This is a genomic window from Massilia eurypsychrophila, from assembly GCF_002760655.1.
In the GTDB taxonomy this organism is placed as follows: domain Bacteria; phylum Pseudomonadota; class Gammaproteobacteria; order Burkholderiales; family Burkholderiaceae_D; genus JAFCUW01.
The window spans coordinates 1-56,726 of the sequence record NZ_PDOC01000008.1; the positions used below are offsets into that span (position 1 = coordinate 1).

Here is a 56,726-nt window from a genome sequence, read left to right on the forward strand (position 1 = left end):
GGTCAAAGAAGTACACCTCAATCCTGACGTGTCGATCAACGAAGCAACAATGCCGGCGTCGAATATGCCAGCGTTTAAAAAGGCGGCTTAGCGGCTGCTGACACGACAACTAGCTTGACAACCATCGGATGTCAGACCTGACCCCAGCAAAATGTCCGAATGTCAGACCTGACCCCAGCGAGTGGTGGGCAGCGAAGCGTGCCGGACGTACAATACCGTCTTTCTTTTATCAAATCAGGATCGATCATGTCCGTTTACCAAAAACTCGAAGAACTCAACATCACCCTGGCGCCGCCGGCAGCGCCCGTCGCCGCGTATGTGATGTATGTGCAAACCGGTAACTTGATCTTTCTGTCGGGACATATCGCCAAGAACCCGGACGGCACACCGAACGTCGGCCAGCTGGGCAAGAACAAGACCACCGAAGAAGGCAAGCAGGCCGCGCGCACCATCGCCATCGACCTGGTCGGCACGCTGCAGGAAGCCGTCGGCGGCGACCTGACCCGCGTCACGCGCATCGTCAAGCTGATGAGCCTGGTGAACTCGACGCCCGACTACACCGAACACCACCTGGTCACCAACGGCGCCTCCGAGCTGCTCGGCGAACTCTTCGGCGACGCCGGCAAGCACGCCCGCTCGGCTTTCGGCGTGGCGCAGGTGCCGCGCGGCGCCTGCGTCGAGATTGAAATGATCGTCGAAGTGGCGTAAGCGCCGCTTCCCTACCCATCCCGGACGGCGCTTATCCAGCGCTTTCCTTCGACGAGGCGGCCTACCCGGTTGCTTTATAATGGCCCAGCACCCGCGCGGCCCTTTCCTTCTGTGAGACCAGCATGAAAATTGAAAATCCAAACCCGATCACCTGGCACTTCGCCGACCGCGCCGCGGCCATGCAGAGTTCCTTCATCCGCGAGATCCTGAAGGTGACCCAGCGTCCGGACATCATCTCGTTCGCCGGCGGCCTGCCGTCGGCCGACACCTTCCCGGTCGAGAAGATGAAGAGCGCGTTCGACAAGGTGCTCACCGAAAGCGGTCGCGTGGCGCTGCAGTACGGCCCGACCGACGGCTTCCCGCCGCTGCGCGAATGGATCGCCAATTCGCTCTCCACCGAAGGCTGCACCATCGCTCCCGAACAGGTGTTGATGACCTCCGGCTCGCAGCAGGCGCTCGACCTGATCGGCAAGGTGCTGATCGACGAAGGCAGCCGCGTGCTGGTCGAAACGCCGAGCTACCTCGGCGCACTGCAGGCGTTCTCTGTGTACCGCCCGGAATTCGCCTCGGTCGCCACCGACGAGCATGGCCTGGTGCCAAGCTCGATCGACGCCGTCGTCGAGGGCGCGCGCATGCTGTACGCGCTGCCGAACTTCCAGAACCCGACCGGCCGCAGCCTGTCCGTCGAGCGCCGCCAGGAACTGGTTGAAACGTGCGCCCGCCACAACCTGCCGCTGATCGAGGACGATCCGTACGGTGCGCTCAGCTACAAGGGTGAGCCTTACCCGAAAATGCTGAACATGAATCCGGACGGCGTCATTTATATGGGCTCGTTCTCCAAGGTGCTCACGCCAGGCATCCGCCTCGGCTACGTGGTCGCCCCGCTGCCGCTGGTGCGCCGCCTCGAGCTGGCCAAGCAGGCGGCCGACCTGCACACCTCGCAGCTGACCCAGATGGTGGTGCACGAAGTGATCAAGGACGGCTTCCTGCAAGAGCACATCCCGACCATCCGCAATCTGTACGCCAAGCAGTGCCAGGCCATGCTCGACGCGATGAAGGAACACTTCCCATCGAACGTCAGCTGGACCAAGCCGGAAGGCGGCATGTTCATCTGGGTGCAGCTGCCGAAGCACATCGACGCGATGAAACTGCTCGACCAGGCGCTGGCCGCCAAGGTCGCCTTCGTGCCGGGCGCGCCGTTCTACGCCAACAAGCCGGAGATGAACACCTTGCGCCTGTCGTTCGTGACCGTCTCGCCGGCGCGCATCCAGGAAGGCATCGCCATCCTCGGCAAGCTGATCGCGGCGTTCAAGTAAGCGTGCCAATTTGCGCAAAGTAAGCGCAAATTAAGCGCCAAGTAAGCTTCAAACACGAGAAGTACACATGCGTTCCCGGCGCCGCCGGGGACGCACCTCAGCAACCATCCGTCAACCCATCGTTGTAATCGGCGGTTGCGTAGCTACAACAGCAAAGACTAACCTATGAGCAACAATTCTTACCTGAAAAGATTACTTAAGGGTATGATTTTGTCGCATGAGCTATTTCGCTTCACCCACCTTGTCGCCTCCCCGTGCGCCCGCCATCCTGATCGTCGACGACGCTGCCGCCAGCCTTGGCGTGCTGCGCACGATGATGAGCAAGCAGGGATACCAGACCTTCGTCGCCACCTCCGGCGAGCGCGCATTGTCGCTGGCGCAGCGGGTCCAGCCTGACCTGATTTTGCTCGATGTCGTCATGCCCGGCATGGACGGCCTTGAAACGTGCCGCCAGCTCAAAGGCGACGCCCACACCCAGAACATCCCCGTCATTTTCATGAGCGCCAAATCCGACACCGACGACATCGTCGCCGGCTTCGACATCGGCGCCGCCGACTACATCGGCAAGCCGCTGCGCATGGCCGAAGTGTGCGCCCGCGTGCGCGCCCAGCTGCAGATGCGCTGCACCAGCGCCGCCCAGAAGGAACAGGCCGACCGCCTGCGCATGATCGTCGACGCCATGGACGAAGGGCTAATGGTGATCGAGGCGTCCGGGCGCATCCAGTACAGCAACCCGGCGTGCGAACGCTATCTCGGCTACGGCGCCGACGAACTGGCCGGCCACACGCTGCCCGAACTGCTCGGCGCCGCGCTGGCGCAGGAATACCTCGACTACTTCGCCGCCTGCGCCGCCGATCCGGCCGCGGCGCGCCCGGGCGGCGCGCGCGAAGTGCTGATCCGCCACCGCGACGGCGCCCTGCGCGCGATGGACCTGACGCTCACGCCAATGGTCGCCGACGAGCCGCTGTTCATCGGCCTGCTGCACGACATCACCCACCACAAGCGCTCCGAGACGGCGCTGCAGCACGCGGCGATGGTCGACCAGCTGACCCAGATCGCCAACCGCCGCCGCTTCGACAGCTTCCTCGAGCAGGAGTGGCTGCGCGCCATCCGCAGCGGCCAGCCGCTGTCGCTGATCGTGCTCGACGTCGACCACTTCAAGCTGTACAACGACACCCTCGGCCACGCCGCCGGCGACATCTGCCTGCAGCAGGTGGCCGCGGCGCTGCAGTCGCGCGCGCTGCGCACCACCGACCTGGCGGCGCGCTACGGCGGCGAGGAGTTCGTGCTGCTGTTCGCCGAGACGGCGCTGGCAACGGCCACCGCGCTGGCCGAGTCGATCCGCGCGCTGGTCGAATCGCTGAACCTGCCGCATCCGCGTTCGACCACCAGCGACTGGCTCACCGTCAGCATCGGCGTGGCCACCATCGTGCCGACCCAGTTCGACCGCATCGAAGAGTTCTTCGTCGCCGCCGACCGCATGATGTACGCCGCCAAGGACGCCGGCCGCAACCGCGTGATGGCGCCAGGCGCGTCGCAACACTGGTGTCAGGTCTGACATTCGGACATTTCCAACTTCGAAATGTCCGAATGTCAGACCTGACACCGGCCCTTGCAACTTCGAAATGTCCGAATGTCAGACCTGACACCGGCCCTTCACCGGCCCTTGGCCGGCTCGGGCTGCATCGACTTATCGGCGCTATAATGGCCAAGCAACGTCACACACGCTAACCCTGGTACCGCCGTGAACCCACATCTCGACAAGCTGCACCCTTACCCGTTCGAAAAACTGCGCCAGCTGTTCGCCGAAGTCACGCCCAATCCCGATTACCAGCCCATCAGCCTGGGCATGGGCGAGCCGAAGCACCCTACGCCGCCGTTCATCCACAAGGCGCTGACGCACAGCCTGCACGGCCTGGCGAGCTACCCGAGCACGGTCGGCAGCGAGCCGCTGCGCGCCGCGATCGCCGCCTGGCTCGAGCGCCGCTACGGCGTGCCGCCACTTGACGCGGCCAGCCAGGTGCTGCCGGTGAACGGCTCGCGCGAGGCGCTGTTCGCCATCGCCCACTGCGTCATCGATCCGTCCAGGCGCGCGCTGGTGATGTGCCCGAACCCGTTCTATCAAATCTACGAAGGCGCCGCCTACCTGGCCGGCGCCGAGCCGTACTTCGTCAACTCCGACCCGGCGCGCAATTTCGCCTGCGACTACGCCAGCGTGCCGGCCGAAGTGTGGCCGCGCGTGCAGCTGCTGTACCTGTGCTCACCCGGCAACCCGACCGGCGCGATCCTGTCGCTCGACGACTGGAAAACCCTGTTCGCGCTGGCCGACAAGCACGGCTTCGTCATCGCCGCCGACGAGTGCTATTCGGAGATCTATCACGGCAGCACGCCGCCGTTGGGCGCGCTGGAAGCGGCGCACCAGTTAGGCCGCAGCGGCGGCGCGCAACCGTACGCCAACCTGGTGGTGTTTTCCAGCCTGTCGAAGCGCTCCAACGTGCCAGGCATGCGCTCGGGCTTCGTCGCCGGCGACCCGGCCGTCATCAAGAAATTCCTCCTCTACCGCACCTACAGCGGCGGCGCCATGTCGCCGCCGGTGCAGGCAGCGTCGATCGCCGCCTGGGGCGACGAGACCCATGTGCAGGAGAACCGCGCCAAGTACAAGGAGAAGTTCGCGCTGGTGACGCCGCTGCTGCGCGAGGTGCTCGACGTCGAGCTGCCCGACGCCGGTTTCTACCTGTGGGCCGACGTGCGCAAAAGCGGCCTGTCGGACACCGAATTTGCCCGCCGCCTGTATGCCGAATACAATGTCACGGTACTGCCGGGCAGCTACCTGGCGCGCGAGGCGCATGGCGCCAACCCGGGCAAGAACCGCATCCGCATGGCGCTGGTCGCCGAAGTCGACGAGGGGCTCGAAGCGGCCCAGCGCATCGTCCAGTTTTGCCGCGCGCTCAAGTCATCCACACATCCACTACATAAGCAGACATCATGACTCAACAGCTCCAGACCATCATCGACACGGCGTGGGATCAGCGCGCCGAGATCAATCCAGCCAACGGCGCGGCCGAACTGCGCGACGCAGTCGCCCACGTCATCGCCGGCCTGGACGACGGCAGCATGCGCGTGGCGCAAAAAACCGGCGCCGACTGGGTCGTCAACCAGTGGATCAAGAAGGCGGTGCTGCTGTCGTTCCGCCTCGAGAACAACAGCGTGATGGACGCCGGCGACGGCATGCGCTTCTACGACAAGGTGCCGGGCAAGTTCGCCGGCTACAGCGCCGACGATTTTGCCCGTGGCGGCTTTCGCGTGGTGCCGGGCGCGGTCGCCCGCCGCGGCAGCTTCATCGGCAAGAACGTCGTGCTGATGCCGTCGTTCGTCAACATCGGCGCCTACGTCGATGAAGGCACCATGGTCGACGCCTGGGCCACGGTCGGCTCGTGCGCGCAGATCGGCAAGAACGTTCACCTGTCGGGCGGCGTCGGCATCGGCGGCGTGCTCGAACCGATGCAGGCCAACCCCACCATTATCGAAGACAACTGCTTTATCGGCGCGCGCTCGGAAGTGGTCGAAGGCGTCATCGTCGAAGAGAACTCGGTCATCTCGATGGGCGTGTACATCGGCCAGTCGACCAAGATCTACGACCGCGCCACCGGCGAAGTAACGTACGGTCGCATCCCGGCCGGTTCGGTCGTCGTCTCGGGCAACCTGCCGTCCGACGACGGCAAGTACAGCCTGTACTGCGCCGTCATCGTCAAGCGGGTCGACGCCAAGACGCGCGCCAAGACCGGCATCAACGAGCTGCTGCGCGGGATCTGAGCTGGACAACGATATGCACACGGGAGACCAATGATGGCGATGGACCGCTTGTTCCAGCTGATGAAAGAGAAGAACGCGTCGGACATGTTCTTTGCCGTGAATTCGCCGGTGCATATCAAGATCAACGGGAACCTCATCCCGATCAACCAGCAAAAGCTCGAGCCGGACAACATCGAGTCGCTGCTGGCGGAAATCGCCACGCCGGCGCAGATGGAAGAGCTCAGGCGAGACAACGAACTCAATATGGGCATCTCGGTGCCCAACCTGGGGCGCTTCCGCTTGTCGGCGTTTCGCCAGCGTGGCTCGATCTCGGCGGTGTTTCGCTTCGTGCCGGCGAATATCCCGGCGCTGGGCGACCTTGGCCTGCCATCGATCCTGTCCGAACTGATCATGGAAAAGCGCGGCCTGCTGCTGCTGGTGGGCGCCACCGGTTCCGGCAAGTCGACCACGATCGCCTCGATGCTGGACCACCGCAACGAACTGCGCGCCGGCCATATCCTGACGCTGGAAGACCCGATCGAATACCTCTTCAAGAACAAGAAGTCGATCGTCAACCAGCGCGAGATCGGCAGCGACGCGGCCAGCTTCGGGGTGGCGCTGCGCAACTCGATGCGGCAGGCGCCCGACTGCATCCTGATCGGCGAAATCCGCGACAAGGAAACCATGGCGGCGGCGCTGGCGTATGCGCAGTCGGGCCACCTGGTGCTGGCGACGCTGCATGCCAATAACAGCTACAACGCGCTGAACCGCATCATCAGCTTCTACCCGATCGAGAACCGGCCGGCGCTGCTGCAGGACCTGTCGTCGGCGGTGAAGGCAATCGTCTCGCAGCGGCTGGTGCGCTCGAGCGCCGGCGGCATCCGCCAGGCCGCGGTGGAAGTAATGGTCAACACCCGCTACGTGGCCGACCTGATCGAAAAAGGCGAAATCGGCCAGATCAAGGAGGCGATGGAAAAGAGCCTGTCGCCAGGCTCGCAGACGTTCGAGGCGGCGCTGCTGGCACTGGTGCAAAGCGGCCTGGTGTCGCAGGAAGAAGCGCTGGCGAACGCCGATTCGGCGACCAACCTGCTTTGGCTGCTCAACAACGGACCGGAGAGCAAACACGCGCAGCAGGAACCGGAAGCGGCCAAGCCGGCTGACGAAGGCACCTCGTTCACCGAGTTCACCCTCAATACCTGAAGCGCGCAGCCTAAGCCGTCAGCCCCAGTTGGCGGCGCACGTCGCCCACCTTTTCCCCGACCGCCTCGATCGCCCGAGCGAGGCGGTCGCGGCTTACACCAAGTTCTTTCGACCAGTATTCGATCTCCGACTCGACATTGACGTTGATGCGGTCGTAGTCCTGCGGCCCTGGCTCCAGCGGATTGTCGGACATGGCGTTTCCCCTTCATCGTGATTGGACAGGCCGACAATGCCAGCGATTTGGCGCGGCCACAGTTCGATGACGCACTCACCGTTAAGTATCGAACGTTCGTGAACAAGCTCCGGCAGTACTATCTGTTCAGGACAAATACAAACGACGGAGATTAGGCATGGACTCGATCAACAAGAATCAACCGGAAGAAAATCGCAAGGACCTCGCGGGCAAGGAGGCCATCGACAGGCTGAAGGAGATGGTCGAGGACGCCGAGACGTGCTTCTTCTGCACCGCCGACGTTTCGGGCGAAACGGGCGGCACGCGGCCGATGAGCGTGCGCGACGTCGACGACCAGGGCAACCTGTGGTTCCTCAGCGCCTCGGACAGCCACAAGAACGCATCGATCGCCGCCGATCCGGCGGTGCGCCTGTTTTTCCAGGGTTCCAAGCACGCCGTATTCCTCAGCATGAACGGCGCCGCCACCATCACGCGCGACAAGGCGGTCATCAAGAAGCTGTGGGGCTTCGTGCTGAAGACCTGGTTCACCGAAGGCGAGGACGATCCGCGCATCACCGCCATCAAGGTCACGCCGAACGATGCCTACTACTGGGACAACAAGCACGGCAGCGCTGTGGCCGGCGCCAAGATGCTGATCGGCGCCGTAGTCGGCACGACGCTCGACGATTCAATCGAAGGCAAGCTCAAGCCCTAGTCGAACGACGTCGCCGACGAGCTCGTGTACGTTTGGCGGCACTGACCCCGCTGGAATTGCTGGAATTGCGAATTGCACGGTTTTTGCGCACGCCGTACGACTGCCGCGCGCTGCGGCCTGTGCTACGCTATCGCAATGGCGTTCATGCAGGAGCTCGCGATGGCAATCGAACTGGACCACTTCATCGTCTCGTGCCGCAACCGGGGCGCTTCGGCCAAACTGCTTGCCGAACTGCTCGGCGTACCGTGGGAAGAAACCTCGTTCGCCGTGTTCTCGCCGGTCTACATCAACGACGGCCTGACCCTCGATTTCCAGCAGACCGAGGAAGCCTATCCGATCGCCCACTACTGCTTCCGCGTCAGCCAACACGAGTTCGATGCCATCCTCGCGCGCATCCAGGCCGCCGGTATTGCCTATCGCAGCAACGTGCGCGGCCCGGTCGACATGAAAATCAACAAGGACTACGGCGGCGACATGATCTACTGGAACGAGCCGGACGGGCACCAGTGGGAAATCCTGACAGTCAGCTACGCGCGCCAGGCCGGCCCCGCTATCGAAGCGTCCAGGACGAAAAGCTGAACAGAAAACTGCCGTCCGATTGCTGAACCAGGATATCGAGAAACGAATGTTTTTCGCCGTGCCGGCCGCTGGCGGTCGCCGTCGCGTGCACGACCGGCGGAAAGAAGAAGAATTTTCGCGGTCCGATGCGCCGCCTGTCGCGCTCTTTCACGGCAGGCAGCTTGCTGTAGTAGGCGGCGATGGCATCGCGTCCACGCAAAGTCTGCCCGGTCGGCAGCAGAACCGATGCATCTTCGGCATACAACAACGCCAGGCGCATACCGTCGCCAGCCGCGCGCCCCGCATCCCAATCGTCCACCAGTTCTCTGAGCGGTTCCGGTATTTCCATTTCGTCCCCCTTGCTGATCGATTCATCCCTTCCACAGGAAGGAGTGCAAATCCACTGAACCCGAAATCACAGCCACGCCTTCGTCGGCCAGCCTGGCCTGTTGACCGTCGACGAAATCGAGCAGCTTCCCCTGCGCGTTGACGATACGGTGCACCGGCAGCTGCTCCAGCATGTGGCGCCTGATATAGCCCGGCAGCGCACGGATAAAACTCTGGTCGACGCCCATCGCAATCGCCACATCGAGATATCGCACCACTTTGCCGGCCGGGATAGTCAAGACGAAATCGCGAAATTTTTGCGCGGGCGACTCCGGCAGCGCGGCGTACCTGGCGGGGATGATGGTCACCGCGTCGCCGCGTCGAATCTCGCCGCCGCGAACAATGGTGCCCAGCACCCCGCGGCGATTGATCATCGCGCCCAGGTTCGGCACGACCCGCGCGATGCGTTTGCACGGCTCGCAGAACATGGTGAGCCTGATCTCTACCCCGCCATCGGTGACGATCGCCGCACCAGGCCTGAAGTACGCCGCTTCGGCCATCGAAATGACCATATTCTCGAACAGCACGCCGGGCGGCAGCGCCAGCACATCGAGCTCCGACTGCAGCGTGACCAGGATTTGCCGCGGGCTCAGACGATTGGCATGGACGTCGCCGTCGATTCCCAGGCCCGCCTCGCACACGAGCGCACCGCATTCGACCATCGCCTCGCCGCGGCGGGTCTTGATGAATAGCTTATCTACTTTGCCTGCGGCGGAGACAATCATCGATGTTCTTAAAATGAGCCGGAACGCTCACTATACCGCGCGCGCCTGTCAACTGATGCACACCATGCGCACCTGCTTCATGTCGGTGGCGCCGGCCAGCACTTTCTCGATGCCGTCCATTTTCAAAGTCAGCATGCCGTCGTCCAGCGCCGCCGTCAGCAGCTCCGTCACCCGCGCGCGCTCCTGCAGCATGTGCTTGATCCTGCCTGTAGCGATCATCAGTTCGTGCAGGCCGACGCGCCCCTTGTAGCCCCGATTGCATAGCGCGCAGCCAACCGGTTCGTACAAGGTGAAGCGCCCGGCCTCGTCGGCGTAACGCTCGAACCAGGTCTTGCGCGCCATCGCCATCCTCGCCTTGCGCTCCGCCTCCGACGCCGGCGCCGGCCGGATCTCGGCGCAGTACTCGGCCAGCAGGCTGTCGACCTCCGACTCGGACGCCATGTAAGGCCGGCGGCAGTGCGTGCACAGGCGCCGCGCCAGCCGTTGCGCCAGCACGCCAAGCAAGGCGTCGGCGCAGTTGAACGGGTCCATCCCCATGTCGAGCAGGCGCACGATCGACTCGGCGGCGCTGTTGGTATGCAGCGTGGCGAATACCAGGTGCCCGGTCAATGACGCTTCCAGCACGATCGACACGGTCTCCTTGTCGCGCATTTCGCCGACCATGATAATGTCGGGATCGGCGCGCAGGAACGAGCGCATCACGGTGGCGAAATCGAGGCCGATCTTGCGATTGACCTGCACCTGACGCAGCCCTTTCTGGGTAATCTCGACCGGGTCTTCCACGGTCCAGATCTTGGTCTCCGGGGTGTTCAGGTAGCGCAGCACCGAATGCAGCGTGGTGGTCTTGCCCGAGCCGGTCGGCCCGCAGACGAAGAACAGGCCGTGCGGATTGGCGATCAGCCGCTTCAGGCGCGCCAGGTTATGCGGCAGCACGCCGAGCTGTTCGAGCGGGATCGGCTCGCCGGCGGACAGTAACCGCATCACCACGTCTTCGACGCCGCCGGCCGACGGCATCGTCAGCACCCGCAGCTCGATGTCGAGCGGGACGTACTTGCCGAACCTGATCTTGCCGTCCTGCGGCTTGCGGTGTTCGGACGTGTCGAGGTCGCACATGATCTTGATGCGCGCCAGCAGCGCGCTGCGATAGCTCGCCGGCACCTCGGTGTAGGGTTCCAGCGCGCCATCCTTGCGAAAGCGGATCAGCGTCTTGTCGTCGCCGGTGCCCGGCTCGATGTGGATGTCGCTGGCGCCCTGGCGGTACGCATCGAGGATCATCTTGTGGACCAGCCTGACCAGTTCATTGTCGTCGACCGCGCCCGGCTCGGCGCCGTCGTCGCCCTGCCCTTGCGGGCCGGCCAGCAGGGCCTCAAGCGCGGCGCCGTCGGCGTGACCGCCGAAGAACCTGTCGACCGTCAGCTTGAATTCGAGATTGGTCGTCACGCGCAGCGCCAGCCGCGCCTTGGGAAACAGGTTGCGCACCATGCGCGAGTGCGTCACCGCTTCCGGATCGGTCGCCAGAATGACCAGCAGGTCCTGCTCCTGCTCGATGATGAGCCATCGGTTATGTTCGACGAACTCGCGCTTGAGTGTCTTGAGCACGCCGGCCGGCCGGCTGCGCTCGACCCGGAACGGCTCGTAGGGCACGCCGTAGAACCTGGCCAGCGCCGCGCCCAGCACCGGCAGCTTGACGTGGTAGTGCTGGACCAGGACGTTCTCGACGTCGCCGCCGGCGCCGGCCGCGTGGTGCGCCCGTTCAAGCTGCGCCGCGGTCAGCACGGCATCGGCCACCAGGAAATCGTACTTGGAGCGAAAGCCCGGCGCCGGCTTGAGGCGCTTGCGCAAGGCGATCGCCAGCGCGCCGCACACTTCCTTGATGCCTTCCGCGGCGATCGAGCGGAAGTAGCGGCCGGACCGGTTGTTCGACAGCTGCAGCACCCCGAGCAGGGTGTCGCCTTCGGCGTCGATCAGCGGCGCGACCAGCATCTGCCTGGTGCGCCGGCCGCTGCGCAGGTCGGCCTCGCGAGAGAATCGCAGCGGCGGCGCGTGCGACGCCAGTTCAGTGTCGTCATAGACGTCGCGGATGCAGACCGGGCGCCGGTGCAGCGCGACGTAGCCGGCCACGCTGTGGTCCGAGATCGGCATCGCCAGGTCGTGCGCCGCGCCAGGTCCCGTGTGGTGGCGCGGGACGATGGAGCCGTAGTCGCCGCTCACGCCGTACAGCACCATCGACTCGCACTCGAACAGCTCGCAGATGGCGCGCGCCACCTCGGGCAGAAACTGGCCGGCGTCAACGGCGCCGCGAACCCGCCGGCTGAAGTCGAGCACCTCGCCGAAAAACCGCACGCGGCTGTCGCGCCCGTCGGGCCGATCCGGTTTGCTCAGCGTGCTTTGCATGGGCGCGGCCTAGCGCGCCCACGCGGGAAAGTGCAGCCACATGGCGGGACCCTTTTGAGCGACTGAAAATTGCATAGTCGTCAAGTATAGTTCTCAAAGTTCGATAACAGAGCTGAGAACGCCTTGCGATTGCGAACGATCAACGGCGCGCCGGCCGGCCGCCCCGGCGTGTAAAATCTCCGCCAGGGGCGCCCGTATGCTATGCTTTCAGGTTCCCCGCAATTATTGCTGTCCGCTCCCTCCCGGCGCGGCGAGCGCCATCGACCATGAAAACTACGCTGTACGGCATCCCCAACTGCGACACGGTCAAGAAAGCCCGTGTCTGGCTCGCCGCACATGGTCACGACGTCGCTTTCCACGACTTCAAGAAGCAAGGGCTCGAGCGCGCCACCGTCGCCGCCTGGCTCGATCAGCTCGATTGGGAAGTGCTGGTCAACCGCAAGGGAACCACCTGGCGCAAGCTGACCGACGAACAGCGCGCCGCCGTCGTCGACAAGGCCAGCGCGCTCGAGCTGATGCTCGAAGCGCCGTCGGTCATCAAGCGCCCGGTGCTGGCCGGCGCCGGCGCCGGCATCCCTAGTGTGGGCTTCTCCGACGCCATCTACTCCCAGCGGTTCGATAGCCCGGCCTCGCGATGAGCATTTCCCGCACCCTGGCGCTGACCGAAGAGCTGATCGCGCTGTCCTCGATCACCCCCGACGACAAGGGCTGCCAGCGGCGCCTGACCGAACTGCTGGAGCCGCTCGGTTTCGCCTGCGAGGCGATCACCTCGCACGGCGTCACCAACCTGTGGGCACGCCGCGGCACTCGCTCGCCGCTGTTCGTCTTCGCCGGCCACACCGACGTGGTGCCGACCGGCCCGCTTGAGCAGTGGCAGTCGCCGCCGTTCGCGCCGACCCACCGCGACGGCAAGCTGTACGGACGCGGCGCCGCCGACATGAAAACGTCGCTGGCGGCGATGGTGGTGGCGTGCGAAGAGTTCATCACCGCCCATCCCGATCATGGCGGCTCGATCGCCTTCCTGCTCACCAGCGACGAGGAAGGCCCGGCCCTTGATGGCACCGTCGTCGTCTGCCGCGTGCTCGAAGAACGCGGCGAGAAGATGGATTACTGCCTGGTCGGCGAGCCGACATCGGCCCACGTGCTCGGCGACATGATCAAGAACGGGCGCCGCGGTTCGCTGTCGGGGCACCTCGTCATCAAGGGCGTGCAGGGCCACATCGCCTACCCGCAGCTGGCGCGCAACCCGATCCACCAGGCCGCTCCCGCGCTGGCCCAACTGGCCGCCGAACGCTGGGACGACGGCAACGAGTACTACCTGCCGACGTCGTGGCAGATGTCGAACATCCATGCCGGCACCGGCGCCAACAACGTCATCCCTGGCGAACTGGCGATCGACTTCAACTTCCGCTTTGCCACCGCCAGCACGGCCGACGGCCTGCAGGCGCGCGTGCACGCCATCCTCGACCGCCACAAACTCGAGTACGAGCTGGCGTGGACGCTGTCCGGGCTGCCGTTCCTGACGCCGCACGGCGCCTTGTCCGGCGCGGTGGCCGCGGCCATCCTCGCCGAGACCGGCGTGCACACCGAATTGTCGACTACCGGCGGAACCTCGGACGGCCGCTTCATCGCGCGGATCTGCCCGCAAGTGATAGAATTCGGCCCTCCGAACGCCAGCATCCACAAGATCGATGAGCATATCGAGGTGCGCTTCGTCGATCCGCTCAAGAACATCTATCGCCGCACCCTGGAAAACCTGCTGGCGCAAGCTCGCCCAACCGAGAACTAGCCATGACCACTGCTCATTTCACCACCCCGCGCGACCTGCTGCGCTATGCCGTCACCCGTTTCAACACGGCCAAGCTGTTTTTCGGCCACGGCAGCGCCCTTGCGCTCGATGAAGCGGCCTACCTGATCCTGCACACGCTCAAGCTCCCGCTCGACAAGCTCGACCCCTTCCTCGACGCTAAACTGCTGCAGGAAGAAGTGCTGCAGGTGCTGGCGGTGATCGAGCGCCGCGCGGTCGAGCGCGTGCCGGCCGCCTACATCACCAACGAGGCCTGGCTCGGCACCTACGCGTTCTACGTCGACGAACGCGTGATCGTGCCGCGCTCGTTCATCGCCGAGCTCATTCCCGACCAGTTCAGCCCATGGGTGCAGGATCCGTACGCGGTCGAGAACATCCTCGAGCTGTGCACCGGGTCGGGCTGCCTGGCCATCATGATGGCCGACGCCTTCCCCGAAAGCGTGGTCGACGCGGTCGACATTTCGCCCGACGCGCTGGCCGTCGCCGAACACAATATCCGCGAATACAAGCTCGAAGGCCGCGTCAACCCGATCGCCTCCGACCTGTACGCCAATGTCCCGTTCAAGAAGTACGACCTGATCGTCACCAATCCGCCGTACGTCAATTCAGACTCGATGAGCAAGCTGCCGCAGGAGTACCTGCGCGAGCCGCAGATTGCCCTCGCCGGCGGCGCCGACGGCATGGACCTGGTGCGCAAGATCGTCGAAGGCGCTGCCGACTACCTGACGCCGGACGGCATCCTGATGGTCGAAATCGGCAACGAGCGCGAATACGCCGAAGCGGCATTCGGGCACCTGGGACTGACGTGGCTGACCACCAGCGCCGGCGACGACATGGTGTTCTTGCTCACCGCCGACCAGCTAAAAAAATAAGTAACAACACCGGGGACTCGGCGTCCCCGTCGGACCCCAGGCGCGCCACCCGCTTCACCGCATCACACTTAATAGATTGAATAGACCAGCATGATTCGTTTCCTGAACGTTAGCCTGATGCGCGGCACCAAGCCGCTGCTCGAAGGCGTCGACCTGACCCTCAACCCGGGCGACAAGATCGGCCTGATCGGCGCCAACGGCGCCGGCAAATCGAGCCTGTTCGGCATGCTGCGCGGCGAAATCCACGCCGACCAGGGCGAGATCGACTTCCCGGCAAAGTGGCGCATGGCTTACGTGGCGCAGGAAACGCCGCCGCTGGAGCGCTGCGCGCTCGACTACGCGATCGACGGCGACGTCAGCCTGCGCAAGCTCGAAGCGGAACTGGCGCGCCTCGAAACCGAACCTGAAACCCACGAGAACGGCATCGCCATCGGCGAAATCTACAGCGCGCTGGCCGACGCCGACGCCTACACGGTGCAGTCGCGCGGCGAACAGCTGCTGCTCGGCCTGGGCTTCTCGCTCGACCAGATGCAGCAGCCGATCGTCAGCTTCTCCGGCGGCTGGCGGATGCGCCTGAACCTGGCGCAGGCGCTGATGTGCCCTTCCGACCTGCTGCTGCTCGACGAGCCGACCAACCACCTGGACCTGGACGCGATCATCTGGCTGGAAGACTGGCTGAAGAAGTACGCCGGCACCCTGATCATCATTTCGCACGATCGCGATTTCCTCGACGAGATCGTCAACGTGGTGGTGCACATCGACGAGCGCAAGCTGAAACGCTACTCGGGCAACTACTCGAGCTTCGAACGCCAGCGCGCCGCGCAGATGATCCTCGCCGCCGGCGCAATGGCCAAGCAGGAGCGCCAGCGCGCCCACCTCGAGTCGTTCGTCAACCGCTTCAAGGCACAGGCCTCGAAGGCGCGCCAGGCGCAAAGCCGGATGAAGGCGCTGGCCAAGATGGAAGAGATGGCGCCACTGCGCGCCGCCGCCGAATTCTCGTTCGAATTCCGCGAGCCGCTATCGGCGCCAAACCCGCTGCTGGTGATGGAAGACGTCAACGCCGGCTACCATATCCTCGACGAACACGGCGACAAGGTCGGCGACAAGATCATTGTCCGCGACATCAAGTTCTCGCTGCAGATCGGCCAGCGCATTGGCCTGCTGGGCGTGAACGGCGCCGGCAAATCTACCTTGATCAAGACCATCGCCGGCGAACTCGAGCCGCTGACCGGCGACGCCACGCTCGGCAAGGGCCTGTCGATCGGCTACTTCGCCCAGCACCAGGTGGAGATGCTGCGCCACGACGAGTCGCCGCTGTGGCACTTGCAGAAGATCGCCCCGACCGTGCGCGAGCAGGAACTGCGCAACTTCCTCGGCGGCTTCAACTTCCCCGGCACCATGGTCACCAGCCCGATCCGTCCGTTCTCGGGCGGCGAGAAGGCACGCCTGGCGCTGTCGCTGATCGTCTGGCAGCGGCCCAACCTGCTGCTGCTCGATGAGCCGACCAACCACCTGGACCTGGAAACGCGCGAGGCGCTGACGATGGCGCTGGCACAGTTCGAAGGCACGCTCGTCGTCGTATCGCACGATCGCCACCTGCTGCGTGCGACGACCGACCAGTTCATCATCGTCGCCGACGGCAAGCTGCAGCCGTTCGACGGTGACCTCGACGACTACAAGGACTGGCTGTTCCAGACCAAGCTTGGCAAAGGGACCAGCGTGTTGCCGGCGGCGGGCAAGGACAACAAGACGGCCTTCCCGGTAGCTTCCGCGATCGCGCCGCCGACGGCAGCTCCGGCGGTCAATACGAAGGAACAGAAGCGCGTGGAGGCCGAGCAGCGCCAGAAAGTGGCCGCCCTGAAGAAGCCGATCGAGAACAAGATCAAGCGCCTCGAAGAGCAGATCTCCAAGCGCAACGCGCAGAAGGCCGAAGTCGACGCCAAGCTGCTCGAACCGGGCGCCTACGATGCTGCCAACAAGGCGAAGCTCAAGCTGCTGCTGGCCGACCAGGCCTTCTTCGGCAAGGACCTGGCACAGCTTGAAGCGGAGTGGCTGGAATTGCAGGAGCAGCTCGAAGGGCTGGCTGCGTAAGGAAGATCGGCGGCGCGTGGGCGGGATCGGTCCCCGCCCACGCGGCCAGGCAGGAGCGCGGAATCAGGCGGCCTGCTTGGCCCCTTCGACGTCGCGCTTGATCGACATCAGCTTGTCGATGTCGACCAAAATCAGGCGGCGCCCTTCGCATTCGCCCACCCCGATCAGGTAGTCGACGGCGACATCCTCGGTGCCGGGGATGGCGCGGATCTGGTCGTTGTGCAGGCTGACCACGTCGGTGACGCCATCGACCACCATTCCCATCATCGAATTCGACAGCTGCAAGATGATGACGTCGGTGCGCGGGTCGGCTACGCTCTGGCGCCCGCTCATCGCCACGCGCATGTCGACGATCGGCATGATCACCCCGCGCGACACCGCCACGCCGCTGATGATTTCGCCTTCGGACGCGAAGCGCTCGAGCGACTGCAGCATCCGCAACTCCTTGACCTTGCTGAAATCGAGCCCGTATTCGAGCCCGCCGAGCTGGAAGCTGAGGAACTCGGTCTTGCCCGAACAGCCAAGCTCGGTATCGGTGCTTTGCATGATGGTCCTTTCGTCTGCGCGGGGATACGGCTGGACAACGAATTCCTATCGTAATGGCGGAATCGATTGCCCCCGTTGACTAGAGTCAATATTTCCTATCGACATGATATGGTTGCAAGGCGGCAGGATAGCTTTACAATGGTCGCGCCAATAACGAGGGATGAATTCATGTATCGATGGTTGCAGCGATTGTTCTCCGGTCCGGCGCGGGCCGAGCCGTCAGACGCGCCTTCGCCGGCACTGCCCGCTGCGGCGCCGTCGGCGCCGGTGGCGGCGCCGCTGATCCGGCCGGCCGTGCCGTTCGACCAGCTCGACCAGGCCGGCCGCCTGTATTACCGCTGGCTGTTCGATACCGACAGTGAAACGGACCTCGACATCAATGCGCAGGAAAGCGGTGCGCTCGCTGCCCTCACCGCCATCATCGACTCGCAGCAGTCCGGCGCCGCGCTGGTGCGGCGCATGCCCGGCATGATTCCGCAGCTGCTGCAAAGCCTGCGCAGCGACAGCTTCTCCGGCGCCCGGCTGTCGCGCACGATCTCCAACGACGTGGTGCTGGTGGCGGCCGTCATCCGCCTTGCCAACAGCTCGCTGGCCGGCAGCGGCACGTCGATCTCCAGCGTCGAACACGCGGTCATGCTGATCGGCCAGGAAGGCCTGCGCCACCTCATTACCAGCGTCGCCTTCCGCCCGATCATCGACCTGAATTCGGGCCACTTCACGCGCACGCTGGCACCGCGCATCTGGGACCACTCGGAGCGCTGCGCGGTGGCCAACCGCGCGCTGGCCGAGTCGATGGGCATCGACCCGTTCGAAGCCTTCCTCGCCGGCCTGGTGCAAAACGTCGGGCTGATCGTCTCGCTGCGCATCATGGACCAGGCGACCAAGGGCGACAAGGGTCTCGGCTCGGAGATGTTCTGCGCGCAGCTGGTCAATAACGCGCGCCAACTTACCTGCAGCATCGGGCGCGAATGGCATTTCCCCGACAACGTCACAAAGGCGATCGCCGAGCAGGCCGGCATGAAGAAAGACGCCATCGTCTCGCCGCTCGGGCGTTTGCTGACGCTGACCGACTATCTCGGCAAGGTGCGCATGCTGGTCGAGAACGACCGCGCGTGGCCGAACGACCCGGCGCTGTTCGGCGGCCTGCCGCCGTTCGCCGCCGACGCCTACCGTTCGTTGCAGCCGATCGACGACGCGGCAGCGCGGTGACGGCGCAGGTCAACCCCGACGAGGTCGAACTGTCCGCGATCCGCGCGCAGGGCCCGGGCGGCCAGAACGTCAACAAGGTGTCGTGCGCGGTACACCTGCGCTTCGACATCGGCGCCTCGTCGCTGCCCGAGCATATCAAGGAGCGGCTGCTGGCGCTGTCGGATCAGCGTATTACGCAAAACGGCGTGGTGGTGATGAAGGCGCAGCAGTCGCGCAGCCTGGAACAGAACAAGGAAGAAGCGCTGCGGCGGCTGCAGGAACTGGTCGACAGCGTGGCGGTGCTGCCGGCCGTGCGGCGAGCTACCAAGCCGACCCGCAGCTCGCAGCGCAAGCGCCTTGATTCGAAAACGAAGAGCGGGCAGACCAAGGCGATGCGCGGCAAGGTGAGCCAGTAGCGGCGCGGCCGACCGCAACGGCGACCGCCTGACGTGCTGCGGTTTACGCCGCGACAGGCGCTAAGCCGGCCTGCTCGCTGATCCAGCTGACCGTGCCGGAACTGCCCGAAAAAATCATCTCACCGACCACGCCTCGCGCGCGCAGGCGCGCCTTGATGTCCTTTGGCGGCAGGTCGAAGGTGCTGCTGCCGTCCGGATTGAACGGCATCGTGCGCACCACCGTATCGCCCTGCACCGTGCCGACCGTCACCTGGCTGACGCCATCGCTCTGGCTGCGCTGCTGCAGCAGCTGCGCCAGCAGCGCCTGGCCGGCCTCGCGCTCCGTCTCGGCGCCCTTGACATCGAGCGAGACCTTGGCGATCGCCTTCAGCGCCGGCCCCACCGCCAGCGCCATTTTCTGGAACACCGGGACCTGCTCGGGCGTGAGCGTCAATTCCTTCTTGCGGATCTTCGAGGCGAGCATGACGTACTTGCGCACCTCCGGATCGCCCGTCATCGTTTCCATCTCGGCCTTGCGCTGCGCGGCCAGCGCGCCGAACTCCTCGACGCGCGCCGATATCAGCTTGAGCACTTCGTCGATCTGGCTGCTGTCGGGCAGCAGCGCGAACACCACCATCTCGCTTTGCTTGCGCGGGCTGGCACTGTCGATCGTCACGCAGCGCGCGGCGATGGCGCAGCCCTCGGCCTGCTTGATGGACACTTCATCGGCAATGATTTCGCAGTTGACGGCATGGTCGATTGTGACGCGGGTGCCGGAGATGATGCAATTCTCGGCGCGGTTCATCACCACTTCGCCGCAGCTGGACTGCACCACCGCGCCGGAAGCGATGCCCCTGACGGCGATGTCGCCGCGCGCGTTGTGCGCCGAGCCGCCCACCAGGTTGCGGTTCAGGAGCACCATGCCGCCGCGCGACACGATATTGCCGTACACATCGGCGTGGATGGTGATGCCCTCGCCTTCGATGACGCGCTTTTCCTGCACCTCGCCGAATTCTTCGTAGTCGCCCGTCAGCTGCAGGTTGCCGGTGGTGCGCGACGAAACGCCGTCGCGGCTGACGATCTTGTCGCCCACCGAAAGCTGCCCCGAATCTGGTTCGATGCTGAGAAAGCCGGCCTGCGCCGACACCAGGTATTCGCCGTCGGCGGTGTAATCGACCGCCGTGCCCGGACCTGCCATCGGCGCCAGATCAACGTCGGCGGGAACTGCCGGCTCGATCGGAAGACCGGACAGCTCGAAGCCGATGGCGCCGGCTGCGCGCGGCACTTTCTTGAGCAGCTTGACGCCACGCTTGATCTGCGGGAAGCGGTTCTGGAACGCCATCAGATCGAGCTTGCCGTTGGCCAGCTGGCGCGGCGCGTCGCTGCGGTGGATATCGTCCGACACCTCGACGATCTGGGCGTCGCGCCCGGCCATCGCGTCGAGCCGGCGTGCCACGGTCACCCGTTCGGCCTTGCCGCCGGCGATCGCGGCGTTCACCGCGCCGACATCGATACCGAAGCGGATGCCCTTTTGCCACATGTCGGCGATGAATTCGTCGACGTCGAGCGGGGTCGGCTCGGTGGTGGTGCCAGGGTTGCCCGGATCGGCCAGGTAAGCCGGCTCGAAATAGTATTCGGCGCTGCCGCCGACAATCTTGACCGCCTTGTACAACCCACGGCGCGCCGGATCGAACGGCGTCGCGTCGGTGGCGAAGCGCACCATCACCTCGCCACTGCCCGAGCGCGGCAATGCGGGGCCGCAGTCGTACAGCGCCTTGATCAGCAGCGCATAGTCGAGACCGGTAAAATAGAAATTGCCGCGCAAGACGTGATCGAACGCGGTGAGGAACAGCTTGCCCAGTGACAACGGGTCGGCGTAGATGCCGTCGCGCCGGCGGACAATGCATCGCTCCAGGCCAATTGCGTCAAGCCCGCAGATTGGCGCATCGAAAAAATTGGCAACAGATGAATCTATCGGCACAGCACACTCCATCAGGGCAGACTTGTTTTATTGGCCATTTTAATTCGCTATGAAAAGTTTTCACAGCGCAACAGCTTCGATTTGACCACTATACAACTTAGGCGCGTAAAAATGCCAACAAAGTGTATGTTTGGAGGAGTCGGACGGGGAAGGCGGCGGCGGCGGCAGGCGCCGCGCCGCTGAACTGCGGGAGCGGGAATCGCGTCTAGCGGCGCGGGGCGTTCGGATACAGGTCGTTGCCGGCCTCGTTGATCTGGCGGCGCAGCTCGCGCCGCTCGTCCGGCGTCAGGCGGCCACCGCGGCGGCCCTGGTCCTGATGCTGCGCGGCCTGGCGGCGTTGCTCTTCGGCGCGCGCCTCGGGCGCCTGGTCATACTGGCGCGGATCGACGCGCTGCTGCGGCGGCATGCGCTCGCCGCGCGGCTGATCGCGCGGCTGCACCTGCTGGGGAGGCGCCTGGCGGCGGCCGTCGTTGTCACGTTCCTGAGCGAACGCAGGGGCGCCGGCACAAGCGATGGCACCGCCAAGCACAACCGCGCGGACGAACGCCAACCGGCCGCAAAGACAAGCGCTTGCTGCTGCATGGGTAGTAGTGAGCGCGTTTTTCATAGTGTTCCTCTTCCGCGATGCCGTATAAACAGATAAGCTTATTTCGCTATGACCCCAGTGTATGGCCATTCGTTTCGGGGTATAAGACGAATTGGGTAAAGTTTGTAACAGCGTGTAATGAATCAGAAGCAACGCTGTTTGCACGGCGATAACACGTTACCATAGCGACATCAATATGACAAATCTGGCAGGCTTATGAACTCACAATTGACACCCGGTACAGGCAACAATACAACGCAGGCGGCTCCGGCTGGCCACTCGGCGAAGATTATGGTAGTGGACGACGACGTGCGCTTGCGCGATTTGCTGCGCCGCTATCTCACCGAACAAGGGTTCGCCGTGGTGACGGCCGAAAGCGCGCCGGCGATGAACAAGCTGTGGCTGCGCGAGCGCTACGACCTGCTGGTGCTCGACCTGATGCTGCCGGGCGAAGACGGCCTGTCGATCTGCCGCCGCCTACGCGGCGCCGGCGACCAGACGCCGATCATCATGCTCACGGCCAAAGGCGAGGACGTCGACCGCATCGTCGGGCTCGAGATGGGCGCCGACGACTATTTGCCGAAGCCGTTCAACCCGCGCGAGCTGGTGGCGCGCATCGGCGCGGTACTGCGCCGCAAAGGCCCGGACGAAATCCCCGGTGCGCCGTCGGAAACGCCGGCCTCGTTCGAATTCGGCCAGTTCGTGCTGGACCTGGCCACGCGCACGCTGAAGAAAAATGGCGAAACGGTGCCGCTGACGACCGGCGAATTTTCGGTGCTGAAGGTGTTTGCGCGCCACGCCCGCCAGCCGCTGTCGCGCGAGAAGCTGATGGAACTGGCGCGCGGGCGCGAATACGAAGTGTTCGACCGCAGCCTGGACGTGCAGATTTCGCGCCTGCGCAAGCTGATCGAACCGGATCCATCGAGCCCGCTGTACATCCAGACCGTCTGGGGCCTGGGCTACGTGTTCATCCCTGAAGGCCAGCCGCGCTAGTGCTAGCACGTACCGAAATGGCCGGCGCCGCGCGCCGTCTGAGCTGGTTCAAGAGCGGCCTGTTCTGGCGCACCTTCCTGCTGCTTGGGCTCCTGACGACACTGTCGATGGCTTCATGGATCGGCATGATCAACGCCGTCCAGCGCGGCCCACAGGTCAAGCAGACGGCCGAACTGGTGATCTCGGTGGTGACCCTGACGCGCGCCGCGCTGACCCACTCGGCGATCGACCTGCGCAAGGAACTGCTGTTCGACCTGGTCAGCAATGAAGGCATCCGCATCACCACGCTGACGGCCAACGACGTCGTCGAGCCGCCGCCGGACAATCCCCTGATGCCGGAAATTGAAGCGATGGTCAAGGAGAAGCTCGGCACCGACACGCGCTTTTCGAGTAGCGTCAACGGCGTTGCCGGCTTCTGGATCAGCTTCAAGATCGATGGCGACGAATACTGGCTCATGCTCGAGCGCGAACGGCTCGACAGCTTGAGCGGCGTCCAGTGGCTCGGCTGGGCAAGCCTGGTGGGCGTGCTGTCGCTGCTCGGCGCCGCGCTCATTTCCAGCCTGATCAACCTGCCGCTGGCGCGCCTGACTGCCGCCGCGCGCGCCATCGCGCAGGGCAAGCGCCCCGACCCGCTGCCGGAAAAGGGCGCGCAGGAGATCATTGAGGCGAACCGCAGCTTCAACCAGATGGTCGACGACCTGCAGCAGGTCGAATCGGACCGCGCGCTTATTTTGGCCGGCATCTCGCATGACTTGCGCACGCCGCTCACGCGCATGCAGCTCGAACTGGAGATGGCCAAGCTGTCGACCGAGGCGCGCGAAGGCCTGCAGTCCGACATCGCCCAGATGGATGCGATCATCGGCCAGTTCCTCGACTACGCCAAGCCGACCGAGGCGGCCAGTTTCATCGCCGTCGACATCAGCTACCTGCTGGCCGACGTCGCGCGCGCCGCCGAACGCATGCCCAACATGCGCGTGCGCAGCGACATCGAAGCAGGCGTGCACGTGCTCGGCAACGAGACCGACCTGCGCCGCGTATTCAACAACCTGGTCGAAAACGCCCGCCGCTACGGCGCCACGCCGGGCGGCGACATCACCGAGATCGACATCTCGTGCCGCGTGGTGGCCACCGGCGGCGTCAAGCGCGCGGTGATCTGCCTGCAGGACCACGGCGTCGGCGTGCCGCCCGAGCAGATCGAGCAGCTGCTCAAACCGTTCACGCGGATGGACACTGCGCGCGGCCAGGCCAATGGCGCAGGCCTGGGCCTGGCGATCGTCGAACGCGTGGTGGGCCGCCACGGCGCCATGCTCGCGCTGCGCAACCGCGACGGCGGCGGCCTGGAGGTCGAGCTGGCGATGCCGATGGTCGCATAGGGGTATACTTGGGGTCCACTCTGACACCGGGAACTCGATATGGTCGACATGGCGCAACTGCAGTTCAGCGAAATTGAAAAAGCCGCCGCGCGCATCAAGGGCGTGGCGCACCGCACACCCGTACTGACCTCGCGCACCGCCGACGACATGGCGCGCGCGCAGCTGTTCTTCAAGTGCGAGAACTTCCAGCGCAGTGGCGCGTTCAAGTTCCGCGGCGCCTACAACGCGCTGTCGAAGTTCAGCGACGAGCAGCGCCGCGCCGGCGTCGTCACTTTCTCCTCCGGTAACCACGCGCAGGCGATCGCGCTGTCGGCCAGCCTGCTGGGGATGGCGTCGGCGATCATCATGCCGCACGACGCGCCGACGCTGAAGGTGGCCGCCACCAAGGGCTACGGCGCCGAAGTGATCGTCTACGACCGCTACAAGGAAGACCGCGAAGCGATCGGCCGGCGCATGGCGCAGGAGCGCGGCATGACCCTGATTCCGCCGTATGACCACCCTGACGTCATCTGCGGCCAGGGCACCGCCACCATGGAACTGATTGAGGACGCCGGCCAGCTCGACGTGCTGCTGGTGTGCGTCGGCGGCGGCGGGCTACTGGCCGGCTCCGCGCTGGCGGCGTCGGCGCTGAGCCCGCAGTGCCGCATCATCGGCGTCGAGCCCGAAGCCGGCAACGACGCCCAGCAGTCGCTGCGCGGCGGCGCGGTGGTGCACATCGCCGTGCCCGACACGATCGCCGACGGCGCCATGGTCACCCACATCGGCGAGCACAATTTCGAAGTGATCCGGCGCGACGTCGACGACATCGTCACCGTCAGCGACGCCCAGTTGGTGGCGACGATGAAGTTTTTTGCCGAGCGCATGAAGATGATCGTCGAGCCAACCGGGTGCCTCGGCGCCGCCGCGGCGCTGCACGCCGTGGTGCCGCTCGAGGGCAAGCGGGTCGGCATCCTGATCAGCGGCGGCAACGTCGACCTGGCCCGCTTCGCGCGCCTGGTGGCATGAAGCTGGTTCAGTCGGCCGAACTGCCGGTCCCGGCCGGGCACTACTCGCAGGCGGTGGAAGCGAACGGGCTGGTGTTCGTCTCCGGCATCCTGCCATCGGCGGGCGCGGTCGACGCACTGGTCGACGGCTTCGACGCACAGTGCGCATCGGTATTCGACCAGGCCGAAAAAGTGCTGCGCGCGGCCGGCTGCGGTGTTTGCGACGTCGTCCAATGCACCGCCTACCTGGTGGGCGTCGAGCACTGGCCGGCGTTTAACGTGCTGTATGCCGGCGTCTTCGGCCCGCACAAGCCGGCGCGCGCCGTGGTGCCGGTGCCGGCGCTGCACTTCGGCTACCTGATCGAAGTGCAGCTGATCGCTCGCAAGCCCGCCGCCTGAGCGCCGCCGCCCCCACCAGCGGGGTCAGTGCCGGCAACCGAACACGAGCTCATCGCTATTGAGCCCATGAACGGATGGGTCCGTGTGCGTTTGCCGGCACTGACCCCGCTTTGAGGTGGGCAAAGGTGACAGTCACAACAAACACCTGCGCGGTCCAAACAACTGCGGGGTCAGTGCCGGCAAACGGACACGGGTTCGGCGCTGCAGCCCCGCCCCCTTGCATCCGACACACTGCCCCTTCTGTTGTGATATTAAAAAGCGTGACAAATTGACTAAGGCCGACTATGTTGTTGGCTCTTTGAAATGTTTATCAACGCTATCGCAACGGGAGCCGCGATGTCTGTCATCTACACCCTTCTCACCATGCTGGGCGCACTGGCATTGCTGGTGCTGGCGTTCGACCGCCTGGCGCCCACCACTGCCGCCAGGCTGGGTATTGCGCTGGAGCGACGCCGCGCCGGTCTGCGCGTTCGCACCTTTCAGTCGGGCAGCGCCAACATGCCCTACCTCGAAGGCGGCAGCGGTGACACCATTGTGCTGGTGCATGGCTTTGGCGGCGACAAGGACAATTTCACCCGCGCCGCGCGCTTCCTGACCGGCTCATGGCGCGTGCTGATCCCGGACTTGCCGGGCTTCGGCGAAGCGAGCCGCGAGCCCGGCGCTGGCTACACTATCGCCGACCAGGTCGAGCACCTGCGCCTGTTCCTTCAGTCGATCGGCGAGGCGCCGGTCCATTTGGGCGGCAACTCGATGGGCGGCTTCATCGCCGCCGAGTTCGCGGCGCGCTATCCAGACAAGGTCGCCAGCCTGTGGCTGCTGGACGCGGCCGGCACCGCCGCTGCGTTCGAGAACGAGGTGTTCCGCCACTACCACCATTGCGGCGACATGCCGCTGCTGCTGCGCTCGCCCAAGGACATCAAGCGGATGCTTCGGGCCTGCACGTTCCGGCCGCTGCTGGTACCGCACAGCGTCAAGCTGCACTTGGGCAAGCGCGGCGCCGCCGATTACGCCCTGCACGCCGACATCCTGCGCCAGGTGCACCTGTCGCCGCTGCTCGAGCACCAGTTCAGTGCCATCGCCGCGCCGGCGCTGATCGTGTGGGGCGAGCAGGACGCAGTGCTCAATTCTGCCGGTGCCGCCGCGCTGCATGCCATTTTTCCGGCCAGCGAAGTGGTGATGATGCCCGGCGTCGGACACCTGCCGATGCTCGAGTCGCCGCGCCGCTGCGCCGAGCGCTACCTCGCTTTCCTCATGCATTTAAAGCACCGCGCTGTAGCAAACACAACTGTTACAGCTTGAGCTTCAGCAGCGCGCGCGGGGTCACGCGCGTGGTCAGTGTCGGCAATCGAACACGGTCACGCGCGGGGTCAGTGCCGGCAATCGAACACGAACTCATCGCACCCGCCCCGCGCACGGATGGGTCCGTGTACGTTTGCCGGCACTGACCCCGGTTGGGCACTTACCCCGGTGGGGACCCCGGTTGGAGGTGGGCACAGGTGACAGACACAACTGTTACAGGCAGAGGTTCGGCAGCGCACATACGTTTCTTGATGAACAATCTATAACTGTGTCACACCAATCCAAAAGGAGATTTCATCATGATGAAAAAACTGCTAATCGCAACACTGGTTGCCGGCTCGATGGGCACCATCACCCTGCCTGCTGCCGCCGAAGTGATCGTTGTACGCCAGGGCCCACCGGCGCTGCGCGCCGAACGCGTGCCAGAAGCCCGCCGTGGCCACACCTGGGTCCCGGGTCACTGGGAATGGAAACGCAACAAGCACACATGGGTGCGCGGCACCTGGGTGCGAGATCGCCGCGGCTACGTCTATCACCAGCCGACCTGGGCCGAGCGCGATGGCCGCTGGGTAATGACTCGCGGGAACTGGGCGCGCGGCGACCGTGACCGCGATGGCGTGCCTAACCGCATGGACCGCGATAAAGATGGCGACGGCGTGCGCAACAGCCAGGACAGCCGTCCTAACAACCCGAACCGCAACTAACCATCGGTTGGCAGCGCCGGCTGACAGACAGCCGGACCAAACGGCCCGTTCCGCGGCGCGAAAGCGCTGGCTGAACGGGCCGTTTTCACGTCTGCACCGGTTTCGAGTCTGCCGAGCAATGGCTGCAAGACCAGTCCTACAACAATACAATCCTGTCCACGTTCGGTAGCGAACAGATAACGTCTTGCGCTGCCGGCACAATGGGTTCATCTTATTCAGGAGCAGCACCATGAACCGCAAGACCTTCCGCAGCAGCCTTCTTCTCACCGCCCTGTTCGCCGCCTCGGCCGCGTTTGCCAATAGCGCCGACATCGTCAAATGCGTCGACCAGGATGGCCGAGTAACGCTGACGGACAATCAGTGCAGCGCGGGTGTGCAAACGGTGGTGGTGGCGGCGGTGGCCGAAACGCCGGCCGAGCCTGCAGCCGATGTGCCGGCGATCGAGCCGGTCACGGCTGTGCCGACACCGGCACGGCGGGTTACCCGTATGGCGTTCACGCCAACGCCGATCGAGCATGACAGCTGGAGCGCACCGCGCGCGAAAAGCCGCATGCTGGCGCGCGACGTCGAAACACTGAAGGCGGCGCGGCTGAGCATGCAAGTGCTCGACCAAGCCTCCGCCAGCATCAGGCAGCAGCGCGTGGCGCTGAACTAATCGAACCAGAACGCTAGTGCAGGTCGTGCACGCGCGACGGGATCGCCTCATGCACTTCGGCCACATCGGCCGGGGCGCCTAGCGTGCGCACCAGCATCGCCAACTCCTCGTTCTGAATGAAGCTGGCCGACGAGGCCGCCGTCAGCATGCGATCCGGCGACTGCGAGCGCGCTACCACGAAACCCTGCACGTAATCGACGCCGATCTCGGCCAGCGTGCGCACCGTCGCCGTATCTTCCGCCCACTCGGCAATGGTCTTCATTCCCAGATTCACCGCCAAGTTGACGATCGCCTCGACGATCGCCACGTTGGCCGGATGGTCATTGATATTGACGATGAAATTGCCGTCGATCTTCAGCACGTCGGCCGGCAATTCCTTCAGGTACGAGAACGACGTGTAGCCGGCGCCGAAATCGTCGAGCGCGATCTTGACGCCGAAGTTGCGCACCTGGTCGATGAAGCGGCGCGTGTTGTCGAGATCGTGCAGCGCCACGCTTTCGGTGATCTCCATGCACAGCCGGCTGGCCACCTGCACGTGGCGGCCGAGAATGTCGATGGTGTCCTGCACGAAACGCTCGTCATTGAGCGAGGCGCCCGACAGGTTCATGCAGACGAACTGGGTATTGCCCAGGCTCGTCAGATTGTTCTGGATCCAGCTCAGCGTGCTCGCCAGTACCCAGCGGTCGATGACGCCGGCGTGCCCGCTCTTTTCGGCCGCCGCGATGATCGGGCCGGCCGAGGTGACGCTGCCGTCGCGCTCGCGCATACGCAGCAGCACTTCGAAATTGAGCGAATCGTGCGGCGCCTTCAGCGACATGATCGGCTGCATCTCGAGGAACATGCCTTCGGTCGCATTGGTCGACGACAATTGCTCGACCAGCGTCAGTTCCGCCTCGCGCTCGAGGAAGGCCGAGGCGTCGCGTTCGTACACCACCAGCCCTTCCTTGCGCCCGGTCTTCGCTTCGCGGCAGGCGCGGTCGGCGGTCGACACGGCGTCTTTGATCTGCATGCCGGCGCCGACTTCGATCAGGCCGATCGAGCAGCGCACGTGGAAGGCCTTGTCGCCAACCCGGTACGGCGTGTTGCCGATGCGGTCGACGATGCCGCCGCAAATCAGCGACGCCAGCGGCAGCGCCGTGTTCGGCATGACGATGACGAATTCGTCGCCGCCGACGCGGCCGATCTGGTGGCCGCCGGCCAGCATCGTGCCCATCCGCTCGCACACCTGCTTGAGCACTTCGTCGCCGGCGGTGTGGCCGAACAGGTCGTTGATCAGCTTGAAGCGGTCGAGGTCGACGTAGGCCAGCGCCAGCGCCTTGCCGTCGGCCACCGGGCCGATCGCGCCCTCGAACATTTTCTCGATGCCGCGGCGGTTAAATACCTTGGTCAGCGGATCGTTGTTGGCCATGAAGCGCAGCTGCTCGGTGGCCTTGGTCTGCTCGGTAATATCTTGCAGCACGCCTTCGATGCGGCCGCGCGCAAGAATGGCGCGCACCAGGAAATGGCGCGAATTGTCGCGGTTCTGGATTTCCAGTTCGGCCTCGGCCTGGCTTTGCACCATGTCGTGCAGCTGGCTCCACACCGTCTGAGAGAAATATTGCGTCCACTTGCTGCGCGCCATCACCAGCGCCGATCCGCCCAGCATTTTCTGCAAGGCCGGGTTGGCGCTGAGGAAGTGGCCGTAGACGTCGAGGGTGAATACGCCGACCGGCATGACCTCGTACGTGTGCTCCAGTTCCTGCTGGACGGCGACGCGCCTGACCGTCTCCATCCGCATCTGCTCGGCCACCGCCAGCGCTGCCAGCAGGCTCGACGCCAGCGCCGCGGTGACGCTGTTGATCACCAGCAGTTCGCGCATGCCGAGCGCGGCCGACACCATCTCGGCCAGCGAGGCGACGAAGGTGACGGCGAACGATGCCGCGATCCAGTAGGCGACCCTGGTGCGCGAGCGGATCATCACGCTGATCAGGCCGATCGTCGTGATCGACAGGCCGATGACCATGATGACCCACATGACCGGCAAGAACAGGCGGTACGGCAGCAGCACGGCGGCCAGCAGCAGCGGCACGCACGACCAGTGGATCAGGCGCAGGCCGCCCAGGTGGCGCGAGTTCTTCAGCTCATCGGCCAGCAAGGTCTGGTACAAGGTGAGCGTGCACATCGCGTACAGCACGAAGGTCATCGGACGGCTGATCGCCAGGAACTCTGCTGGCACGATCTGCCCGAGCCACTGGCTGTCCCAGCCGGCCGACAGCGCGCCGACGCGCAGGTTCAGGATCAGCCATGCGGAAAACAGCACGTACAGCGAGCGCCGGTTGATCAGCGCGGTGATGAGGACGAACACCGCCAGCACGATCATGCCGCCGTCGAGCAAACCGGACTTGCGATGATATTGCTCGGCCGCCAGCTCGAATTGCTCGGCCGGCCACTGCAGCACGGTCAGGCGCGCCGGGCCGATGAAGGCGGCGCGGCACAGGACGTTGGCCGGCAGCGCAGGCAGCTTCAGCGCGAAGCCGCCACGGGCAGAGCTCAGTTGCGGATGGGCGTGCTGGCGCGAGGCGGCGCCGAGCGACTGCAGCGAACCCTGGTCCCAGCAGGCGATTTCGCTGGCATGGCGCGACGGAAAATCGATCACCGCCGGCTTGCCGTTCTGTTTAAGCGTTGCAAAGCTGAACCAGACGGGCGCCTCCGACAGCTTGGTGTCGAACTGGCTGACCTGCTCTTTTTGTTCCAGTCTGGCCAGCGCGTCGGCCGGCGCCAGCGCGGCGCGCTCGTCGACGACGGTGCGCAGCACCAGCGGCACGTCGCCATTGGCGGCATATTGCGGCGTCCAGAACACCAGCGCGATCAACGAGAAGATGGCGATGCCGAGGGGGATGAGGTAATACGAGAAGGCGTGCAGGATCGACTGGGACGTTCGACTCGCCAGCATCGGCAGGATGTCGCGTAAATTGCTGGAAGGCTTCTGCATGGCGATCGGGACGTGTATCTGCACATAACACGGGCCGGTCCCATGAATTGTGTCTGGTCGCAAGGATACAGGCAGGAAGTGATGATTTGCAATAGTTTCCGCACTGCACACGCGCCATGGGCGGCGCGGGCGCAATTTATCCTGCGAAGCTACCCATCGAAAAGGCTATGTCACCGTTAAGTGGGGGGGTTGGCCGCTCGCTACGATGGCGCCGCGCCGCCCCCCCAACTTAACGGTGACATAGCCTGGATGGAGGTGCGGGCGGCGTCAGGCCAGCGCGAAACTGAACGGATTGCCGCGCGGCTGGTCCGGCATGCGCGGCGCGGCCGGCACGCGAACCGGACGCGGCATGGTCTTCTTGGAGATATCGATGTCCGGATGACGTGTGTGGCGGAAAAACCCCAGCAGTGGGTGGTTGGCCGCTTCCCAACGCTCCTGCCCGGTCGCGATGTCGAACGACATGATGCGGTGCGGGATGTTGCCGACGTGCTGCAGCGGAATTGTCTTCTTCTCCTCAAAGACATCGACGCACAGCAATTGCTCGTATGAACGGTCGACCGGGGTGCGCCCGGTCAGCACCAGGTAATCGATGCGGTTATTCTCGCAATACTCAAAGCACGCCTTAAACAGTGCTATCTTGACCAGACGCCCGATCCGTCCGCCGTCGACGCCCAGGCGGCTCAGTTCGGCCAGGCGGCGGCCCTGCAGCCAGTCCGGCAAGGTGACCGATTCTTCCACGCTCAGCTGGCGGCCCAGGTTGGTCTGCACGCGCATGCTGCCCAGCGGCGAGCCGTCCAGCTTCGACTCGGCCAGCAACACCACGCAGTCGTTTTCGTAGTCGGACAGTTCCGGCTCGCGCAGCGATTTGGCAAATTCAGGCACGTGGCGCGAATAGGCGGCGTGGCGGATTTGCACGGCCTTGCGCATGTCCTCGTCGCTCTGCACGCGCTTGATGGTAAACGGCAGGCGCTCGACCGGCTTGGCTTGCTCGCGCACGAAAGAAGACGTCATTACATCGACCACGAGGGGTTGGGAAGACACAACTGCTTGGCACTGGTCCATGACGAAACTCCTTGAGATTTAACATTGCGTTTGTTAATTATCAAGCTTCCGCCAATTATCAAAGTAACGATTAGGCATCCTTTTCACCCTTACTTTGATGGACTTATTGCCAATTGACGTTTTGATTCGTTTCTTATCAGAAATTAATCAAACGGTAGCATAGACGCGCCGGCGCCAGTTCCGGGTTTGAAGGCCGCGGTTTTTTTGAAGCGCACGGCGTCTGCCAGGAAGAGACCCTAGGCGGTCACGCGGCGTGCGGCGCCGCCGGTCCGTATGCGCCAGCATCGGTGAATACGGCGCCTCACCCCCCCAGTACGAAGCGCGCGTCCATGCTTCATTGACGCCACGCCGTATCCAGATGTCGCGTCATGGATTGCGCACGCTGCCGGTCACCACCAGCGCCCAGTCGCGTGGCAAACGGCTTCGCCCGCATACTTCAATTGATCGCCATCGACCCTGGCCTTGTTGTAAGCGCCGCGGTAACGGATGCGCAGTCCAGTGGCGTCAGGCAGGAACAACTCTTTCCATCGGTAGCCGCCCCGTGACGTTTCCTGTCTGCATGCAAGCCATGCCTTGAGCGCGGCGACCCCGCTTCGTCGGGATTGTGTCGCCCATGTTGCCGTCTTCGTGGGTCACGCGGGCATAGTAGAAATGCTCGCCTGGCGCCGGCGTGGCTCAGCGGGGCTCGTCCGGGATCAGCATCAGCAGGTCGGTCACGCCGATATCGATACCTTCTTGCGACAACAAGTTACTGACCTGCCCGCGGTGATGGGTCTGGTGGTTAAAGAAATGCATCAGGACGCTGAAGAAGTTCTTGCTGGCCGCGCCGCGCGAATTGACATAGTCCAGCGTGTGGTCCAGGTCGGCGTCGGTGATGCCGGCGGCCCATTGCAAAATCAGTTCGTCGAGCCAGCGCCGGTGCTCCCACAGCGCGTCGATATTGTCGAAACGCAGCTCGGCCAGGAAGGCGGGACTGGCCAAGGCGACGATCGCGTCGAGCTGCCGGTAGCCGGCCGGATGCGCGGCAAAACGCTTGAGCCAGATGGTGTCGCCATTGACCAGGTGGTTCAGGGTGCCGAGGATAGAGCCGAAAAACGCCTTGCGGTCGGCCGCAAGCGCCTGTGCCGGCAAGGTCCGCGCAGCCTGGTACAGGTTGCGGTTCATCGCCGCGTTGTAGTTTGCCATCAAGAGGATGTGGCTGGTTCGCATCGCAAGGCCTTTGGCTGAAAACGCCGATGTTACCAGAATCGCAATACTAGTGTTTGCCCCCGCCCCGCTCGATACCGGCGCGCCGGCAGACGCCCTCGCTGTCGCAGGCGCGCGGCTCGAGCGCGTCGGCCAGCAGTTTTTCGAAATCGGTCTGGCGCTCGTTGCCAACCCGCACCTCCCGGTTGATCGGGACGCACAGCGTGTCCTGCCACGCCGCCGCGTAGCCGCGCGGAATCGGTAACGCTCCCTTCTGGCGCGCTGCGGCCTTCTGGCACTGCGCCAGCGTCTTGAATTCGCCCGACACGGTCGAGCCGGCCAGATTGACGGCCAGGCCCATCTGCAGGTAGATCAGCGAGATCATCGTAAACATCGGCCTTCTCCGGTCATGGCACAGTGTCTGATTGCGCCCGCACGCGCCGGTTCCCGCCGTTTCGCGGCCGTACCGGCTGCGTCAACGTGGGCGCCGCGCCTCAAGTGTCGAGGATGCCGTCGCCCAGCCGGCGCGCCAGAAAATCGACCAGCGCCGCCACCCTCGGCGCCAGCGCGCCCTGCTTGTAAAACACCGCCCACACCGGCAGCGACCACGGCAAGGTCAGCGGCGCCAGCACCGGCACCAGGGTGCCGGCGGCGCGGTCGGCGCGCGTCAGGAAGTCCGACAGGCAGACAATGCCGGCGCCGGCCAGCGCAAGCTGGTGCAAGGTCTCGCCGCTCGACGCCAGCAGCGCTGGCGTCACCGCCATGCCTTCTTCGCCGTCCACCAACAGCGGCCAGATGTTAAGCGACGCCGGCGCGGAAAACCCCAGCAGCCGGTGCGCCGACAGTTGCGCCGCATCGACCGGCTCGCCATGCTTGCGCAGGTAGGCCGGCGACGCCAGCAGGCGCAGGCGGCTCGCGCCCAGCCGGCGCGCGTTCAGCGTCGAATCGGCCAGGTGGCCGATGCGGACCGCGACGTCGGCGCGTTCCTCGATCAGGTCGATGATGGTCTCGCCGCTGGTGAGCTCCAGTTTTACCAGCGGGTAGGCGTCGAGAAAATCGGCCACCAGCGGCGCGACCAGGTGGCCCAGCGCCGGCGTCGCCGCATTCAGCCGCACCACGCCGGACGGCTGCGAACGGCGCGCCACCACCTGCGCCTCGGTCTCTTCGAGCTCGGCGAGCACCTTGCGCGCGCGCTCCAGCAGCCAGGCGCCCTCCTCGGTCAGGTCGAGCCGGCGCGTGGTGCGGACCATCAATGTCATGCCCAGCTGCGCCTCCAGGCGCGACATGGTGCGGCTGACACCGGACGGCGTCTGCCCCAGCCGCGCCGCGGCGGCCGAAAACGATCCGGTATCCACGACTGCGGCGAATGCAATCAACGCGTCGACATCGATCATTCGTGACTCCCAGTCAAAAGTGTATTGTACGGCAGGGCATTTTTCTTTGCGCGGCGAGCGCGCAGACTGCATCGCTCGATCAAACATCCAAGGAAGCACATGCCTCTCGCACTCTGGGCGCTGACCCTCGCCGCATTCGCCATCGGCACCACCGAATTCGTCATCGTCGGGCTGATTCCGACCATCGCCGCCAGCCTTGGCGTGTCGGTGCCGTCGGCCGGCCTGCTGGTCAGCCTGTACGCGCTCGGCGTGGCGATCGGCGCGCCGGTGCTGACCGCCCTCACCGGCCGCATCCCGCGCAAGCAGCTGCTGGTCGGCCTGATGGTGCTGTTCACCATCGGTAACCTGCTGGCCTGGATGGCGCCGGGCTACGGCACGCTGATGGGCGCGCGCGTCCTCACCGGCCTCGCGCACGGCGTGTTTTTCTCGATCGGCTCGACCATCGCCACCGGCCTGGTGGCCAAAGACAAGGCGGCCAGCGCGATCGCGCTGATGTTCTCCGGCCTGACGGTGGCACTGGTGACGGGCGTGCCGCTGGGGACCTTCATCGGCCAGAGCTTCGGCTGGCAGGCGACGTTCCTGGCGGTGTCGCTGCTCGGCGTGGTCGCCATCGTCGGCTGCGCCGTGCTGGTGCCGGCGAATATCGCCGGCAGCAAGCCGTCGTCGCTGCTGACGCAATTGGCAGTGCTGCGCAAACCGCGCCTGCTGCTGGTGTACGCGATGACCGCCCTCGGTTACGGCGGCACCTTCATCGCGTTCACTTACCTGGCGCCGATCCTGCAGCAGGTGTCCGGCTTTGCCGCCTCCACCGTCAGCCTGGTGATGCTGGTGTATGGCGTCTCTGTCGCCGCAGGCAATATCTGGGGCGGCAAACTGGCCGACCGCAAGGGACCGGTGCGCGCGCTGCAGATCGTCTTCGCGCTGCTGGCCGTCGTGTTGCTGGTGCTGACGTTCACCGCCGCCAGCAAGGTGCTGGTGCTGATCACCGTGCTGGCGTGGGGCGCGGTCGCCTTCGGCAACGTGCCGGGGCTGCAGGTGTACGTGGTGCAGCGCGCCGAACGCGACGCGCCGCAGGCAGTGGACGTGGCGTCCGGCCTGAACATCGCCGCCTTCAATGTCGGCATCGCGCTCGGCGCCTGGGGCGGCGGCTTGATCGTCGCCCACCTTGGCCTGATGGCGACGCCGTGGATCGGTGCGCTGGTGGTGCTCGGCGCGCTGGCCCTGACTACGCTGGCCGGCTGGCTCGATCGCCGCGACGGCATCGCCAGCGGCGCGCGCGCCGACCTGCCGCTGGCGGCGTAATAATCTACTTATCCAGTTCGGGATAGTTGCGGAAGATGCCATCCTGGTCGAACGGTATGCGCCGCTTCGACGCCAGGTAGGCGGCGACGTTCGGCCGCGCCGCCACCTGCTCGTGCAGCGCCACCAGGCGCGGATAGCCGGCCTCGACGCGCGCCATCGACAGCGGAAAGGCGTAGCGCAGACCGGCGATGACCTGGAACATCGACAGGTCGGCATAGCTGACGCGAGCGCCGGTGAAGTAGCCGCCGCGCCCGGCCTTTGCCAGCACGCCTTCGAAGTAGTCGAAAAACTTCGGCACCCGCGCGGCCAGGAAATCGGCGCTGCGGCGCCGCGCTTCCTTCTTCTGGTCCTCATAATACAGCGCGCTGGCAATCGGATGGTGCGTGTCGTGCGCTTCGGCCACCAGGTCGGCGATGGTCAGCTGCAGCTGGTTGATCCACAATCGCCCCGCCTGCGCGCGCGGCGCCAGGCCGTGGCGCGCGCCGAGAAACAGCAGAATGTTGGCGGTCTGGCCGATGGTCTGCTCGCCGGCCACCAGGAACGGCGGCGCGAACGACGGCTCGCTCGCTTCCTCCTGCATCTTCATCATTGCGCGGGTACCGTTCTTCTGTCGCGCGACGTCGACGTATTCCGCCTGCGCTTCCTCCAGCGCCAGCCGCACGAATTCTCCGCGCCCCTGGATCGTGGGCCAGTAGTAAAGCTGGTAGACCATGCCGACTCCTCGTTTGTATGAATGGATCGGCCGATTATCAGGCTTTCGCCGGCCCGGCGGCGCGCCGCGGATTTTTTTCGGCGCCGGCGCCTTCCATGCTAGTCTCGCGCTACCGCCGCCAGAGCGGGCAGAAGACCACACCACAGGAGAGCAAACATGATCAAGAAAATCGCATTGGGCGTCCTCGCCATCATCGTCCTGATCCTCGGCTTGGCGGCCATGCAGCCGGACAGCTTCGAGGTCAGGCGCAGCATCGCCGTCAAGGCGCCGCCCGAAAAAATTGCGCCGCTGCTGACCGACTTTCGTCAGTGGGCCAGCTGGTCGCCGTGGGAAAAGCTCGACCCGAACATGAAGCGCACCTTTACCGGCGCGCCAAGCGGCAAGGGCGCCGTCTACGAATGGGAAGGCAACAGCGACGTCGGCAAGGGGCGCATGGAAATCATCGACGCCAGCACGCCGGCCAAGACGGTCGTCAAGCTCGCATTTCTCGAGCCGGTCGAGTCGCACAGCACCACCGAGTTTACGCTCACGCCGCAAGGCGACACCACCACCGTGACGTGGAACATGCACGGCCCGATGCCGTTCCTGTCCAAGCTGATGACCGTTTTCATGAACATGGACGACATGATCGGCAAGGATTTCGACAAGGGTCTGGCGCAGCTGAAAACGGCTGCCGAAAAGTAAGCTCAGCCTTCCTTGAGCTACATCACCGCCCGTTGCAAACAGGTAAACGATGATGCTGGTTGAATGGCGCACGGCGGCAACGCCGGCGCCGCCACTGCCATCCTTCCTGCGGAACGTCGATGATCCTGGCTCACCTGACAAAGCACTGGCTTGCGCGCCGCGAGCAATACAGTTTCGCCTCATGGATGCTGTGCCTGGCGCGCTCGCTGCGCGTGCTGGCGTTCTACCCGCAGCACCGGCGCCTGTGCCGGCTCGACCTGGTTCGCAACTACGTCGCCGCGCCGCCCAACGACGACCTGTTCCACCACCTCAGCCACCGGGACTACCTGATCAAGAACCTCGGCACCCGCGCGCGCATCGCCTGCGCGCTGCACCACTACGCGTTCGAGGACGCGACCTTCAATACGTCCTACAAGTATGCGGTGTACCGCGCCGGCGGCCTGACCTTGTGGCAGCGCAGCGCCGGCGGCAGCGACTTCGTCATCAAGCTGGCGATGGCTTCGCGCATGAACGCCGAGGGCGACCTGACAATCGCGTTCGAGGCCGACGGCAAATGCCTGCACCGCCTGAGCTTTAGCTGGATCGCCGGCAGCATGGCCGGCGTCGACAGCGCGATGGTGCCGTTCGTCGCACGCAACCAGGGCCGCTGGGCCGATTCCGACGCCGCATTCGCCGCGTTCGAAGCGGCTTTCCCCAACAATTCGCCGAGCTTTTTCTGCTTCGCCGCGATGCAGGGCGTGGCGCAGGCGGTCGGCGCCACGCAGCTGGTGGCGATCAAGGGCAGCTGCCATCCAGCCTTCGACGCGCAGGACGTCAAGCACTTCGCCAACGCCTACGACGGCTTCTGGAAGATACTCGGCGGCGTCGAGCTGCCCGGTCCAGGCTACCTGGTGGCGCTGCCGTTCTACGTCAAGCCGCTGGCCGACATGCCGCGCAAGCACCGCAAGCGTGCCGCTATCCGGCGCGAGAACTGGGCCGAGATCGGTGCCTCCACGCGCCTCACGCTCGAGCGCAAATTCAAGCGCGCGCCAACGCCGTCGACGCACCGCGCGCCGCTGCCCGAAACCGAACCGCTGTAGGTCCCTGCCGCCGCGGCTCGCCCCGCGGCGCGCCCGTTCGTGATAAAATTGCCATTCGCTAGGGGTCCTGGAACGCAAGTTTCGGGTGAGAGATACCCTTCGTACCTGATCTGGATAATGCCAGCGAAGGAAAGCGCAAAGTACCTCCCTCCTTTGTTCACTCCTCCCGTTTGGCTCCGGTTTTTATTTTTCGCGCTCGGCTTTGCCGGCGCACTACCACGAGCAGACAATGTCACAACCACACCTGAAGTATTCCGTTCTTGCCCTCGCCGTGATGCAGGCGGTCGCTGGCAGCGCATCGGCACAAACTACCGTCCAGCCGATGCAGGAAGTCGTCATCAGCGGCAGCAAACCTGTCGCCGCCGCACGCGCCGCAATCGGCGGCTTTGCCGATGCACCGCTGCTGGAAACGCCGGCCACGATCAGCGTCATCGGCCGCGAGCAGATGCAGGACCTGGGCATCCACAACAGTACCGAGGCGATGAAGCTTGACGCCAGCGTCGGCGATTCGTACAACGCGGTCGGCTACGCCGAGCAGTTCTCGATCCGCGGCTTCACGCTCGACAATGCATCGAGCTACCGCAAGGACGGCATCGCCATCCCGGGCGATACCCAGATCCCGCTGGAAAACAAGGAGCGCATCGAAGTGCTCAAGGGCCTGGCCGGCCTGCAGGCCGGCGTCGCCGCGCCTGGCGGCATCATCAACTACGTCACCAAGCGCCCGACCACGACCGACCTGCGCTCGGTCACGCTGGCGGCGCGCGAGCGCGGCACCGTGTACGGCTCGGTCGACCTGGGCGGACGCTTCGCCGACCAGCGTTTCGGCTACCGCATCAACGCCGCCGCCGAAAGCCTGCGCTCGTACATCAAGAACGCCGACGGCGAACGCAAGTTCGTCTCCGCCGCCTTCGACTGGCAGATTTCGCCGGACGCGCTGCTGCAGTTCGATGTCGACTACCAGCACAAGTCGCAGATGACGGCGCCGGGCTACCAGCTGATCCGCAACACCACGCTGCCGACCGGTGTGTCGGCGTCGATGCTGCTCAACGACCAGCCGTGGGCCAAGCCGGTCGACACGCGTAGCAGCAACGCCAGCCTGCGCTTCGAATACCGCATCAACGACGCCTGGAACGCAACCGTCAGCATGAACAAGCACTGGTTCAAGCGCGACGACTACACCGCCTTCCCTTACGGCTGCAGCAACGAGGGCGACGGCTTCTATCCTGGCTACTGCTCGAATGGCGACTACGACGTCTACGACTACCAGAGCGTGGGCGAATCGAAGTCGCCGTTCGGCGCGCAGGCGCTGGTGCAGGGAAAATTCGCCACCGGCGCGGTGCGCCACCAGCTCACCGCCGGGATGTCGCTGTTCACCCGCAGCGACAAATGGGGCGACTACGTCTATGACTACGCCGGCAGCAGCAACATCTACCAGAACGTGGCGGTGCCGCCGGCGCCGGGCAATCCGTCGACCGGCCCGGTATTCGAGCGGCGCCGCGAGAACGAACGGGCGCTGTTCGTCCAGGATATCGCCGCATTGACGCCACAGCTCAAGCTGCACGCCGGGCTGCGCTACGTGCAGGTCAAGCGCGACGAGTACATCCCGGACAAGGGTGAGTACGCGCACCGCGACGACAACTTCGTACTGCCGAACCTGGCGCTGGTGTACAGCCCGACCCAGGACTGGAACCTGTACGCGGCGATGACGCATGGCCTCGAGCACGGCGGCATCGCGCCGATGCAGACGACGTTCGAAAACACCGCGCTGGCGCCGAGCCGCTCGAAGCAGTTCGAAGTCGGCGTCAAGGGCGCGCTGAACAACAGTGTCACGCTATCGGCGGCGCTGTTCCAGGTTCGCAAGGGCCTCGAATACACCGATGCGTCGAACACCTTTGTGCGCAGCGGCGAGCAGACCCACCGCGGGTTCGAGGTGTCGGCGCAAGGCAAGGCCGCCGGCACGGTGCAGTACGGCCTGTCGCTGCTGGCGCTGCGCACCGAGCAGGATGGCACCGGCCGCGCCGACATCGACGGCAAGCGCGTCACCAACGTCCCTAGCTTCAAGTCGAGCGCGTGGTTGGAGTACAGCGTGGCGCAGGTGGCCGGCCTGAAGGTCAACGCGGCCTGGCAGTACGCCGGGCGCAAGGCGTTCGATGTCGAAAACAGCGTCTCGGTGCCGGGCTACCACGTCGTCGACTTCGGCGCCGCCTACAGCACCCGCGTGGCCGGCGTGCCGACCACCCTGCGCGCCGGCGTGAACAATGTGTTCGACAAGTTCTACTGGCGCGATGTCACGCCGGCGCTGGGCGGCTACCTGCTGCCGGGCGCGCCGCGCACGGTGCGCGTGTCGGCGCAGTTTGATTTCTAGGGTCGCGCCAGCTCAGGGCGCGGCGGTCGCGGGCCGGTTCAACAGTCCGTACGCTGCGCTCACCCGCTCTTCAATCGGGAGGCCGCGATTGGACAACATGACGATGCCCACCCTGCGCGCCGGATTATAGAGCGCGTAGGCGCTGAAGCCGTTTGTCGATCCCGTCTTGTGCAGCCAGACATCAGCTTGCGGGGGCAGGGGCGGATCGATGATGCTGACCGGGTTTGACTCGCGTGACATCGTCACTCCCGTGCCAGCCAGCAACTGCTCCAGCCCGGCCTGGCCAGGGTACTGCTCCCAGACCAGGGCCTGCGTCAGCACGCCTGTCTTGGAGTAGCCGGTATGCGTGTCCGTGACGGCGCGCGCCAGCTTGGCGTCCAGCTGCAGCAGGCCCATATTGGCGTCCAAAAAACGGATCAGGTCGCGTGTATTGCTCTTCACACCGTACGCTTCATCGGCCAGCACGTTCGGATTCACGCGAACGGGGGCGCCGTCGCTGTTATACCCCTGCGCGTACTGTGCCATCTGCCTGGCCGGGACCTTGATGTAGCTGTGCGTCATGCCCAGCGCGGGAAACAGCGTCTTCTCCACCACGTCGACATAGGAAACGCCCAGGCTAGCGGCGGTGGCGATCGACAGCAGGCCGATGCCGAGATTGGAATAGGTCCGGTGCGTGCCTGCCGCGTGGCCCGGCTTCCAGTTCTTGTAGTACTCCATCAGCTGATCGTAGGTCTTGATTTCCTGCGGCACCTGCAGCGGAAGATCGCCGGCGGTGTTGGTACCCAGGTGGAGTAGTTGAATGTTGTCGAAGCTGCTGCCGCGCAGAAACGGCAGGTGGCGGCTGACCGCGTCCGTCATGGCCAGTTTGCCTTGCGCTTGCGCGTAAGTGGCCAGGGTCGCCGTGAACGTCTTGCTGAGCGAGCCGATCTCGAACAAGGTGGCGTTGCTGACGGATTGCCCGGACTCCTTCGATGCCACGCCGTAATTGTAGAAGGTGTGCTTGCCGTTGACGCTCAGCGCCACCGCCATGCCGGGAATGTCGTACTTTTGCAGTAACGGCAGAATTGCCTGATCCACCTCGATGGCGCTGACCGGGGCTGGCGATTTCACCACCTTGCTCGGGAAGATTTCAGCGGCGTGGGTGGCGGCAACAGCCGTCAGCGCGGCCATGCTGCCCAGCACCGCCATGGCGATAGTGCGAAATGTCATACGTCTCCTTTGAATGCCGCACGGATTGCGACAATGCTGACTATCATGCGACACATGTCGCGCAAATGTCAAACTTTTTATTATTGGTGACATCGGTCGCAAATGCCTGCACAATACCGCCATGGCGATCCCCTCAATTTCCGAACTGTCCGTACTCAAGGCGCTGTGGAAGCAGCAGCCGCTGAGCGCCCGCGAAATCCATGACCACGTCGAACCCGAGCTGGGCTGGTCGTATTCCTCCACGCGCAAGACGCTTGAACGCATGCTCGACAAAGGCTCGGTGAGCCAGCATACCCGGCACGGCGTGCAGGTGTACGAAGCGGCGCTGGAAAAGGTCGGCACCCTGGCCGCCTTTGCGCACGACTTCGGCAAGCGGGTGATGGAAATGGACACGCCTCTGCCGGTCAATATGTTCACCGGCAGCAAGCTGGTCGACGAGGCCGAACTGGCGCAGCTCGAGCGGCTGCTGCACGACTGGCCGGACGACCAGGGCGCAGCATGACCGGGTTCGCTCAGCTGCTCGACCAGCTGCCGCTGCGTTTTCTGCTCGCCAGCGCGGGTTGCCTTGCCGCCGGCCTCGGCGTTTGGGGGGCGACGGCGCTGCTGCGCCGCCTGCCCGGCGTCGCGCTGCAGCGCTCGACCTGGCTGCTGGGCCAGGCCACCGTGCTGGCGTGCTTCCTCGTGATCCTGCTGCCGCACAGCGAACGCCTGCGCCTGGTGCCGCCCATCGACGTGGCCGACATGGCGCCAAGCCGTGCCGCCGCGCCGCAGGGCCCGACTGCGCGGCCGGCGGTCGGCGGCGCCCCCGCCGCTGCGGTCCCCGGCGCCGATCCCGCTTCCTGGCTGACGCTTGTCGCGCAAGCCTGGCTGCTGGCCTACCTGCTCGGCTTCGGCCACGCCGTGTTGCGGCTGCTGCTGGCGCGCCGCATGCTCGACAGCCTGGCGGCGACCGGCAGCCGCCTGCCCTGCCCGGGCCAGCCTGCGCGCGCGCCTGTCGTGATCGAAGTGGACGCGCCGATTTCGCCCATGCTGTTCGGCCTGCTCAAGCCGCGCTTGCTGTTGCCGCAACACCTGCGCGGCTTCGACGCGGCGCAGCAACAGCTGATCGTCGAGCACGAGCTGATGCACTGGCGCCGCCGCGACCTGCAATGGCTGAGCGTTGGCATCGTTCTGCAGACGTTGCTCTGGTTCAATCCCTTCATGCGCATGCTGCGCAGCAGCCTGTCCTGGGCCCAGGAGCTTGGCTGCGACCGCGACGTGCTGCGCAGCCGTTCGCCGGCACAGCGCAAAGCCTACGCGGCGGCGCTGGTGGCGCAGCTGCGCCTGCAGCACGCGACGCCGAAGACGGCGCTCGCCTTCGGCGGCGTCTGCGCCAGCACCCTGGCCGCGCGCATCGCGCTGATACGCGAGCCGTCGCCCGCGCACCCCCGTCGGGCGCGCGTGGTCCGCATCCTCGCCATCGCCGCCCTGGCGTGCGTATTTGCCGCCAGCCTCGCCTTCCAGCCCGCGCTGGCCAGGCGAAGCGCCCCGACCGCTACGCAGGCGCCGTTCAGTTGCACCGTGATGGTCGACGCCGCCAGTGGCGAACAATTGGCCCGAGAAGGCCATTGCGACGAACGCGTCACGCCCGCTTCAACCTTTAATATCCCGGTCGCCCTGATGGGTTTCGACAGCGGCATCCTGAAAGACGCACGCGCCCCAGTGCTGCCGTTCAAGACCGGCTACCCCAGCTACAATGCCTCCTGGCGTGCCGATACCGATCCGAGCAGCTGGCTGCAAAACTCGGTGCTGTGGTACGCCCAGCAAGTAACGACCGGCCTGGGCGCCGCGCGCTTCCACGAGTATGTGCAGCGTTTCGACTACGGCAACCGGGACGTGGGCGGCGATCCCGGCAAGGACAACGGCACCACGCAATCCTGGGTCGGCTCCAGCCTGCGCATTTCACCGCTGGAGCAAGTGAGCTTCCTGCGCAAAGTGGCCAATCGCGACCTGCCGCTGTCGGCGCACGCTTATGACATGACTACCCGCATCATGCCGAAGCGAACACTGGCGAACGGCTGGGAAGTGGTTGGCAAGACCGGTACTGCGCCGGGGCTGGGTCGCGACGGCAACGATGACGCCACGCGCCAGTACGGCTGGTACGTCGGGTGGGCGAAAAAGGGCCAGCGCACGGTGGTGTTCGCGCGCTTGGTGCTGGATGCAAAACAGGAATCGGCCATGGGCGGCGCGCGCGCCCGCGAGGCCATGCTGCGCCAGCTGACGGCGCGGCTGGACGTGCTCTAGCAGCAATTCTTGCCCCAGGCTAGACCGTGCGCCGGCCTTCGTTGGGATAGATCGACACCAGGTAGTAGCCGGTGCCGGCCGCCGCCGTCTGATGCACCAGCCACGCCATCGACGCCAGCACGAGGATCTTCTTCATCGATTAGTCCGTGCTGGTAGAAGGTGTTGCTCGAGCGCGCGCACTGCCTGCGGCAGGCGTTGTTCCAGGCTGCCGGTGACGAGCGTGTAGGCGATCGAGCGGCGTTCGAGCTTGTCGATGACCGCCTCGTGCACCGACTGGCGCACCGCCGCCGATTCGCGCTGCAGGCCGTCCGGCACCCACGGGCCGTCCGGCGCGGTGACCAGCGTGACGGCGTAGTTGTGCAGGCGGTCCAGCGCGCACAGCAGCGGATCGACCCGGCCCCAATAGACGCCGCTGTAGATGGCCGTCATGAATGGGGTGGTATCGCAAAACAGCCAGCCGTCGGCCAGCGCCGCCGCCGCGTGCTCGCGCTCCATCTGCACCTGGGCGATGCGGAACTGGTCGCTTTCGTACGGCACCCGGGCATGCTTCTCGACGAACTCGCGCAGGTATTCGGGCACCCACACGGTGCGGTAGTGGACAGCCAGCGCCGCCGCCAGCGTCGACTTGCCGGACGACTCGGCGCCGAGGATGGCGACGCGGCGCACCGCCATCACGGCCGGCTCTCGTCGGCGGCGCGGCTCCACGCACGCAGGCCGGCGACGGCCATCAGCACGAACAGGCCATACAGCACCGCGGTCAGCATCAGGCCCTTGGACGCGTACAGGCCGACATACAGGATGTCGACGATGATCCAGGTGTGCCAGTTCTCGACCTTCTTGCGCGACAGGAGCACCTGGCCGACCAGGCTGCCGGCAGTCAGGAAGCCGTCGATGTAGGGCACGTCGCTGTTGGTCCAGGTCTTGAGGAACACGGCGAGCAGCGCGAAGCCGGCCAGCCAGCCGGCCGCCGCGGCGATCCAGCCGGCGCGCGCCAACCGCGTCACGCGCAGCGGCTCGTGTTTCAGGCCGCCGCGCAGCCAGCTGTGCCAGCCCCACACCGACACCACGATGAACACGACCTGCAGGCCGGCGTCGCCATACAGGCGAGCGTCGAAAAACACCACGCCATAGGTGGCCGACGAAGCGATCGCGAACAGCCAGGCCCAGTGATTGCGGCGGATATTGAGCAGTACCGTCATCACCGCCAGCACGAAGGAGATCAGTTCAAGGGGTGTGGTGGCAAGGCCGAACAGGGTAAGCGAATCGTTCATCAGGGAGCGGTAAGGGTCAATCGGGGTTGCAGGCCGGCACGGGCGGCGAAGCGCACCAGCAGGTCGAGGCTGAACTGGGACGTCTTGCCATGCTTGATTTCCGAAACGCGCGCCTGGGTGGTGCCAAGCAAGTCGGCCGCGGTGGTCTGCGTCAGGCCGGATCGCCGCAGCCACGTTTCCAGCGCGGCCGTGATGGCGGCGCGGATGTCGGCTTCTTCGGCGGCAGGCAGGTTGTGGTGGTTCATGGCAACAGCAGTATGCTGCATGCAAGATGCATATGCAATATTTTGAATAAAGATCTTCAGCAGACACAACCGCAGGGGTCTTACCCGGTTTTGCCCTTAGGGTCAGACCCCGGAGTTGCTGGCGCCGGTGACTCCGGGGTCTGACCCTGACAGAAGAAACGGGTCAGACCCCTGCGGACCAGTCCCCTGCGGGCAAAAAAAAGCCGCGGCAGCACCAGGCTGTCGCGGCTTGTTCGGTTCAAGCGCCGATTATTTCTTCGGGTACTTGATCGTCATTTCCTTGAGCAGGTTGTCGGCGTGATCGATTTCCTTCATCACCCACAGCATGTAGCGGATGTCGACGTGGATGGCGCGGGTGATGGCGCGGTCGAAGTACCAGTCCTTGGTGATCGACTCGTACGTCGAATCGAAATTCAGGCCAACCAGTTCGCCGCGCTTGTTCATCACGGCCGAACCGGAATTGCCGCCGGTGGTGTCGGCGCTCGACAGGAAGTTGACCGGCACCGTGTTCAGCACCGGATCCTTGAAGGCGCCGAAACGCTTGGCCTTGACCGCGTCGATCACTTCTTTCGGCACGATGAACGGATCGACGCCGGTGTGCTTCTCGACGACGCCGTCGACGGTCGAAAACGGACCCTTGACCAGGCCGTCGCGCGGCGAGTAAGGCGACACCGTGCCGTACGTCACGCGCAACGTCGAGTTTGCATCCGGATAGACCGGCTTGCCCTGGCTCTTCTTCCAGGCGATGACGGCCGACATGTACTGAGGAATCACTTTCTCGAGGTTGCCGTTGATTTCCTTGCGGCGGTTTTCCAGCGAGCTCGACACCTCGTACAGCCTGACGGCGAGCTTGATGAAGGCGTCGTCGGACTTGCGGAATGCGTCGGCATCCTTGCCGATCCAGGCCAGGCGCTTGGCGGTGTCGGCAAGTTCGGTCGACTTGTACAGCGCCGCAACGTCGCGCGGCGCCGGCAGCAGCGCGTCGAGCGACTGCGGACGGGTGCGCGCGGCCAGCTTGCTGTAGCGCTGCAGGGCGGCGCTGTAACGTGCTTCGTCGACAACTGGCACCAGCGACTGCTCGAGGCGCGTCAGGCGTGCCTTGATGAACGACAGGTCGCGTTCCTGGTAGCCGGCGTCGCGCTTCGGGTCCGGCTTCTGGCGCTCGAGGGCGAGGCGGTACAGCGTGCGCGCGCTGCCGAGCAGGTCGCTGTGGGTGCCGACCGACCATGCGTACTCTTCTTCCGACAGCGCGATGTCGGCGGCGATCAGCGCGTCGAGGTCGGCCATCAGCGCCTTCGGCGCGTTGCCCTGGTTCTGCTTGAACCAGGCGCGGAACTCGGCGTCCTGCACGTCCTTGAGGGCGGCGATGTCCTTGCGGGCAAAGCCGTCCATCAAACCCTGGGTCTTTTTCATGACGTTGTTGATGCCCTTAACCACGTTGGCATAGCGCACATCGTACGTCGGGTTGCCCATCGTGGCGGCGGCGATCACGGCCAGGTCCGCTTGCATGCCGGCCACGCGCACCGGGAAATCGGCGTCGCGCGCGAAGCGGATTTCCGACGGCATCTTGTAGCGGCTAGTGCGGCCCGGATAGCCGGCCAGCAAAATCGGGTCGCCGTTCTTGAGCCCTTCGGCCGACACCACCAGGAAATCCTTCGACTTGTACGGCACGTTGTCCGGCGACGGCTCGGCCGGGCGGCCATCCTTGCCGACGTAGGCGCGCAGGAACGCGAAGTCGCCCGTCTGGCGCGGCCACTCGTAGTTGTCGACGTCGCCGCCGAAGTTGCCGATCTTTTCCGACGGCGCGTACACCAGGCGCACGTCGCGGATCATCAACTGGCGGATGCGGTAGTACTCGAGGCCGCGGTGAAACGCCGGCACCGAGCAGCGGTAGCCCTTGCCGGTCTCGCATTCGGCGATCAGCGCCTTGATGCGGCCCTGCACTTCTTCATAGCGCTCGCGGCCCGACATGGTCGGCGCCAGGCCCTTGAGCACGCGGTCGGTGACGTTCTCGACCTTTTCGGTAACGTACACCAGCATGCTCGGGCCGCCCGGCAGTTCGCCGGCGCGGTCCTTGGCGAGGAAGCCGTTCTGCAGGTAATTGCGCTCCGGGGTCGAATTGCGCTGGATCGCCGCGTGGCCGCAGTGGTGATTGGTGACGATCAGGCCGTCGCCCGAGACGAACGAGGCCGAGCAACCGCCGGTCGACACGATCGCGCTCATCGGATGCTTCGACAGGTCGGTCAACTTCTCGAGCGGGATGGTGATGCCGATGCGCTTGAGCTCAGCTTTGAGTTGCGGCAGCTGGTGCGGCTGCCACTGGCCTTCGTCGGCGCTGGCGGAGGCAAACACTCCCATCAAGGCGACGGGCAAGACGAGTAATTTGAACAAGATGGGATCCCCAGATTGATAATAAAAGCAAGCGGGGAGTATATCGCTGATGGATACGGCTGGAAATGCTTTTTTCGGCACGTATTTACGTCCCGGTACCGCGGCCGCCCGGCCACGGGCGCAGGTGCCGCAGCCGGCGCAGCACCGTGTAGGCGCCCGGATACTCCGAGCGCAGCAGGATGGCCGCCCTGCCCGCCAGCGTGCGCTGTTCGCTGTGGTGCAAAATTTCCATGCCGCCCATCATGACGCTGGCGCCGGCGTCGGCGTGGCGGTCGTCGACCTGCGAGCGGCTGGTGTAGTAGCCGGTAAACGAGCGGTGCGAACACTGCGGCGCGGTGGCCGGCAGGCTGCCGTGGATGGTCATCGAGTTCCACAGCAACAAGTCGCCCTGGCCCATCGCCGGCGCCACCAGCGGCAGCGGCCCGCGCGCGGCGAAGTCGGCCACCGCCGCCTGGCAGCGCGCGCTGCGCGGATCAAGCGGAATTTCGCCCGGCACCTGCTGCAGGTGACTGCCGGGCAGCACGAAAAAGCGGCCGGCGCCGGGATCGATGTCTTCGGCGGCGATCCAGGCGCCGATCATCGCCGCGCCGCTGGGGTTGTCGCCGGGCTTGCCGCCGGCCTTGTCGCGGTGCGCGCAGCTTGGCTCGTGACCGTCGAAGTACATCGAGCGCACCAGGCGCACCGGTTCGCCGAATAACGTTTCCAGCGCGCGCCGCACCACCTTGTCGGTCAGCAGCGCCATGCCGGCGCCCTTGAACTGCGGATAGCGCCGGCTGGAAATGTCGGGCAGGTTCATGATCGGGTAATGCATGTGGCCGGCGCCGGTGTAGACGTGCGGCTCGTAGCGCGGCGCGGTGGCGCGCTGGAACAAGGCCCGCGTGTCGAGGTGGACTTCTTTCAGGAAGCCGTCGACGGCCTCGGTGCACAGAGCCGGCGGCAACGCGTGACGGACGACAACGTAGCCTTCGCGCTGGAAATACTCGCGGAACGCGGCCGCGTCGGTCAGCGCGGGGAAGGCGTCGGAGGCTTCGGATGGCTCGGTGGTCATGGTGGCCTGCGGCGCGCTTTTTCGGAGTTGATCAATTCTAGGGGCGCGCGCCTGCGCCCTGCTGAGGTCTGTCAAGCGCACTGGCGGCGCGCGGCAGAACCATTTGTGTTTTCTACTGTCGAGTGCCCGGAAACGGACAGTGGTGGCCGGGGGCGGGCAACGTTTGGCGGGCGCCAACCCAACCGGGGTCAGACCCTTGAGAAGCAAAATCGGGTCTGACCCTGTGCAGACGCCGGCTGGCACGGTGTTTGCTGTAGAGCACACAACTCATCACTTTAATTGCCACCAAATGGATCAACCTGTCAGCCAGCAAGCCATCGACCGGCGCCGCCGCCTCAAGCTGGCCGCCGCCGTCGCCCTGCTGGCAACGCTGTGCGCCACCGCCTGGGCCATCAACCGCGCCGTGCGGCCGGCTATCGGCGCGGCCGACATCCACGTCGCCGAAGTGCGCCGCGGCGCCATCGCCAATACCATCAACGCGTCCGGCGTCGTCATCCCGGTACACGAGGAACTCGTCTCAAGTGCGTTCCAGACCCACGTCGCCAAGGTGCACGCCAAGCTTGGCCAGCAGGTCAAGGCCGGCGAATTGCTGCTGCAGCTCGACGACAAGACCATCGTGCTGGCGCTCGACGCCGTCAAGGAACAGCTGGCGCAGCAGGACAACCGCATCCTCGGCCTGACCCTGGAGATGGAGCAGAAGCGCAAGCAGCTCGTCAGCAGCATCGAGCTGCTCGAGATCGACCTGCAAAGCACCCAGGCCAAGTGGCAGCGCTTCCAGAGGCTGCGAAAAAGCGGTGCGGTATCGGGCGAGGACATGCTGACGGCCGAACTGAACGTCAAGCGCACCGAGATCCAGCTGCGCCAGCAGCGCGAGCTGATCGAAGACGTCAAGCGCGCCACCGGCAGCAGCATCGACGGCGCCCGCCTGCAGCAGGCGATCCTGCGCAAGCAGCTGCAGCAGCAGCAGCAATTGCTCGACCAGGCCAGCGTGCGCGCGCCGTTCGCCGGCATGCTGACAGCGATCCTGGCCGATGAAGGCGCCAGCGTCGCCACCGGCCAGCTGGTGGCGAAGGTGTCGGAACTGAATAACTACCGGGTCGAAGCGACGCTGTCGGACTTTCATGCGCGCGCGCTGGAAACCGGCCAGGCGGTGCGCGTGGAGCAGAACGGCAAACAGCTCGCCGGCAAGGTGCAGACGATCCTGCCGGAGATCCAGAACGGCGCCATCAAGCTGCTCGTCGCGCTCGACCAGCCGCACGATCCGCAGCTGCGCAACAAGATGCGGGTCGACGTCAACATCGTCACCGAACAGAGAGCCGGCGCGCTGATCGTCGACAGCGGCGCCGCGTTCAACGGCCGCGGCCCGCAGCCGGCGTTCGTCGTCACCGACGGCGTCGCCCGCAAGCGCATCGTCAACTTCGGCGCCGGCGACGGCCGCGCCGTCGAAATCGTCGCCGGCGCCACCGCCGGCGAACGCATCATCGTTTCCGACATCAGCCGCTTCAAGGATGCCGACAGCATCCGCATTGCCAACTAACTTTGAAAGCCACCATGATCCGCTTAGAGAACGTCAGCAAGACCTACCAGACCGACAAGGTCGAAACGCTGGCGCTGAACGCCATCGATCTGCACGTCAAGAAGGGCGAATTCGTCGCCATGATGGGCCCATCGGGCTGCGGCAAGAGCACGCTGCTCAACCTCATCGGCCTGCTCGACCGGCCCGGCGCCGGCACCGTCAGCATCGACGGCATCCCGCTCAAGTCCTACCGCGACAAGTATGTCGCGCAGCTGCGCAACAGCACCTTCGGCTTCATCTTCCAGAGCTTTCACCTGATCCCGGACTTGCGCGTGATCGACAACGTCGAACTGCCGCTGCTATACCGCAGCATGGGCGCGGCCGAGCGGCGCCAGGCGGCGCGCGCGATGCTGGAAAAAGTCGGCCTGGGCGCGCGCATGGACCACTATCCGAACCAGCTCTCCGGCGGCCAGCAGCAGCGCGTAGCGATCGCCCGCGCGATGGTCGGCAAGCCGCAGGTGCTGCTGGCGGACGAACCGACCGGTAACCTCGACAGCAAGATGGGCGCCGAGGTGATGGACATCCTGCTGCAGCTAAACCGCGAAGGCACCACCGTGGTGATGGTCACCCACGACGAGCGCGAAGCCAAAGCGGCCGGGCGCATCGTGCGCGTGTTCGACGGCCAGCTGGTCGCCTAGGAGAAAACGCATGCTCAGAAATTACCTGATGACCGCCTGGAACGTCTTTATGCGCCGCAAGCTTTTCACCGCCATTAATCTGTTGTGCATCGTGCTCACGCTGGTGGTGCTGATGGTGGTCACCGCGCTGCTCGAGACGATGTTCTTCCCGCGCGGCGTGGAAGGCAAGAGCGACCGCTTCCTGCAGGTGATGATGGTCGAGGCCAGCGGGCCGCACACCCGCATCAACAGCCAGCCCGGCTACAAGCTGATCGACAAATACCTCAAGCCGATGAAGTCGGCCGAACTGGTCTCGGCGGTGAGCATGCCGCGCAGCGTGTCGGCGTACAAGGACGGCCAGGTGCACGCGCTGCAGATGCGCCACACCGACGCCGAGTACTGGAAGATCCTCGACTTTCGCGTGCTGGCCGGGCGCGTGATCGGCGCCGAGGATGTCGCCAACGGCCGCGCGGTGGCGGTGATCAACGCGTCGTCGGCGCGCCAGCTGTTCCAGGACAAGCCAGCGCTGGGCCAGCAAATTAGCGTCGGCGGCCAGTCGTTCGAGATCGTCGGCGTCGTCGAGGATGCGATGCACGTCAACGCCTTTGCCGACATCTGGGCGCCGCTGACGGCGTCGCCATCGTCGGACTACAAGACGCAGTACACCGGCAATTTCTCCGCCCTGCTGCTGGCGCCGAAGGCTTCCGATCTGCCGCAGCTGCGCCACGAGGTCGAGCAGATCGCTCGCACGGTGCAGTTCGACGACCCGAAGAAAATCACCCGCGTGCAGCTGTGGGCCGACTCCAAGCTCGACCTGTTCGCCCGCGCCGCGACCAACGCGCGCGGCGCCGATTCGGGCGCCGGCAAGGTAATGGCGATCGTCGCCGCGGCAATGCTGCTGTTTATGCTGCTGCCGGCGCTGAACCTGGTCAACCTGAACACCGGCCGCATCATGGAACGGCGCTCCGAGATCGGCGTGCGCAAGGCCTTCGGCGCCACCAGCGCCCAGCTGGTATGCCAGCTCATCGTCGAGAACATGCTGCTGTGCGTGGCCGGCGGCGCCATCGGCCTGTTCGCCGCCCGCGTGGTGCTGTGGTGGCTGGAAGGATCCGGCCTGGTGCCGTACCTGAAAGTGGACATGAATTTGGCGATCTTCGGCTACGGGTTGCTGCTGTCGCTGCTGTTTGGGCTGATCTCCGGCGTGATCCCCGCCTGGAAGATGTCGCGCCTCGATCCTGCCCACGCCCTGAAGGGAAATGCCTGATGTTCCGCCACATGATGAAACTGATCTGGAAACGCAAATCCAGGAACCTGATGCTGAGCCTTGAAATCCTGCTCGCGTTCCTGATCGTGTTCGCCATCGCCGCCGCGTGCGCGCGCTACAACCAGTTGTACCGGCTGCCGCTCGGCTTCGCCTACCAGGACGTCTGGTCGGTGAACCTGACCGGCGGCGCCGGGCGCGAAGTCAAGCTCGATGGCGCCGTCTTCGACCGCTTCAAGCGCAGCCTGGCCGCCATGCCGCAGATCGAGAACGTGGCGTATTCCACCTTCTCGCCGTACCAGCGCCAGACCATGCGTACCGACTTCGTCCCGCCCGGCGGCGGCGCGCGCATCGAGGCCGACATGCTCGACGCCAGCGACGACTATTTTCAAGTAACTGGCATGCGCCTGCTCGAGGGCCGCTGGTATTCGGCCGTCGACGACGGCGCCGCGACGGTGCCGGTGGTGATCACCCGCAGCCTGGCCGAGAAGCTCTATCCGGGCCAGTCGGCCGTCGGCAGAGAGTTTTCCGACAGCGAGCCTGATGCCAAGAAGCCGCGCATGCTGAAGGTCACTGGCGTGATCGAGGCGTTCCGCAGCCACGGCGAGCTGATGACGCCGGTGCACTTCATCTTCCTGCGCTTCGCCCCGCCGGCCAGCGACGCCGACGTCAACACGATCATGCTGAAGGTACGCCCCGGCACCGAGCGCGCATTCGAGGAAGCGCTGGTGCGCCAGCTCAAGCTGGTGCGCAATGACCTCAGTTACGCCGTCGCGCCGCTTCCGGAGCTGCGCGCCAGCCGATTACGCGAAGACCTCACGCCGCTCGTCATCATGGCGGTGATCGCCGCCTTCATGCTGGCGATGGTCGGCTTTGGCCTGTTCGGCGTACTGTGGCAAAACACCACCCAGCGCATCCCCGAAATCGGCTTGCGCCGCGCGATTGGCGCCAGCCGCGCGCAGATCTACGGCCAGATCATCGGCGAGCAGCTGCTACTAAGTTCAGCGGCGATGGCCGTCGCGCTGATGCTGCTGGTGCAGCTGCCGATCACCGGCGCGCTTGGCGCAAGCCTGAACTGGCAGGTCTTCCTGACCGCGGCGGCACTATCGATGGCGGTGATCTATCTGATATCCTTGCTATGCTCGCTGTACCCGGGTTGGCGCGCGAGCCGTCTGAGCCCGACCGAAGCGCTGCATTACGAATAGCCTGGAACCTACGCCACAACGATGATCGACATTCCCCGTACTTTGCGCATTCTGGTGGTCGACGACGACCACGCCGTCCAGGTGTCGCTGGCCCTGCTGCTCAAGCAATCGGGCTACGCCGCGCGCTGCTGCGACGGCGCCGCCCAGGCGCTGGCGCTGCTCGCTGCCGAACCGTTCGACCTGGTCCTGCAGGACATGAATTTTTCGCTGCAGACCAGCGGCGAAGAAGGCCTGGCGCTGCTGGCCGCCATCAAGGAGCGCCATCCCGGCGTGCCGGTGCTGTTGATGACGGCGTGGGGCTCGATCGCGCTGGCGGTGCGCGGCGTGCAGGCCGGCGCCGCCAATTTTTTCACCAAGCCGTGGGACAACCTGCAGCTGGCGCATCTGGTCGGCGCCACCTTGCAGCTCGAAGCGCCCTCGCCGACCCGCGTCACGCGCGCCTCGCTCGACGCCCAGTACGATTTCTCGAATATCATCGGCGAGCACCCCAAGCTGCTGCGCGTGCTCGCCACCATCGGCCAGGTCGCCGCCACCCGCGCACCGGTGCTGATCCTCGGCGAAAGCGGCACCGGCAAGGAGCTCGTCGCCGACGCCATCCACCGCAACAGCCCACGCGCAGCGCGCGCCGCCGTCAAGATCAACATGGGCGCGATCACGCCGTCGCTGTTCGAGTCCGAGATGTTCGGCCACGTGCGCGGCGCCTTCACCGACGCCAAGCTCGATCGCCGCGGCCACATCGCCTGCGCCCACGACAGCACGCTGTTCATGGACGAAATCGGAGAACTGAATCGCGCCGACCAGGTCAAGCTGCTGCGCGTGCTGCAGGACCAGCGCTATCAGCCGGTGGGGGCCAGCCGCAGCGAGCAGGCCGACGTGCGCATTGTCTCGGCCACCAACCAGGAGCTGGCCGAACTGGTGGCCGCGGGCGACTTTCGCGAAGACCTGTTCTACCGCCTGAACCTGATCACGATCCGGCTGCCGCCGCTGCGCGAGCGCCGCAGCGACATTGCGCTGCTGGCATCGCACATCGTCAGTGCGGTGGCCGACGGCTACGGCCTGGGCGCGGCGTCAATCACGCCGCAGGCGATGGAGTGGCTCAGCGCGCAGCCGTGGCCGGGCAATATCCGCCAGCTGCGCCAGACGCTCGAGCGCACCTTGCTCCTGGGCGGCAAGAGCCAGCTGACCCAGGCCGACTTTATCGGTGCCGACCAGCGTGACCAGGCCGGCGCCGGCAACCGCCTCGGTGTCGACGGCATGACGCTCGAACAGGTCGAGCGCCACATGATCGAAGCGGCGATGACACAGCACCAGGGGAACATCTCGCGGGTGGCCAAGGCGCTGGGCCTGTCGCGCACCGCGCTGTACCGCCGGCTCGGGCGGCATGGCCTCGGCAGCGCCGAGCAGGAGGCCGGCGCATGACCTTGCGCCTGCGGCTGCACGCCTACCTGGTCGCCATGCACCTGCTGTTCTTCGCCATTGCGGCGCTGCTGTTCCTGCAGCGCCCCCTGCTGTTCGTCGCCGCCGAACTGCTGCTGCTGGCCAGCCTGGCCGTTGGTTTTTATCTGGTACGGCGCGCGCTCGAGCCGCTCGGTTACACCCAGCGCTTCCACGACCTGCTGCAGGACCAGAACTACGCCGGCCGGCTGACGCGCACGGCGGTGCCCGAGCTCGACGAACTGGTCAAGGTCTTCAACACCATGCTCGGCATGCTGTACCGCGAGCGGCTCGAGATCGGCGAGCAGCAAGGCTTCCTCGACCGCCTGCTCGAAGCGACGCCGGGCGCGGTGCTGGTGTTCGACTTCGACGGCGCCATCAGCCTGGTCAACGCCAGTGCGATGGCGCTGCTGGAACTGGAACGCCCGCATGGCAAGCTGCTGGCCGACGCCGGCGGCGGCGAGCGCGCGCGCGATCTGCTGGCGCAGCTGGGCGCGCTGCCGCTTGGCGACAGCCGGCTGCTGACCGACCTCGATGGGCGCCGCTACCGCGGCCAGCGCGGCCAGTTCTTCGACCGTGGCTTCGCGCGCCACTTCCTGATGGTCGAGGAACTGACGGCCGAACTGGAAAGCTCGGAGCGCGCCACCTACGAAAAGCTGGTGCGCGTGCTGGCGCATGAAGTAAACAACACGGTGGCGGCCACCGGCTCGGTACTCGACTCGCTGCTGTACTACCGCGACCAGCTGGCCGAACGCGACGGCGTCGATTTCGCCACCGCGATCGAGGCGGTCAAGCGGCGCAACGCCAGCCTCGGCGAATTCATCGAGCGCTTCACGCGCGTGGTCAAGATGCCGGAGCCGGAGCTGCGCCCGGCCAGCATCAAGGCGATGATGGACGATATCATCTGGCTCAACCGCGAGCAGTGCAAGCGGCGCGGCATCGAGATCGGCTGGAGCCGCTGCGACGAGGTGGCGCCGCAGCGCATCGACAGCCAGCTGATGGAGCAGGCCTTGATCAACATCGTCAAGAACGCGCTGGAGGCGGTCGAAGCGAGCGGCCAGCAAGGCGGCTACATCCGCCTCGGCCTGGTCGACGGCGCCGGCGGGCCGACGCTGTCGGTGGTCGATTCGGGCAACCAGCTCGGCAAAGTGCCGGCGCGCCAGCTGTTCACGCCCTTTTTCAGCACCAAGAAAGGCGGCCAGGGAATCGGCCTGGTGTTCGTGCGCGAAGTGCTGAACCGGCATGGCTTTCCGTATACGCTGGCCGCCACCGGCGACGGCGCCACGCGCTTTGCGATCAGGTTTGCATCGCACGGTGAGCATCGGCCGCGTGATAGGGTCTGACCCCGGCGGGTCGCACCCCGGCGCCGTTAGCGGTACAGCGTGCGCAGCAGCGCTTCGCCGGCGCGCGCCTGGTCCGATTGCTGCATGTCGGTGTTATTCAAAATGATCACCGTCTTGTCTTCGCCAGGCACGTGCAGCAGCAGCGACTTGAAGCCGCCGGTCACGCCCGCCTGCGATGCTACCTGCACGCTTCGACCAGCGAACTCCATCGTGCGCACCCGCCCGCCAAGGGCGTAGTTCTCGTCCGTCA

Annotated in this window: 53 protein-coding genes and 1 riboswitch (1 of these 54 running past the window's edge); of the genes, 33 read left to right on the forward strand and 20 right to left on the reverse strand. The window is 65.2% G+C overall.

Translation table 11 applies throughout. From position 1 onward, the window contains the following. Window positions 1-246 precede the first annotated feature (246 nt). The 6 genes from CR105_RS14115 to CR105_RS14140 all read left to right on the forward strand — a co-directional run bounded on the left by CR105_RS14115 (window position 247) and on the right by CR105_RS14140 (window position 7,016). Window positions 247-708 carry a RidA family protein gene (locus CR105_RS14115; protein ID WP_099789105.1) on the forward strand — a complete coding sequence of 154 codons (462 nt, stop codon included), beginning with the start codon at window positions 247-249 and terminating at the stop codon, window positions 706-708. 122 nt (window positions 709-830) lie between these two features. Next, window positions 831-2,024 (forward strand): aminotransferase-like domain-containing protein, encoded by a 1,194-nt coding sequence (locus CR105_RS14120; protein WP_099789106.1) that lies wholly within the window; start codon window positions 831-833, stop codon window positions 2,022-2,024. Window positions 2,025-2,241: 217 nt separating this feature from the next. Continuing rightward, a complete protein-coding gene (locus CR105_RS14125) occupies window positions 2,242-3,582 on the forward strand; it encodes a diguanylate cyclase (RefSeq protein ID WP_099789107.1) in 1,341 nt (446 codons plus the stop codon). Window positions 3,583-3,768: 186 nt separating this feature from the next. Beyond that, window positions 3,769-5,013, forward strand: coding sequence for a succinyldiaminopimelate transaminase (gene dapC / locus CR105_RS14130; RefSeq protein WP_099789108.1), 1,245 nt, complete (start codon window positions 3,769-3,771; stop codon window positions 5,011-5,013). Next, window positions 5,010-5,837 carry a 2,3,4,5-tetrahydropyridine-2,6-dicarboxylate N-succinyltransferase gene (gene dapD, locus CR105_RS14135; RefSeq protein ID WP_099789109.1) on the forward strand — a complete coding sequence of 276 codons (828 nt, stop codon included), beginning with the start codon at window positions 5,010-5,012 and terminating at the stop codon, window positions 5,835-5,837. The genes dapC and dapD overlap by 4 nt, the downstream gene beginning before the upstream one ends. A 33-nt stretch (window positions 5,838-5,870) precedes the next feature. Next, window positions 5,871-7,016, forward strand: a complete 1,146-nt coding sequence (locus CR105_RS14140) for a PilT/PilU family type 4a pilus ATPase (protein WP_099789450.1) — start codon at window positions 5,871-5,873, stop codon at window positions 7,014-7,016. 10 nt (window positions 7,017-7,026) lie between these two features. Here CR105_RS14140 and CR105_RS14145 read toward each other — a convergent pair whose 3' ends face one another. Continuing rightward, window positions 7,027-7,209, reverse strand: a complete 183-nt coding sequence (locus CR105_RS14145; RefSeq protein ID WP_099789110.1) for a DUF3606 domain-containing protein — start codon at window positions 7,207-7,209, stop codon at window positions 7,027-7,029. Between the two features lie 157 nt (window positions 7,210-7,366). Here CR105_RS14145 and CR105_RS14150 point away from each other — a divergent pair, with 157 nt between their 5' ends. Then, window positions 7,367-7,903, forward strand: coding sequence for a pyridoxamine 5'-phosphate oxidase family protein (locus CR105_RS14150; RefSeq protein ID WP_099789111.1), 537 nt, complete (start codon window positions 7,367-7,369; stop codon window positions 7,901-7,903). Between the two features lie 159 nt (window positions 7,904-8,062). Next, window positions 8,063-8,482, forward strand: a complete 420-nt coding sequence (locus CR105_RS14155; protein WP_099789453.1) for a VOC family protein — start codon at window positions 8,063-8,065, stop codon at window positions 8,480-8,482. On the opposite strand, the gene CR105_RS14160 is transcribed toward CR105_RS14155, so the two are convergent. Genes CR105_RS14160 through CR105_RS14170 form a run of 3 tightly spaced genes read right to left on the reverse strand, consistent with a single transcriptional unit; the run spans window position 8,454 to window position 11,967 of the window. After that, complete coding sequence (locus CR105_RS14160) at window positions 8,454-8,810, reverse strand: SgcJ/EcaC family oxidoreductase (RefSeq protein WP_131021723.1); 357 nt, start codon at window positions 8,808-8,810, stop codon at window positions 8,454-8,456. The two genes, CR105_RS14155 and CR105_RS14160, sit on opposite strands and share 29 nt — an antisense overlap. Window positions 8,811-8,832: 22 nt before the next feature. After that, entirely contained in the window at window positions 8,833-9,573 is a 741-nt protein-coding gene (locus tag CR105_RS14165; RefSeq protein WP_099789113.1) for an MGMT family protein, read from the reverse strand. Window positions 9,574-9,621: 48 nt separating this feature from the next. Next, entirely contained in the window at window positions 9,622-11,967 is a 2,346-nt protein-coding gene (locus tag CR105_RS14170) for a GspE/PulE family protein (protein ID WP_099789114.1), read from the reverse strand. Window positions 11,968-12,233: 266 nt separating this feature from the next. Here CR105_RS14170 and CR105_RS14175 point away from each other — a divergent pair, with 266 nt between their 5' ends. From CR105_RS14175 to CR105_RS14190, 4 genes are all read left to right on the forward strand, one after another. After that, on the forward strand, window positions 12,234-12,605 hold the full coding sequence (locus CR105_RS14175) for an ArsC family reductase (protein WP_099789115.1): 372 nt from the start codon (window positions 12,234-12,236) through the stop codon (window positions 12,603-12,605). 2 nt (window positions 12,606-12,607) lie between these two features. Next, on the forward strand, window positions 12,608-13,756 hold the full coding sequence (gene dapE, locus CR105_RS14180) for a succinyl-diaminopimelate desuccinylase (RefSeq protein WP_180288208.1): 1,149 nt from the start codon (window positions 12,608-12,610) through the stop codon (window positions 13,754-13,756). 2 nt (window positions 13,757-13,758) lie between these two features. After that, entirely contained in the window at window positions 13,759-14,646 is an 888-nt protein-coding gene (prmB, locus tag CR105_RS14185) for a 50S ribosomal protein L3 N(5)-glutamine methyltransferase (RefSeq protein WP_099789117.1), read from the forward strand. A gap of 90 nt (window positions 14,647-14,736) precedes the next feature. Beyond that, entirely contained in the window at window positions 14,737-16,737 is a 2,001-nt protein-coding gene (locus CR105_RS14190) for an ATP-binding cassette domain-containing protein (protein ID WP_099789118.1), read from the forward strand. A gap of 63 nt (window positions 16,738-16,800) precedes the next feature. On the opposite strand, the gene CR105_RS14195 is transcribed toward CR105_RS14190, so the two are convergent. Then, the gene (locus CR105_RS14195; protein WP_099789119.1) at window positions 16,801-17,283 is read right to left on the reverse strand and encodes a chemotaxis protein CheW; all 483 of its coding nucleotides are present in this window, start codon (window positions 17,281-17,283) and stop codon (window positions 16,801-16,803) included. 168 nt (window positions 17,284-17,451) lie between these two features. Here CR105_RS14195 and CR105_RS14200 point away from each other — a divergent pair, with 168 nt between their 5' ends. Next, window positions 17,452-18,492, forward strand: coding sequence for an HDOD domain-containing protein (locus tag CR105_RS14200; RefSeq protein ID WP_099789120.1), 1,041 nt, complete (start codon window positions 17,452-17,454; stop codon window positions 18,490-18,492). Further along, window positions 18,489-18,887: an alternative ribosome rescue aminoacyl-tRNA hydrolase ArfB gene (gene arfB, locus CR105_RS14205; RefSeq protein WP_099789121.1), complete on the forward strand. Its 399-nt coding sequence runs from the start codon at window positions 18,489-18,491 to the stop codon at window positions 18,885-18,887. The genes CR105_RS14200 and arfB overlap by 4 nt, the downstream gene beginning before the upstream one ends. A gap of 43 nt (window positions 18,888-18,930) precedes the next feature. On the opposite strand, the gene CR105_RS14210 is transcribed toward arfB, so the two are convergent. Beyond that, complete coding sequence (locus CR105_RS14210; protein ID WP_099789122.1) at window positions 18,931-20,847, reverse strand: flagellar assembly protein A; 1,917 nt, start codon at window positions 20,845-20,847, stop codon at window positions 18,931-18,933. A 205-nt stretch (window positions 20,848-21,052) separates the two neighbouring features. After that, window positions 21,053-21,454, reverse strand: a complete 402-nt coding sequence (locus tag CR105_RS14215; protein WP_131021722.1) for a hypothetical protein — start codon at window positions 21,452-21,454, stop codon at window positions 21,053-21,055. A 270-nt stretch (window positions 21,455-21,724) separates the two neighbouring features. Between CR105_RS14215 and ompR the strand changes: the two genes are divergently transcribed. The 7 genes from ompR (at window position 21,725) to CR105_RS14250 (ending at window position 27,839) form a co-directional block, all read left to right on the forward strand. After that, complete coding sequence (ompR, locus tag CR105_RS14220) at window positions 21,725-22,426, forward strand: osmolarity response regulator transcription factor OmpR (RefSeq protein WP_229413943.1); 702 nt, start codon at window positions 21,725-21,727, stop codon at window positions 22,424-22,426. Window positions 22,427-22,443: 17 nt separating this feature from the next. Beyond that, a complete protein-coding gene (locus CR105_RS14225; RefSeq protein WP_099789125.1) occupies window positions 22,444-23,799 on the forward strand; it encodes a sensor histidine kinase family protein in 1,356 nt (451 codons plus the stop codon). Window positions 23,800-23,847: 48 nt separating this feature from the next. After that, window positions 23,848-24,804, forward strand: coding sequence for a threo-3-hydroxy-L-aspartate ammonia-lyase (locus CR105_RS14230; RefSeq protein ID WP_099789455.1), 957 nt, complete (start codon window positions 23,848-23,850; stop codon window positions 24,802-24,804). Continuing rightward, entirely contained in the window at window positions 24,801-25,181 is a 381-nt protein-coding gene (locus CR105_RS14235) for a RidA family protein (protein WP_099789126.1), read from the forward strand. Before CR105_RS14230 ends, CR105_RS14235 begins: the two co-directional genes overlap by 4 nt. Before the next feature lie 336 nt (window positions 25,182-25,517). Further along, a complete protein-coding gene (locus CR105_RS14240) occupies window positions 25,518-26,480 on the forward strand; it encodes an alpha/beta fold hydrolase (RefSeq protein WP_180288198.1) in 963 nt (320 codons plus the stop codon). 302 nt (window positions 26,481-26,782) lie between these two features. Then, a complete protein-coding gene (locus CR105_RS14245; RefSeq protein WP_099789458.1) occupies window positions 26,783-27,184 on the forward strand; it encodes a YXWGXW repeat-containing protein in 402 nt (133 codons plus the stop codon). A gap of 229 nt (window positions 27,185-27,413) precedes the next feature. After that, window positions 27,414-27,839: a DUF4124 domain-containing protein gene (locus CR105_RS14250; protein WP_099789129.1), complete on the forward strand. Its 426-nt coding sequence runs from the start codon at window positions 27,414-27,416 to the stop codon at window positions 27,837-27,839. Window positions 27,840-27,852: 13 nt separating this feature from the next. Here the strand turns inward: CR105_RS14250 and CR105_RS14255 are convergent, their stop codons facing one another. The 5 genes from CR105_RS14255 to CR105_RS14275 all read right to left on the reverse strand — a co-directional run bounded on the left by CR105_RS14255 (window position 27,853) and on the right by CR105_RS14275 (window position 34,451). Further along, window positions 27,853-30,810 (reverse strand): putative bifunctional diguanylate cyclase/phosphodiesterase, encoded by a 2,958-nt coding sequence (locus CR105_RS14255; protein ID WP_229413944.1) that lies wholly within the window; start codon window positions 30,808-30,810, stop codon window positions 27,853-27,855. 267 nt (window positions 30,811-31,077) lie between these two features. Further along, on the reverse strand, window positions 31,078-31,821 hold the full coding sequence (locus CR105_RS14260; protein WP_099789131.1) for an N-acyl amino acid synthase FeeM domain-containing protein: 744 nt from the start codon (window positions 31,819-31,821) through the stop codon (window positions 31,078-31,080). Window positions 31,822-32,547: 726 nt separating this feature from the next. After that, window positions 32,548-33,081 (reverse strand): DinB family protein, encoded by a 534-nt coding sequence (locus CR105_RS14265; protein ID WP_229413945.1) that lies wholly within the window; start codon window positions 33,079-33,081, stop codon window positions 32,548-32,550. 46 nt (window positions 33,082-33,127) lie between these two features. Beyond that, entirely contained in the window at window positions 33,128-33,451 is a 324-nt protein-coding gene (locus tag CR105_RS14270; protein WP_099789135.1) for a hypothetical protein, read from the reverse strand. 100 nt (window positions 33,452-33,551) lie between these two features. Then, the gene (locus CR105_RS14275) at window positions 33,552-34,451 is read right to left on the reverse strand and encodes a LysR family transcriptional regulator (protein WP_099789137.1); all 900 of its coding nucleotides are present in this window, start codon (window positions 34,449-34,451) and stop codon (window positions 33,552-33,554) included. 99 nt (window positions 34,452-34,550) lie between these two features. On the opposite strand from CR105_RS14275, the gene CR105_RS14280 reads away from it, so the two are divergent. Beyond that, a complete protein-coding gene (locus CR105_RS14280) occupies window positions 34,551-35,753 on the forward strand; it encodes an MFS transporter (protein ID WP_099789139.1) in 1,203 nt (400 codons plus the stop codon). A gap of 4 nt (window positions 35,754-35,757) precedes the next feature. Here the strand turns inward: CR105_RS14280 and CR105_RS14285 are convergent, their stop codons facing one another. Beyond that, window positions 35,758-36,465, reverse strand: a complete 708-nt coding sequence (locus CR105_RS14285) for a glutathione S-transferase (RefSeq protein ID WP_099789141.1) — start codon at window positions 36,463-36,465, stop codon at window positions 35,758-35,760. A 156-nt stretch (window positions 36,466-36,621) separates the two neighbouring features. Here CR105_RS14285 and CR105_RS14290 point away from each other — a divergent pair, with 156 nt between their 5' ends. From CR105_RS14290 to CR105_RS14300, 3 genes are all read left to right on the forward strand, one after another. Then, the gene (locus CR105_RS14290) at window positions 36,622-37,149 is read left to right on the forward strand and encodes an SRPBCC family protein (RefSeq protein WP_099789143.1); all 528 of its coding nucleotides are present in this window, start codon (window positions 36,622-36,624) and stop codon (window positions 37,147-37,149) included. 119 nt (window positions 37,150-37,268) lie between these two features. Beyond that, entirely contained in the window at window positions 37,269-38,228 is a 960-nt protein-coding gene (locus CR105_RS14295) for a DUF535 family protein (RefSeq protein WP_099789145.1), read from the forward strand. Between the two features lie 50 nt (window positions 38,229-38,278). Then, window positions 38,279-38,377, forward strand: a riboswitch (TPP riboswitch). 80 nt (window positions 38,378-38,457) lie between these two features. Next, on the forward strand, window positions 38,458-40,593 hold the full coding sequence (locus CR105_RS14300; protein WP_099789147.1) for a TonB-dependent siderophore receptor: 2,136 nt from the start codon (window positions 38,458-38,460) through the stop codon (window positions 40,591-40,593). A 12-nt stretch (window positions 40,594-40,605) separates the two neighbouring features. Here CR105_RS14300 and ampC read toward each other — a convergent pair whose 3' ends face one another. Next, complete coding sequence (gene ampC / locus CR105_RS14305; RefSeq protein WP_099789149.1) at window positions 40,606-41,802, reverse strand: class C beta-lactamase; 1,197 nt, start codon at window positions 41,800-41,802, stop codon at window positions 40,606-40,608. Window positions 41,803-41,923: 121 nt separating this feature from the next. On the opposite strand from ampC, the gene CR105_RS14310 reads away from it, so the two are divergent. Beyond that, window positions 41,924-42,304: a BlaI/MecI/CopY family transcriptional regulator gene (locus CR105_RS14310; RefSeq protein WP_099789151.1), complete on the forward strand. Its 381-nt coding sequence runs from the start codon at window positions 41,924-41,926 to the stop codon at window positions 42,302-42,304. After that, window positions 42,301-44,085: a class D beta-lactamase gene (gene blaOXA / locus CR105_RS14315; RefSeq protein ID WP_099789152.1), complete on the forward strand. Its 1,785-nt coding sequence runs from the start codon at window positions 42,301-42,303 to the stop codon at window positions 44,083-44,085. The genes CR105_RS14310 and blaOXA overlap by 4 nt, the downstream gene beginning before the upstream one ends. Before the next feature lie 132 nt (window positions 44,086-44,217). Here blaOXA and CR105_RS14320 read toward each other — a convergent pair whose 3' ends face one another. From CR105_RS14320 to CR105_RS14340, 5 genes are all read right to left on the reverse strand, one after another. Next, window positions 44,218-44,757 carry an AAA family ATPase gene (locus tag CR105_RS14320; protein WP_099789154.1) on the reverse strand — a complete coding sequence of 180 codons (540 nt, stop codon included), beginning with the start codon at window positions 44,755-44,757 and terminating at the stop codon, window positions 44,218-44,220. After that, window positions 44,757-45,356 carry a nicotinamide riboside transporter PnuC gene (gene pnuC / locus CR105_RS14325; RefSeq protein WP_099789156.1) on the reverse strand — a complete coding sequence of 200 codons (600 nt, stop codon included), beginning with the start codon at window positions 45,354-45,356 and terminating at the stop codon, window positions 44,757-44,759. Before pnuC ends, CR105_RS14320 begins: the two co-directional genes overlap by 1 nt. Next, entirely contained in the window at window positions 45,356-45,622 is a 267-nt protein-coding gene (locus tag CR105_RS14330) for a helix-turn-helix domain-containing protein (protein WP_218968700.1), read from the reverse strand. Before CR105_RS14330 ends, pnuC begins: the two co-directional genes overlap by 1 nt. A 228-nt stretch (window positions 45,623-45,850) precedes the next feature. Then, window positions 45,851-47,992 (reverse strand): S46 family peptidase, encoded by a 2,142-nt coding sequence (locus CR105_RS14335; RefSeq protein WP_370660684.1) that lies wholly within the window; start codon window positions 47,990-47,992, stop codon window positions 45,851-45,853. Between the two features lie 85 nt (window positions 47,993-48,077). After that, window positions 48,078-49,040 (reverse strand): phytanoyl-CoA dioxygenase family protein, encoded by a 963-nt coding sequence (locus CR105_RS14340; protein WP_099789161.1) that lies wholly within the window; start codon window positions 49,038-49,040, stop codon window positions 48,078-48,080. Between the two features lie 289 nt (window positions 49,041-49,329). On the opposite strand from CR105_RS14340, the gene CR105_RS14345 reads away from it, so the two are divergent. The 6 genes from CR105_RS14345 to CR105_RS14370 are packed head-to-tail and all read left to right on the forward strand — an operon-like array spanning window position 49,330 to window position 56,476. Continuing rightward, window positions 49,330-50,577 (forward strand): efflux RND transporter periplasmic adaptor subunit, encoded by a 1,248-nt coding sequence (locus CR105_RS14345; RefSeq protein ID WP_099789163.1) that lies wholly within the window; start codon window positions 49,330-49,332, stop codon window positions 50,575-50,577. A 14-nt stretch (window positions 50,578-50,591) separates the two neighbouring features. Then, the gene (locus CR105_RS14350; RefSeq protein ID WP_099789464.1) at window positions 50,592-51,254 is read left to right on the forward strand and encodes an ABC transporter ATP-binding protein; all 663 of its coding nucleotides are present in this window, start codon (window positions 50,592-50,594) and stop codon (window positions 51,252-51,254) included. A 10-nt stretch (window positions 51,255-51,264) separates the two neighbouring features. Continuing rightward, on the forward strand, window positions 51,265-52,497 hold the full coding sequence (locus tag CR105_RS14355; RefSeq protein ID WP_099789165.1) for an ABC transporter permease: 1,233 nt from the start codon (window positions 51,265-51,267) through the stop codon (window positions 52,495-52,497). 50 nt (window positions 52,498-52,547) lie between these two features. Beyond that, window positions 52,548-53,699 (forward strand): ABC transporter permease, encoded by a 1,152-nt coding sequence (locus CR105_RS14360; protein ID WP_229413946.1) that lies wholly within the window; start codon window positions 52,548-52,550, stop codon window positions 53,697-53,699. Window positions 53,700-53,720: 21 nt separating this feature from the next. Continuing rightward, on the forward strand, window positions 53,721-55,118 hold the full coding sequence (locus CR105_RS14365) for a sigma-54-dependent transcriptional regulator (RefSeq protein ID WP_099789169.1): 1,398 nt from the start codon (window positions 53,721-53,723) through the stop codon (window positions 55,116-55,118). Beyond that, on the forward strand, window positions 55,115-56,476 hold the full coding sequence (locus tag CR105_RS14370) for a sensor histidine kinase (RefSeq protein WP_099789171.1): 1,362 nt from the start codon (window positions 55,115-55,117) through the stop codon (window positions 56,474-56,476). The genes CR105_RS14365 and CR105_RS14370 overlap by 4 nt, the downstream gene beginning before the upstream one ends. Window positions 56,477-56,502: 26 nt before the next feature. Here CR105_RS14370 and CR105_RS14375 read toward each other — a convergent pair whose 3' ends face one another. Then, window positions 56,503-56,726: the 3' portion of a serine hydrolase domain-containing protein gene (locus CR105_RS14375; RefSeq protein ID WP_099789173.1), read on the reverse strand. 853 nt of this gene lie beyond the right edge of the window; the window shows 224 of its 1,077 coding nt (coding positions 854-1,077); its start codon lies beyond the right edge, outside the window; it ends in the stop codon at window positions 56,503-56,505.

Coding starts and splice junctions, on each gene's coding strand:
- CR105_RS14240 (WP_180288198.1), top strand. CDS start 25,518: ATGTCTGTCATCTACACCCTTCTCACCATGCTGGGCGCACTGGCATTG.
- CR105_RS14360 (WP_229413946.1), top strand. CDS start 52,548: ATGCTGAGCCTTGAAATCCTGCTCGCGTTCCTGATCGTGTTCGCCATC.
- CR105_RS14370 (WP_099789171.1), top strand. CDS start 55,115: ATGACCTTGCGCCTGCGGCTGCACGCCTACCTGGTCGCCATGCACCTG.
- CR105_RS14260 (WP_099789131.1), bottom strand. CDS start 31,821: ATGACGTCTTCTTTCGTGCGCGAGCAAGCCAAGCCGGTCGAGCGCCTG.
- CR105_RS14310 (WP_099789151.1), top strand. CDS start 41,924: ATGGCGATCCCCTCAATTTCCGAACTGTCCGTACTCAAGGCGCTGTGG.
- CR105_RS14290 (WP_099789143.1), top strand. CDS start 36,622: ATGATCAAGAAAATCGCATTGGGCGTCCTCGCCATCATCGTCCTGATC.
- CR105_RS14270 (WP_099789135.1), bottom strand. CDS start 33,451: ATGTTTACGATGATCTCGCTGATCTACCTGCAGATGGGCCTGGCCGTC.
- CR105_RS14225 (WP_099789125.1), top strand. CDS start 22,444: ATGGCCGGCGCCGCGCGCCGTCTGAGCTGGTTCAAGAGCGGCCTGTTC.
- CR105_RS14230 (WP_099789455.1), top strand. CDS start 23,848: ATGGCGCAACTGCAGTTCAGCGAAATTGAAAAAGCCGCCGCGCGCATC.
- pnuC (WP_099789156.1), bottom strand. CDS start 45,356: ATGAACGATTCGCTTACCCTGTTCGGCCTTGCCACCACACCCCTTGAA.
- CR105_RS14300 (WP_099789147.1), top strand. CDS start 38,458: ATGTCACAACCACACCTGAAGTATTCCGTTCTTGCCCTCGCCGTGATG.
- CR105_RS14195 (WP_099789119.1), bottom strand. CDS start 17,283: ATGCAAAGCACCGATACCGAGCTTGGCTGTTCGGGCAAGACCGAGTTC.
- CR105_RS14200 (WP_099789120.1), top strand. CDS start 17,452: ATGTATCGATGGTTGCAGCGATTGTTCTCCGGTCCGGCGCGGGCCGAG.
- dapD (WP_099789109.1), top strand. CDS start 5,010: ATGACTCAACAGCTCCAGACCATCATCGACACGGCGTGGGATCAGCGC.
- CR105_RS14265 (WP_229413945.1), bottom strand. CDS start 33,081: ATGCGAACCAGCCACATCCTCTTGATGGCAAACTACAACGCGGCGATG.
- CR105_RS14320 (WP_099789154.1), bottom strand. CDS start 44,757: ATGGCGGTGCGCCGCGTCGCCATCCTCGGCGCCGAGTCGTCCGGCAAG.
- CR105_RS14215 (WP_131021722.1), bottom strand. CDS start 21,454: ATGAAAAACGCGCTCACTACTACCCATGCAGCAGCAAGCGCTTGTCTT.
- prmB (WP_099789117.1), top strand. CDS start 13,759: ATGACCACTGCTCATTTCACCACCCCGCGCGACCTGCTGCGCTATGCC.
- CR105_RS14190 (WP_099789118.1), top strand. CDS start 14,737: ATGATTCGTTTCCTGAACGTTAGCCTGATGCGCGGCACCAAGCCGCTG.
- blaOXA (WP_099789152.1), top strand. CDS start 42,301: ATGACCGGGTTCGCTCAGCTGCTCGACCAGCTGCCGCTGCGTTTTCTG.
- CR105_RS14350 (WP_099789464.1), top strand. CDS start 50,592: ATGATCCGCTTAGAGAACGTCAGCAAGACCTACCAGACCGACAAGGTC.
- CR105_RS14340 (WP_099789161.1), bottom strand. CDS start 49,040: ATGACCACCGAGCCATCCGAAGCCTCCGACGCCTTCCCCGCGCTGACC.
- CR105_RS14280 (WP_099789139.1), top strand. CDS start 34,551: ATGCCTCTCGCACTCTGGGCGCTGACCCTCGCCGCATTCGCCATCGGC.
- CR105_RS14160 (WP_131021723.1), bottom strand. CDS start 8,810: ATGGAAATACCGGAACCGCTCAGAGAACTGGTGGACGATTGGGATGCG.
- CR105_RS14330 (WP_218968700.1), bottom strand. CDS start 45,622: ATGCAGCATACTGCTGTTGCCATGAACCACCACAACCTGCCTGCCGCC.
- CR105_RS14170 (WP_099789114.1), bottom strand. CDS start 11,967: ATGCAAAGCACGCTGAGCAAACCGGATCGGCCCGACGGGCGCGACAGC.
- CR105_RS14250 (WP_099789129.1), top strand. CDS start 27,414: ATGAACCGCAAGACCTTCCGCAGCAGCCTTCTTCTCACCGCCCTGTTC.
- CR105_RS14120 (WP_099789106.1), top strand. CDS start 831: ATGAAAATTGAAAATCCAAACCCGATCACCTGGCACTTCGCCGACCGC.
- CR105_RS14255 (WP_229413944.1), bottom strand. CDS start 30,810: ATGCAGAAGCCTTCCAGCAATTTACGCGACATCCTGCCGATGCTGGCG.
- CR105_RS14145 (WP_099789110.1), bottom strand. CDS start 7,209: ATGTCCGACAATCCGCTGGAGCCAGGGCCGCAGGACTACGACCGCATC.
- CR105_RS14155 (WP_099789453.1), top strand. CDS start 8,063: ATGGCAATCGAACTGGACCACTTCATCGTCTCGTGCCGCAACCGGGGC.
- CR105_RS14355 (WP_099789165.1), top strand. CDS start 51,265: ATGCTCAGAAATTACCTGATGACCGCCTGGAACGTCTTTATGCGCCGC.
- CR105_RS14165 (WP_099789113.1), bottom strand. CDS start 9,573: ATGATTGTCTCCGCCGCAGGCAAAGTAGATAAGCTATTCATCAAGACC.
- CR105_RS14175 (WP_099789115.1), top strand. CDS start 12,234: ATGAAAACTACGCTGTACGGCATCCCCAACTGCGACACGGTCAAGAAA.
- CR105_RS14115 (WP_099789105.1), top strand. CDS start 247: ATGTCCGTTTACCAAAAACTCGAAGAACTCAACATCACCCTGGCGCCG.
- CR105_RS14285 (WP_099789141.1), bottom strand. CDS start 36,465: ATGGTCTACCAGCTTTACTACTGGCCCACGATCCAGGGGCGCGGAGAA.
- CR105_RS14125 (WP_099789107.1), top strand. CDS start 2,242: ATGAGCTATTTCGCTTCACCCACCTTGTCGCCTCCCCGTGCGCCCGCC.
- CR105_RS14235 (WP_099789126.1), top strand. CDS start 24,801: ATGAAGCTGGTTCAGTCGGCCGAACTGCCGGTCCCGGCCGGGCACTAC.
- CR105_RS14275 (WP_099789137.1), bottom strand. CDS start 34,451: ATGATCGATGTCGACGCGTTGATTGCATTCGCCGCAGTCGTGGATACC.
- CR105_RS14150 (WP_099789111.1), top strand. CDS start 7,367: ATGGACTCGATCAACAAGAATCAACCGGAAGAAAATCGCAAGGACCTC.
- CR105_RS14345 (WP_099789163.1), top strand. CDS start 49,330: ATGGATCAACCTGTCAGCCAGCAAGCCATCGACCGGCGCCGCCGCCTC.
- CR105_RS14140 (WP_099789450.1), top strand. CDS start 5,871: ATGGCGATGGACCGCTTGTTCCAGCTGATGAAAGAGAAGAACGCGTCG.
- CR105_RS14365 (WP_099789169.1), top strand. CDS start 53,721: ATGATCGACATTCCCCGTACTTTGCGCATTCTGGTGGTCGACGACGAC.
- CR105_RS14245 (WP_099789458.1), top strand. CDS start 26,783: ATGAAAAAACTGCTAATCGCAACACTGGTTGCCGGCTCGATGGGCACC.
- CR105_RS14295 (WP_099789145.1), top strand. CDS start 37,269: ATGATCCTGGCTCACCTGACAAAGCACTGGCTTGCGCGCCGCGAGCAA.
- ompR (WP_229413943.1), top strand. CDS start 21,725: ATGGTAGTGGACGACGACGTGCGCTTGCGCGATTTGCTGCGCCGCTAT.
- ampC (WP_099789149.1), bottom strand. CDS start 41,802: ATGACATTTCGCACTATCGCCATGGCGGTGCTGGGCAGCATGGCCGCG.